Below are 54,084 nucleotides of genomic sequence, written 5' to 3' on the forward strand. Positions count from 1 at the left end.
AAATTCAGACAGGAACCCGTCCGGCGAACCGGCATCAGCCCCAGCGTCCTTAGGAAGCGCAGAAGAGGCGCCGCTCAGCGGCGGCGCCGTCTCGATGGGCGGTTTATAGGCCAGGCCCGGATTGGAAGTCAACACGCTCGATGAAGTTTTTTTGACGGAACGCATTTCTTTTTCCCAGCCCCCTCAAAACCCGCTCCGAGAGCCGCTTTTCGGGGGTTTTCGGCGTGCCGGGCGCTCTTCCCGATCGGGTCCCGGACACCGATCGCCGCGATCGACCCTGTCGCGGTGCAAAAATTTTCGTCGGCGAAGATCATCCCACGCCAGTCGCCCCGATTGTCCGCCCTCATCCGACGCTTTGGGGTGGCAAACGGCCAGATCGGCCCCGCGCCGTACATAGCACGTGCGAGCGCGCATGCGGGCAGGAGCGCGGCGCCCGCGCCCTTTCCCAAAACAGCCGCAATCTCCCAGCACAGGAGATCGTCCACGGCTGAACGGATTGATTCCGGCTTCCGGCACGGGCATGGTCCTGGCGCGCTTTCGTCAGGATGCGTTCAAGGCGCCTTCGCCACAGCGAGGGGCGCCATCGAGATTTCGAGACAGCCCGCAGAAGCAACCGCCGCGACATGAATGCCCATCCCGAGTTCGCACAGCCGGCCGAGCCGCTCGCCCCCGAGGCAGCGGCTCTTCTGGTCGATCTCGGGATCGAGCCGCCGATCCAGCCGGGCGATTCCCGCCAGCAGCCGCTGGACCGGCGCGGCGTCTCGCTGCGTTGGCTGTTCGCCTGCGCACTCGTCGGCTCCTGCGGCGCCGCTCTGCTCGGTGCCGCGATCCTCGTCGCGATGCGCGGCGATACCAGCTATCCCGAGCAGCCGGAGACGGTCGCGATCCGCTCCTCCTCGGCCGCGGGCGATGGCGGCGGAGCGCGCAAGGCCGACAAGCTCGTTGCCGACCAGCCGGTCATGTCGGCGCGCCACACCTTGCGGGCGCCGATGTCGCAGCGCACCGGCAACCGCGAGGTGATCCGCGTCCGGCCTTTCGTCCGCCTCGCCTCCAATCTGTCCCTGACGACGGGCGTCTACGCGTCCAATATTCCGCCCTTCAATCCGCTGCGCCTCTTCGCCGAAGGCGGGCAGCCCGAGGAGCGCTATGCCGAACCGGCCCAGGACATGCCGGATGCCGACGTCACCATCGTCAAGCGCGAGCTCGGCGATCTGACCCTGCCCTCCGGCAAGCCGCAGCTCAGCGATGCCGAGGTGATTTCGCAGGTCGAGGAAGAGCGCGCCAACATGGCCAATTCCGGCCGCCAGCGCGCCCTGCCGATCCCGCCGCAACTGATGCTGAGCCGGACGCTGACCGGCACGGCAGCGCCGGGCACCGACATTCTCGCCTATGCGCCGGCGACCGATACCCGTTTCTCCGGCATCGAGGTCCGCGTCGTCCCCGAAAACGTCACCAATGCGCCGAAGACGCCGATCCCGGCCTCGCGCGAGCCTCTCGTCGAGGACAAGCTGGTGATGGCCAAGCGCGGCGAGAATTTCGAGCAGGTCATGCGCGGCGCCGGCGTCGCGCCCGAGCAGATCCGCACGATGATCACGGCCTTCGGCGGCAAGATCCGAACCTCCGCCCTGCCCGACGGCCAGGTCCTGCAAGTGCTCTATGCGCCAGGTCCGCGCCCGGGCGATGCCCGCCAGATCATGCGCGTCTCGCTGCTCAGCAACGGCCAGCCCGACGGCACCATCGCGATGAACGACAAGGGCGCCTTCGTGCCGGTCGATCTGCCGCGGCAGGACACGGCCGGCCCGCAGCGGCCGCAGCGGCGCAACACCGAGGATGGCGACGACGAGGAGGGCTCGGGCGGCGCCCGGCTCTACGAGAGCCTCTACGAGACCGGCGCGCGGCACGACCTGCCGCGCCCCCTCGTCGACGAGCTCGTCCGCATCTTCTCCTACGACCTCGATTTCCAGCAGCGCGTCCATGGCGGCGACAATCTGGAGGTGATCTTCACCGAGGAGGACGAGGGCGAGCGGGCGGAGATTCTGTCCGCGAGCCTCACCGTCAACGGCGAGACCCGCCGCGTCTTCCGCTATCAGGCGCCCGATGACGGCCTGATCGAGTATTTCGACGACGAGGGCAAATCGCTGAAGAAGTTCCTGCTGCGCAAGCCGATCGCCGACGGCGAGCTGCGCTCGGGCTTCGGCATGCGCTACCACCCGATCATGCGCTATTCGAAGATGCATACCGGCATCGACTGGTCGAACCGGATCGGCACGCCGATCCTCGCCGCCGGCAACGGCACCGTCAGGGAAGCCGGCTGGTCGTCCGGCTACGGCAAGCACACGGTGATCGAGCACGCCAACGGCTACGTCACCACCTATTCGCACCAGTCGAATTTCGCCGCCGGCATCGTGAAGGGCGCCAAGGTGCGGCAGGGCCAGGTCATCGGCTATCTCGGCTCGACCGGCCTCTCCACTGGCCCGCACCTGCATTACGAGGTGCTGGTCAACGGCAATTTCGTCAACCCGATGAAGATCCGCGTGCCGCGCGGGCGCGAATTGCAGGGCCCCACCCTCGCCGAGTTCAAGCGCCAGCGCGACGAGATTCGCGGCCTGATCGAGAAGGCCGGCGGCACGCTCGCGCAATTGCGCTGAGCGCATGACGGCAAGGCGCCATACTCTCCGCCCCGCTCAGAGCGCTTGACAGCGCGGCCGCGAGCGGACACGGCGGAGGCAGGCCTTTCCTCTCTCGCGCGAGTCCCGAAGCCATGCTCGCTTCCCTCCTCGTCGTCCTGCCTGTCTTCGGGCTGATCGGCCTCGGCTATATCGCTCGCTGGACCAAGCTCCTGCGCGAGACCACGGGCGAGGGCCTCTCCGATTTCGTCTTCGTCCTCGCGGTACCCTGCCTGCTATTCCGCACGCTCGCGAAGGCGGATATCCCGGTGACCCAGCCCTGGGGCTACTGGATCGCCTATTTCGCTGGTCTCGCGGTGGTCTGGGCGTTGGCCATGGTCATCGCTGCCAAGTTCTTCGCCCGGAAGGGGCCGGAGCTGGTCGTCTCCGGCTTTGCCGCCGCCCAGTCCAACACGGTCTTCGTCGGCGTGCCGATGATCCTGAAGGCCTATGGCGATGCCGGCGCCGTGCCGCTCGGCCTGCTGCTCGCCATCCACCTGCCGGTCACGATGACGGTCGCCACCCTGCTGGCGGAAGGCCGCTCGGCCTCAATCCCGCAACTGATCAAGCGCCTGTTCACCCACCCGATCATCATCGGCATCCTGCTCGGATCCGCCGTGCGGCCCTTCATTGCGTATATCCCTGAGCCGGCCTGGACGCTGGTCGACCTGCTGGCGGGCGCCGCCGTGCCCTGCGCGCTGATCAGCCTGGGCATCGCCATGCGCCGCTACGGCCTCGAATCCGGGCTCGCCCTGCCGGCCGTGCTGAGCGGGTTGAAGCTCGGCCTGCATCCCCTCCTGGTCTATTGGCTGGCAACGAGGGTCTTCGAGATGCCGCCGCACTGGTCGGGCGTCGCCGTGCTGTTCGCCGCCTGCCCCTGCGGGATCAACGCCTATCTCTTCGCCGAGCGCTACCGGCAGGGCGTGGCCGACGCGTCGAGCGCGATCACGCTCTCGACGCTGCTCTCGCTCTTCACCACCGCAGCCTGGCTGACCTTCCTCGGCGTCGGCTGAACCCTCAAGCGAAGCCGAGCTGCCGGCGGATCTCTTCCGCACCGATCCCGCCCGCGCGCAAATCCGCGAGGCTCCGCGAATCCCGGCTCTTGGCCAGCTTCTGCCCGTCATCATCGAGCAGCAGATGGTGGAAATGATAGAGCGGCGTCGGCAGGCCGAGCAGGTGTTGCAAGAGGACATGGACGTCCGTCGCCGCTTCCAGATCCCGGCCGCGCACGACATGCGTCACACCCTGCAAGGCGTCGTCGACGGTGACGGCGAGATGATAGCTCGTCGGCACGTCCTTGCGGGCGAGCACGACATCGCCCCAGCGCTCGGGAGCGACCGGGACGGAATGCCGGACATCCCCCTCATCGAAAACCGCATAGCGCAACGGCTGCCTCAAGGCGGCGATCGCTGCCGCCATGTCCAGCCGCAGAACATGTGGCTCCCCCGCCGCGATGCGTCGCGCCGCGTCATCCGGGTCGAGCCTCTTGCAGAGGCCGGGATAGAGCGGCGCGCCATCCGGATCGACCGGCCAGGGCTGCCCGGTCGCGGCTTCCCGTGCCCCGACTGCGTTGCGGATTTCCTGCCGCGAGCAGAAGCAGGGATAGACCAGTCCACGCTGACGCAAGGCAGCTAGTGCCCCGGCATAATCGTCGAAATGCGCCGATTGCCTGCGGTGGCCCGGCTCGAACCGGATGCCGAGCCAGGCGAGGTCCTCTTCGATGCCCTCGACGAATTCCGGCCGGCAGCGGGTGATGTCGATATCCTCGATCCGCAGCAGCAGGCGCCCGCCGAACCGGCGCGCCAGCGCTTCATTGGTCAGGGCCGACAGCGCATGGCCGAGATGGAGGCGCCCGTTTGGGCTCGGCGCGAAACGGAAAACGGGTGGAGCAGGCGGCATCGCTCCTGTCTAAAGCATTTTCGAGCGAGACGGACACCGGTTCGCGTGAAGAAAATGCATCAAAACAACGGCCTAGAGCGCCGCAGCCAAGCGCCCCCCTGCTGACGGAAACCGTCGTCTCTGCCATCGATACCGGGACCATGATCGAGAGAATCACATCCAATGCCGATCTTGAGGAAGGCATGGCCGCCCTCGTCGCCCTGCACCCGGACTGGCAGCCGATCGTCGCGCGCACCGGCCTGCCGCCCCTGCGGCTGCGCGAGGGTGGCTTTCCCGGCCTCGCCGCGATCATCGTCTCCCAGCAATTGTCGGTCGCGAGCGCGCGCGCCGTCTGGAACCGCTTCGCCGGCGTCTTCGTGCCGCTGACGCCCGAGCGCGTGCTCGCCGCGACGGATGACGACATGCGCCTGTCCGGCCTGTCGCGGCCGAAGCAGCGCACGCTGCTTGCACTCGCAAGCGCCCTGGTCGAACGGCGTTTCGCCTTCGAGGCGCTCGAACACGCCTCCCCGGAGGAGGTTCACGCACAGATGACGGCGATCTCGGGCATCGGTCCCTGGACGGCGGATGTCTATCTGCTGTTCTGTCTCGGCCATCGCGACGGCTTCGCCGCCGGCGATCTCGCCATCCAGGAAGCCGCCCGCCACGCCTTCGGCCTCACCGCCCGCCCGAAACCGGCCGAGCTCCAGGCGATGGCGGAGGCCTGGCGGCCCTGGCGCGGCGTTGCGGCGCGGCTGCTCTGGGCGGATTACGCCCTGCTGAAACGCCGCGAGGGCATCAACGCCTGAGCGCCTGCGCTTTCAATGAAGAGCGCGTGTCATCCCGGACGCAGCGAAGCGGAGATCCGGGATCCATGCCTGAACATTGACCGGAAGCGTTCCGGAATGGATCCCGGGTCAAGCCCGGGATGACGGCGTGTTTCCTCGCGAGCGCGAGAGGTGAGGAGACGCGGTCTTGGATCAGCCCCGCGTGATCTGGAGCGCCGTCTGCGCCGCCGCGCGCAGCATGCCGGAATCGCTCATCACCGTGACCATGCGCGCGCCCATGTCGAGGCCCTGCTTCGCACGCTCCGCCGTCGCGCAATAGAAGGCGACCGGCTTGTTCACCGCCGAAGCGCGGGCGACGACATGCTTGAGCGCCTCATCGACCTCGCGCGCGGTGGCATCGACCCTGGCCCCGCCGGAGAGAGCGATCGACAGGTCGGACGGCCCGACGAACAGGGCGTCGATCCCGTCCAGCGCCAGGATGTCGTCGACGATCGCCATCGCCTCACGCGTCTCGATCATCGCGAAGGTCATCGAGAAGCCGTTCGCGGCCTTGAGATAGCTGTTCTGATCGAGGCCCGAAGCGCCGAGTCCGCCATAGCTGCCCCAGCTGCGCTCGCCCATCGGCGGATACTTGGCATAGGCCGCGAAGCGGCGGGCATCTTCCATCGTGTTGATCATAGGCGCGATGACGCCGGAGACGCCGCTGTCGAACAGCTTCGAGACGTTCTGGAACTCGCCGACGGGAATGCGCGCGATCGCGGGCTTGCCGGCTGCGTTGATCAGCGGGATCGCGCGGATGACCTCACCGAGCGTGATCGGCCCGTGTTGCATGTCGAGCGTGATCGCATCGAAATCCTCCTGCGCCAGGACCGCCGCGATCGACGGGTCGGGCAGGCCGCACCAGGCCGAGACGACGCTGTCACCCCGGGCGAAACGATCGGCGAGGGAAGCGAGGACGGTGGGCTTGGCCATGATGCGTTCATCCGTGTCTGGCCGCATTTCGGGCGTTGCGGCGGTCGATGCAGGTTGAACAGTGTCAGGCCGGAAAAGCAAACGGGCGCCCATGCGCCCGTTTCAAAGACGTCCTGCGTCAGCCGGGATGCGAGCCGGCTGTGGTGCTGTTAGCGCCCCGCCTGGATGTCGTCGGCCGCCTTGATCAGCAGCTCGGTCATCACGGTGCGGATTTCGGTGTCCGCGACGGTGACGCCGGCCAGCGCGAAGTCGTTCTTGACCTTGCGCACCACGTCCTCGTCGCCGGCCTCCTCGAAATCGGCCACGACGACCGACTTGGCATAGGCCTCGGCATCCGCGCCGCTCTTGCCGAGCTTCTCGGCAGCCCAGAGCCCGAGCAGCTTGTTGCGCCGGGCCGTCGCCTTGAAGCGCAGCTCCTCGTCATGGGCGAACTTGTTCTCGTAGGCGTCCTTGCGCTGGTCGAAGGTCGTCATGCGGCGTCCATGTCCTTGTCTGGGGAATATGTCGATCAACCATATAGGTTGCTCGTGAGGCGAGAGCCAGCCTCGATCCGGGTCTTCAGCGGTCTTTAAGCGTCTGGAAGCCTCCAAACGCCGATTTGTTGCGTTTACGACGTAGACGCTCCATATAGCAGGCGCGAGAGCACCGCCGGTGTTCCCGCACGCAACCGGCATCGTTGCCGCCGCTGGATTCGTACCCAACGTGTCCGACAGGCCGACGACGCCGGACAAGAACAGATCAGGGGCCAGATCCCGCCGCGAGACCATCGCGTCCAGAGAAGGGCCAACCTTTGGATTTCCTCAAGCCACGGTACATACCCATGAATCGCCGCCGTCGCATTTACGAAGGCAAGGCGAAGGTCCTCTATGAAGGACCCGAGCCCGGTACGCTGATCCAGCATTTCAAGGATGACGCCACCGCCTTCAATGCCAAGAAGCATGAAGTGATCGACGGCAAGGGCGTGCTCAACAACCGCATCTCCGAGCACATCTTCTCGAATCTCAACGATATCGGGGTGCCCACGCATTTCATCCGCCGGCTGAACATGCGCGAGCAGCTCATCCGCGAGGTCGAGATCATCCCGCTCGAGGTCGTCGTGCGCAACATCGCCGCCGGCTCGCTCGCCACCCGCCTCGGCCTCGAGGAAGGCACGCAGCTGCCGCGCTCGATCATCGAGTTCTACTACAAGAACGATGCGCTGAACGATCCGATGGTCTCGGAAGAGCACATCACCGCCTTCGGCTGGGCGACGCCGCAGGAGATCGACGACATCATGGCGCTCGCCATCCGCGTCAACGATTTCCTCTCCGGCCTCTTCCTCGGCGCCGGCATCCGCCTCGTCGACTTCAAGATGGAGACGGGCCGGCTCTGGGAAGGCGAGATGATGCGCATCGTCGTCGCCGACGAGATCAGCCCTGATTCCTGCCGGCTCTGGGACATCAAGTCCAAGGACAAGATGGACAAGGACCGCTTCCGCCGCGACATGGGCGGCCTGATCGAGGCTTATTCCGAGGTCGCCCGCCGCCTCGGCATTCTCGGCGAGAACGAGAACCCCGGCCCGTCCGGCCCGCGCCTCGTGCAGTGAGCGCCATCGCTCGGCCATCATCGCGATTGAAACGGGGGCGCATGCGCTCCCGTTTTCATGTCGCAGCCTTGGCTCTCGCCGGCGGCCTCCTGCTCGGCGCCTGCTCCTATCATTTCGGGCCGGGTATCGCCGACCTGCCGGCTTCGCAGGGCTGGCAGACCCTGCCGATCGCCTCCTGGGTGCTGAATGACGGGCTCGAAGCCCGCTCGATGGTGTTCTGCCCGCGCGACACCTGCACGCGCCAGGGCTTCGCCGCCGTGATCGCCCTCGAAGGCGAACAGGCCCGCGACATGGAAAAGGCCCTGTCGGAAAGCCCGGCGAGCCTCGGGCAGGCCTTCGCCCGGATGGCGGCAGCGAAAGCGGCCGAACGCCGCAAGGCGCAGCGCAGGCTGAAGCGGAAGCCCGAAGCGAAACCGGAAGCCCGCAGCGCGACCGACGTCGCCCGCATCGATTCGACTGATGCCAAAGGCGTTCTCGTCACGATCCGCTCGCTCGATACCGCCGGCCGTCAGGCCGTCACCGCGATCCTCTATGGCCGCGAGGCCGACCGGCTCGTGCTGGCACTCGCCGTCAGCGAGACCGCCGAGGCCGCCCGCCGCGATGCCGAAGCCGCCTGGCGCAGCCGCTGATTCACGTGAAACGGCGGGAAACGGTTGAGCCCGCTTCGATTCGCCGTTAAGGCACCCGTAACAATCCGCGTCCGGAGAACCCCATGAAAGCCCGCGTCACCGTCACCCTGAAGAACGGCGTGCTCGATCCGCAGGGCAAGGCGATCGAAGGCGCGCTGAAGTCGCTCGGCATCGACGGCGTCGATTCCGTCCGCCAGGGCAAGGTCTTCGACATCGAGCTCTCGGGCTCGGACAAGGCCGCCGCCGAGGCCGCCCTCAAGGCCGCCTGCGACAAGCTCCTCGCCAACACCGTGATCGAGAACTACCGCGTCGAGATCGGAGCCTGAGCGATGAAAGCCGCCGTCATCACCTTTCCCGGCTCCAACCGTGACGGCGACGTCGCCAAGGCGCTGAAGCAGGCCGGCGCCGAGGTCACCCATATCTGGCACGGCGACAGCGAGCTGCCGGCCGGAACCGATCTCGTCGTGCTGCCGGGCGGCTTCTCCTATGGCGACTATCTGCGCACCGGCGCCATTGCCGGCCGCGCCCATATCATGGACGCCACCCGCGCCCATGCCGCCCGCGGCGGCTATGTGCTGGGCATCTGCAACGGCTTCCAGATCGCCTGCGAGGCCGGGCTGCTGCCGGGTATCCTCGTGCGCAACGCCCATCTGAAATTCGTCTGCAAGCGCCAGCACCTCAAGGTCGAGCGCAACGACACGCCCTATACGAGCGCCTATGCCAAGGGCCAGACGATCGATGTCTGCATCGCCCATGGCGAGGGAAACTACATCGCCGATGCCGAAACGCTCGCCCGCCTCGAAGGCGAAGGCCTCGTCGCCTTCCGCTATGCGGATGCCGAAGGCAACGTCACCCCGGCGGCGAACCCGAACGGCTCGCTCAACAGCATCGCCGGCATCTATTCGCCCGGCTTCAACGTGCTCGGCCTGATGCCGCACCCGGAAAACCTGATCGATTCGCTCGTCGGCGGCACGGATGGGCGCGGCCTGTTCCAGAGCCTCGTCGGCTCCAGGCGCGCGGCCTGACATCCCCGAGATTGCTTCCCGATCCACGCGCAGCGCGCCGGTCGGGAGCTTCGCCGCTCCAGCTATTTCGCTTCGGACTTGCCCTTCATCAGGAAGAGCGAGAGGGCAGCGATCATCAGAGCAAGCGGAACTCCGAATTCGAGGAGATTCTGACTCCCGTCCCAGGAGACCGCTTCTCTCAGGAACAGCACTGCCAGCACCGCGATAACGATACTGATCAGGCTGCTTTTCAGATCCTCGAAATTATTGATCGTCAGCCATTTCGGCAGCGGAATATCATCGTCGATGAAGAGCTTATACAGCCCGATTCCGATGATATAGACCGCGATCGCGATCAGGAAGACATCGACGGCCTCGACCAGGCCGACTGCGAAAACCTTGACCGCTTTCGAGGATGCTTCCGCCTGCCGGACCGTGTTGGCGAAGGTCAGTCCCAGCACCATCATCTCGTAGAACATCAGCACCAGTGAGCCCAGCAATGCGCCCAGCACCGGGATCAGCATCATATAGCGGCTGGAAGACAGGATACGCTTCAGCATCGGAACGTCTCTGGCAGGCAGGTCGGCGGCATCCACTCGCATCGTCGCGCGGAACCGTTGCGGTTCGCGCGAAAAAGCGATCCCGCGAAAGCTAGGACATCGACTGAAAAAGGGAAACTCCATCGCACGGCAACCCGAGGGCGAATTGCGGCGCTGGTCGCGATGTCAGGCCGGATCGGCAGCGCTGATCAGCGGGCCTTCAGCGCCCGCTGCAGCAGCTTGCTCGCCGCCATCTGGTCGAGCGGGCCGACATGTTTCTCAAGGATGCGCCCGTCCGGCCCGATGACGAAGGTCTCGGGCACACCGTAGACGCCCCATTCGATCGCCCCGCGCCCGGCAGCATCCACGCCGACGGCCGAGAACGGATTGCCGAGCGCGCCGAGGAAGCGGCGGGCATTCTCGGCCTCGTCCTTGTAGTTCATCCCGACCAGCGCGACCTTGCCCTGCTTCACCGCATCGGTCTCGGCCAGGCCCATCAGCACGGGATGCTCGACCCGGCAGGGCGCGCACCAGCTTGCCCAGACATTGACCAGCGTCGCCTTCCCGCCGGCCAGATCGGCATTGCCGAAAGCCGGCACGGGCTTGCCGTCCCGCTGCAATCCCTCCAGTGGCGCAAGCGTGATCGCCGGCGCGATGCGCCCGATCAGGGCGGAGGGCACCTTGCTCTTGTCGCCGCTGAACAGGCCGACGCCGAAGACGATGGCGAGCAGGCCGAAAATGATCAGCGGTGCGAGAAAGACGAGCGGCGAACGCCGCCGCGGCACAGCTTCGGCCTGGCTCATGCCGCCTCCCGGCCCGAACGACGGCCGGCGCCGCGGCGCTCCAGCGCATCGAGCGCCCGCTTCTGGGCGGCGTGGTCGCGCAGGATCGCCAGCGTCAGCCCGACGAGAACGAGCCCCGCCGCGCCATAGGACGCCAGGATGAAGCCGGCATGTGGCCCGATGGCGTCGAGAAGCGCGCTCATGCCGGCGCGCCTTGCGCCGCCAGCCGGTCGAGCCGCTCGGCTTCGAGGATCGTCAGCGTCCGCACGCGCCGGCGCATGATCTCGGCACGCATCGCGACCATGTGGAGCGACAGCGCCATCAGCGTGAAGCCGACGGCCAGGATCAGCAGCGGCCAGAGCATCGAGGCATGGATCGTCGGCCCGTCCATGCGCAGCACCGAGGCCGGCTGGTGCAGCGTGTTCCACCAGTCGACCGAGAACTTGATGATCGGCACGTTGACGAAGCCGACCAGCGTCAGGATGGCGACGGCCCGCGCCGCGCGCGAGGGATCGTCGAGCACCCGCCAGAGCGCGATCAGGCCGAGATAGATCAGCAGCAGCACGAGCATGGAGGTCAGCCGCGCGTCCCAGACCCAGTAGGTGCCCCACATCGGCTTGCCCCAGAGCGCGCCGGTGACCAGGCAGATCAGCGCGAAACAGGCGCCGATCGGCGCGGCCGCCTTCTGCGCGACATCGGCAAGCGGATGGCGCCAGACCAGCGTACCCAACGCCGAGAGCGCCATCATCGAATAGAACATCATGGCGAGCCAGGCGGCCGGCACATGGATGAACATGATGCGGATGGTCTCGCCCTGCTGGTAGTCGGCGGGCGCCTTGAACCAGGCGAGATAGAGCCCGACGACGATCAACAGCGCCGCGATCGCGGCGAGCCACGGCAGCAACGCGGCCGAGAAACGCATGAAGCGCGTCGGATTGGCGAGGTCGATCAGGCTGGCCATGATGCCGGCGATGTCACGTGCGGGGGCTTGAGCGCCATGGCGCAGCTTTAGCAATCTCGACGGGTTCCAAGCAATGGATGCCGACAGGCTGCGACAATCACGCTTCGGCTAGTTCTCGTCCTCTGCCGAGGAGGCATCCGCCCCGCCCTTGTCGACGATGCCGAACTGCTTCGACTGAACGCCTTCTCCCGCGAGGTCGAACCCCTCCGCCGCCAGCCCCCGCCGTAGCAACTCACGTACGGCTGCGGCGCGGCTCGGCATGCGCTTGGCGAAACGCCAGTCCTCAAGCGCGCGCAGCTCTTCCTGGCTGAGCATGATCTGCAGGCGTTCGCCGCGTTCGTCGGACGACATCTTTGGTGCAACCGCATCAAAATGAGTAAGTGACGATAACAGGGCCTCCGGCTGCGATGCAAGCAGCGCCCCAGAAGCCGCCACCGGAGTCTGTTCCTGCAGTTTGTTATCTTACTAAACTATTGAAAATATTATTCTTTTTCATTCCCCCATCTTGCGTTGCCGGCATCCTTGCGCTAGCCTGACATCAGGAGGATCGACCATGTTGATCAAGCTGTCGGAAGACATGCAGCGTGCCGTCGAGATGAAGGTACGCAGCAAGATCGACGAGGCGCCCATTCTCGACGTCAACGCCGCCGCCGAGGAAATTCGCCTCGTCTTCGTCGAACGCAACATCGCTCTCGAGGATATCGCGGCCTCCGTCGCCAGGTTCGCGACGCAATGCGGCCATCCCGTCGAGTTCGCACCGCAGGCTCCCCAGCGCGACTGAGCCGCCTATTCGGCCGATCGCAGCGCTGCCGCCGCCGCCACCGTGCCGACCACAATGGCACCGAGCGAGATCGCGCAGAGGATCAGGAACGGCGTCAGGAAGGGCACGGTGCCACCGACGGCCGCATTGGCGGCGGACACCCCGAAGATCAGCACCGGCACCGTCAAGGGCGCCACCAGCACGGGCACGATCAAGCCGCCGCGCCTGAGGCTTGCGGCCAGCGCAGCGCCGCCCGCCCCGATGAAGCTGAGTGCCGGCGTGCCGACCAGAAGCGTCGCGACCAGCGGCAGGACGCCCTCGCCCGGCAAGGCTACCAGCAAACCGAGCAATGGCGAGACCAGCGCCAGCGGCAGCCCCGTCGTCAGCCAATGGGCCAGCCCCTTGGCCAGAACGGCGAGTTCCAGCGGCAGCGCCGACGCCCGGATCAGGTCGAGTGAACCGTCCTCCTCGTCGCTCTGGAACAGGCGGTCGAGTCCGATCAGGACGGAGAGCAGCGCGCCGAGCCAGAGGATCGCCGGCCCGATCCGCGAGAGCAGATTGAGATCGGGCCCGAGCGCAAAGGGCACGAGTACGACGAGCGTCAGGAAGAAGACGAGCGCCAGCTCGCCCCCGCCGCCGGCCCGGCTTGCGACGGCAAGGTCGCGCTTCAGGATCGCAACGAAAGCGCGTCTCACGGTCCGATCCTGACTTCGCGCGCGCCCTCGATCCCGAGCGGACCATGGGTCGCGGCGAGAATCGCACCGCCTTCGGCCAGATGATCCCGCATCAATCCGGCGACCATCGCCTGCGACGCCGTGTCGAGGGCCGAAAGCGGCTCGTCGAGCAGCCAGTAGGGACGGCGCGACACGAGCAGCCGCGCCAGTGCGACGCGTCGACGCTGCCCGGCCGAAAGATAGCCCGCCGGCAGCTCCGCGGCATGGCCAAGCCCGACGACGGCCAGCGCCTCGTCCGGCGTCGCGGCAGCATCGCCCAGCACATCCCTGGCGAAGGCGAGGTTTTCGCGGGCCGTCAGCGCCGTCTTCAGCCCGTCGCGATGCCCGACGAGGTGTGAAACCTCCGCGAGATCGGCCTCATCCTCCGCACCCTCCAGCCGGATGTTGCCGCCATCGGGCCGGAGTTTTCCGCAGAGCATGGCGATCAGGCTCGACTTCCCGGCGCCGTTGCGGCCGGTCAGCGCGATCGCTTCGCCCGGTTGCAACGTGAAGCTCAAGCCTTCGAAAATCAGCCTGCCGCTACGTCGGCAGGCGAGATTCTCGGCGAGAAGGCGCGTCGGCGGGAATGGAACTTGCTTCAAGGCAGCGCTGCCGCAGATGCGTTCGAGCTCATTTCGTTCATCTAGCGCGCTTCTTGGAATTGCTCTATAGAACACGCGGCTACGCCGCACGCCGATCCGGCGCGGGGCTCGGGCACTCCCGAGGCGGCGCGCGCGTCACGCGCATTAGGCCTTCGAACGGCGGTGTCCGCAAGGGCGCTCCGGTCGTGACCGCAACCCCTTGATCAGGATCAAGCCCGAATGGCCTCGCTCGACTCATTCAAAGCCCGCAGGACGCTCACCGCCGGCGGCAAGACCTACACCTATTACTCCCTCCCCGATGCCGAGAAGAACGGCCTGCCCGGCATCTCGAAGCTGCCCTTCTCGATGAAGGTGCTGCTCGAGAACCTGCTGCAGTTCGAGGATGGCCGCTCGGTCACCAAGGCCGATATCGAAGGCTTCGTCGCCTGGCTCGACGACAAGGGCACCGCCGGCAAGGAAATCGGCTTCCGCCCGGCGCGCGTGCTGATGCAGGACTTCACCGGCGTTCCGGCCGTGGTCGACCTCGCCGCGATGCGCGATGGCGTGAAGGCGCTCGGCGGCGACCCGCAGAAGATCAACCCGCTCGTGCCCGTCGATCTCGTCATCGATCACTCGGTCATCGTCGACGAGTTCGGCACGCCGAAGGCGCTCTCGCAGAACGTCGAGCTCGAATACGAGCGCAATGCCGAGCGCTACAAGTTCCTCAAGTGGGGCCAGGGCGCCTTCGACAATTTCCGCGTCGTCCCGCCCGGCACCGGCATCTGCCATCAGGTCAACCTTGAATACCTCGCCCAGACCGTCTGGACCCGCAAGGAGACCATCGACGGCGTCGAGGTCGAGGTCGCCTATCCCGACACGGTCGTCGGCACCGACTCGCACACCACCATGGTCAACGGCCTCGCCGTTCTCGGCTGGGGCGTCGGCGGCATCGAGGCCGAGGCCGCGATGCTCGGCCAGCCGCAGTCGATGCTGCTGCCCGAGGTGATCGGCTTCAAGCTGACCGGCTCGCTCAAGGAAGGCATCACCGCGACCGACCTCGTGCTGACGGTCACGCAGATGCTGCGCAAGAAGGGCGTCGTCGGCAAGTTCGTCGAGTTCTTCGGCCCCGGCCTCTACAACCTGACGCTGGCCGACCGCGCCACCATCGCCAACATGGGTCCGGAATACGGCGCGACCTGCGGCTTCTTCCCGGTCGATGCCGAGACGCTGGACTATCTCACCACCACCGGCCGCAAGGCGGACCGTATCGCGCTGGTCGAGGCCTACAGCAAGGCACAGGGCCTCTTCGCCACCCGCGAGACGCCCGATCCGGTCTTCACCGACACGCTCGAGCTCGATCTCTCCTCGGTCAAGCCCTCGATGGCCGGCCCGAAGCGTCCGGAAGGCCGCGTCGATCTCTCCGGCGTCAAGGCCGGCTTCGCCGCCGCCATGGACACCGACTACAAGAAGGGCGCCGAGATTTCGCGCCGCGTGCAGGTCGAGGGCGAGGATTTCGACCTCGGGCACGGTGACGTCGTCATCGCCGCCATCACCTCCTGCACCAACACCTCGAATCCATCGGTGCTGATGGCCGCGGGCCTGCTCGCCCGCAACGCGGTCGCCAAGGGCCTGAAGGTGAAGCCCTGGGTGAAGACCTCGCTGGCGCCCGGCTCGCAGGTCGTCGCCGAGTATCTCGCCAAGTCCGGCCTCCAGACCGATCTCGACAAGCTCGGCTTCAACCTGGTCGGCTTCGGCTGCACCACCTGCATCGGCAATTCCGGCCCGCTGCCGGCGCCGATTTCGAAGACGATCAACGAGAAGGGCCTGATCGCCGGCGCCGTCATCTCCGGCAACCGCAACTTCGAAGGCCGCGTCTCGCCGGACGTGCAGGCGAACTACCTGGCGTCGCCCCCGCTGGTCGTCGCCTATGCGCTCGCCGGCTCGGTCCAGATGGACCTGACCACGCAGCCGATCGGCACGGGCTCGGACGGCAAGGACGTCTATCTCAAGGATATCTGGCCCTCCAACAAGGAAATCCAGAGCTTCATCCGTGAGAACGTCACCCGCGCGATGTTCGAGGAGAAGTATGCCGACGTCTTCAAGGGCGACGCGCACTGGCAGGCGGTCGACGCCCCCAAGAGCGAGACCTATGCCTGGGACGACGCCTCGACCTATGTGCAGAACCCGCCCTATTTCCAGGGCATGGGCAAGAAGCCGGCCGCGATCGGCGACATCAAGGGTGCGCGCATCCTCGGCCTGTTCGGCGACAAGATCACCACCGACCACATCTCCCCGGCCGGTTCGATCAAGGCGGCCTCTCCGGCTGGCTCGTACCTGACCGAGCATGGCGTCGCGGTGGCCGACTTCAACCAGTACGGCACGCGCCGCGGCAACCATGAGGTGATGATGCGGGGCACCTTCGCCAATATCCGCATCCGCAACCACATGCTCGGCCCGAACGGCCGCGAGGGTGGCTACACCATCCACTACCCGACGAAGGAAGAGCTGCCGATCTACGACGCGGCGATGAAGTACCAGGCGGAGAAGGTGCCGCTGGTGATCTTCGCCGGTGTCGAATACGGCAACGGCTCCTCGCGCGACTGGGCGGCGAAGGGCACCAACCTTCTCGGCGTCAAGGCGGTGATCGCCCAGAGCTTCGAGCGCATCCACCGCTCGAACCTGGTCGGCATGGGCGTCGTTCCCTTCACCCTGCAGGAAGGCACGAGCTGGGCCTCGCTCGACCTGAAGGGCGACGAGATGGTCACCATCCACGGCCTCGCCAACGTCAAGCCGCGCCAGATGATGGAAGCCGAGATCACCTATGCCGACGGCTCGGTGAAGAAGGTGCCGATCCTCTGCCGCATCGATACGCTGGACGAGATCGACTACTTCAAGAACGCCGGCATCCTGCATTACGTGCTGCGCGGCCTCGCCGCCTGAGCCCGAAGCAGCGACAACACACTCATGGCCGGCGCTAGCCGGCCATGACGCATCGGGGACGCCTCCCGGTTGTCCTCGCGCCCGCCGCAGTGTAAGGGGGCGGTTCAGTCATCCTCGGTGGCGACTAGGGGCAGGCGCAGGGACGAGGTCCCGCGCTCGGATGTCGTCCGCCATCACCGACAACAGACGGGAGCACCCGCAGCATGTCCGCCACGTTCGAGACGGTCGCCGGCATCATTTCCGAAACCTGCGATATTCCGCGGGAGAAGATCACCCCGCAGAGCCACGCAATCGAAGATCTCGGCATCGACTCTCTAGCCTTCCTCGACATCGCCTTCGCGATCGACAAGGCCTTCGGCATCAAGCTGCCGCTCGAGCAGTGGACGCAGGAAGTCAACGAGGGCAAGGCCCCGGCCGAGCAGTATTTCGTGCTCGAGAACCTCTGCAAGCGCATCGACGATCTCGTCGCCGCCAAGAAGGCGTAACAGCCTTCCGCCGCCGCCGGACTTGAGCCGGCGCGCGGCTCCCGATAGAGCATAGGGGCCGTCGCGCGGATCAACCGATCCGTGTCGCGGCCTTGCGCCGTTCTGGTGCCCAGCAGACCTAAGGATCGCATGCGCCTCGAATATTTCGACATGATCGACAGGGTCGTGACCTTCGATCCGTCGCAGAAGCGCATCGTGACGCGCTCCACCGTTCCCGCCGAAAGCCCGGTCTTCGAGGGCCACTTCCCCGGCCATCCGCTGGTGCCGGGCGTGCTTCTGACCGAGACCATGGCGCAGGCTTCGGGCTATCTCCTGCTCGGTCTCAACGGGCTCTCGCAGATGCCGTTCCTGATGACGGTCGACAAGGCGCGCTTCCGCACCTTCGTCGAGCCCCGCACCGAACTCGAAGCCAGCGCCGAACTCGTCATCGAGGGCTCTGGCTACGCCGCGACCAAGGTGAAGCTGACCAGCGAAGGCAAGCCGATCTGCGATGCCGAACTGCGCTTCCGCCTGATGCCTTTCCCCGCCGATATGCGCGCGCTGATGCAGAGCCGCATCGAAGCCATCGGCCTGACGCCGGAGCCTGCCCCATGAACCGCCGCGACGTGGTCATCACCGGCATCGGCATCGCCTCCAGCCTCGGCGAAGGCGTCGAGGCCCATGCCGCCGCGCTCGCGGCCGGCAGCCCGCCGGTCGTCGATACCGAGAGCTTCAAGCCCTATCCGCTCCACCCGCTGGCGACGCTGGAGCTGGATCGGCAGATCCCGAAGAAATCCGACCAGCGCCAGATGGAGCCCTGGCAGCGGCTTGGCGTCTATGCCGCCGGCCTCGCTCTCGATTCCGCCGGGCTGAAGGACGATGCCGAGGCCAAGAGCGCCCTGCAGGTCATCGTCGCTGCCGGTGGCGGCGAGCGCGACCATGCCGTCGATGCCGCCATCCTCGAAGGCCTGCGCGGCGCCAACGAGCCCGGTGCCTTCCTGAACGAGCGCCTGATGGGCGATCTCCGGCCGACGCTCTTCCTGGCCCAGCTCTCCAACCTGCTTGCCGGCAATATCGCCATCGTCCATGGCGTCACCGGCCCGTCCCGCACCTTCATGGGCGAGGAGCAGGCCGGCGTCGACGCCATCCGCACGGCCCATGCCCGCATCGCGTCCGGCCAATCCGACCTGATGCTGGTCGGCGGCGCCTATAACGCCGAGCGGCGCGACATGCTGCTGCTCTTCGAGCTCGGCGGCTATCTGCACCGCGGCGATTTCAAGCCGGTCTTCGCGCGCGAGGACGCGCCCGGCCTGATCACCGGCAGTGCCGGCGCCTTCCTCGTACTGGAATCGGCCGAACGCGCCGCCGCGCGTGGCGCCAAGGCCTATGCGAAATTGAGCCACAGCGGCGCCGCACGCAGCCGCCGCGAGGCCGGCACGGTCCAGTCGGCGCTGACGACGCTGCTCGGCAGCTTCGGCGCGATCTCCGGCGACGCGCTCGCCATGTCCGCCGCGACCGGCTGCGCCGGCATCACCGGCGAGGAAGCGGCTGCCATCGCCGCGGCAGCGCCCTCCGCCAAACGCATCGCAACCGGCGATCTCGTCGGCCACGGCGTCGAAGCCGCTTTCCCGGTTTCGGTGGCGCTCGCGGCAATCGCCCTGTCAGCCGGACAGGCCAAGGAAGCGATCGTCACCGGCGCCGGCCACTGGCGTGGCGAGGGCGCCGCGCATCTCGTTCAAGCGTGAGGGTTGAAACCATGACCACGCATCGCGACGCCAAGGGTCGTCCGCTCGTCGCCGTCACCGGGCTCGGCGTCGTCACCTCGCTCGGCCAGGGCAAGGCGACCAACTGGCAGGCCCTGACCGCCGGGAAATCCGGCATCCACCGCATCGATCGCTTCCCGACGGAGGGGCTGAAGACCAGCATCGGCGGCACCGTCGATTTCCTGTTCGATGGCCCGTTCACCGCTCCCCAGCTCTCCGAAAAACTGGCGACGCTCGCGGCCGAGGAGGCCGTCGGGCAGAGCGGCATCGGCACGGCAGGCGATTTCCCGGGCGAACTCTTTATGGCGGTCCCGCCCGTCGAGATGGAATGGCCGCAGAAGCAGGAGCTCGCCCAGTCGATCGACGGCGAGGTCGACTATGACAGCCTGCTGCGCGCCGCTGCGACCCATAAATACAAGCCGATGCACGAGCTTTTCGTCTTCGGCGGCGTCGCCGACCATATCGCCGACCGGTTCGGCACCAAGGGCTCGCCGATCTCGCTCTCGACCGCCTGCTCCTCCGGCGCGACCGCGATCCAGATGGGCGTCGAAGCCATCCGCCGCGGCGACACGCAGGCCGCTCTCTGCATCGGCACCGACGGCTCGATCCATGCCGAGGCGCTGATCCGCTTCTCGCTGCTCTCGGCCCTCTCGACCCAGAACGACCCGCCGGAGGGCGCAGCCAAGCCGTTCTCGAAGAACCGCGACGGCTTCGTCATGGGCGAGGGCGCCGGCGCCCTGGTGCTGGAGGATTACGACCACGCGCTGGCGCGCGGCGCGACGATCCTCGGCGTCGTCGCCGGCTGCGGCGAGCGCGGCGACGGCTTCCATCGCACCCGCTCCAGCCCGGACGGCAAGCCCGCCATCCTCGCCATGCAGGATGCACTGGCCGATGCCGGCCTGACGCCCGACGATGTCGACTACATCAATGCCCACGGCACCTCGACGCCCGAGAACGACAAGATGGAGGCGATGAGCTGTGCCGCCGTCTTCGGCGAGCGCATGGCGAGTCTGCCGATCTCCTCGAACAAGTCGATGATCGGCCACACGCTGACGGCGGCCGGCGCGGTCGAGGCGGTGATCTCCTTCATGACCATCGCCAACGGCACGATTCCGCCGACGATCAACTACGTGAACCCGGACCCGGCCATCGCGCTCGATGTCGTCCCGAACACGGCCCGCAAGGCGAAGGTCAGGACGGTGATCTCCAATTCCTTCGGCTTCGGCGGCCAGAACACCTGCCTCGTGCTGACGGCGCCCCCGGAGGCTGCATGACCAAGATTCTCGTCACCGGCGGCGCCAAGGGCGTCGGCGCCGCGATCGTGCGCGCGCTCGCCGCGGCCGGCCACGATGTCGACTTCACCTTCCGCTCCTCCGCCGAACAGGCGAAGGCGCTGGCTGAGGAGATCGCCGCCAGCCATCCCGGCCGGGCGATCACGGCCCTGCCGCTCGATCTCTCCGACAAGGAGGCGCTCGACGCGTTCTGCGAGGCGCGCGAGAGCGAGAGCTATTTCGGCCTCGTCCACAATGCCGGCCAGCCCTACGATTCGCTTGCCGCAATGATGGCGCAGGACAAGGCCGAAGCGGCGATGCAGGTCAATTTCTGGGCCTTCACCCGCCTCGCCAAGAGCCTGATGCGCACCATGATCCGCGCCCGCGCCGGCCGCATCGTCGCGATCGGCTCCGTCGCGGCGCTGCGCGGCAACCCCGGCAACGCCGCCTATGCGGCGTCCAAGGGCGCCCTGATCTCCTATGCCAAGACGCTGGCCGTCGAGACCGGCAAGCGCGGCGTCACCGTCAACGTGATCGCGCCGGGTTTCGTCGATACCGACATGATGGCGCCTTACGCCGCCTATCGCGACATGATGCAGGGGCAGATCCCGGCCGGCCGCTTCGCCAAGCCGGAGGAGGTCGCCGGCCTCGCCGCGTTCCTGATGAGCGAGCCCGCCGCCTATATCAGCGGCACCGTGCTGCCGATCGATGGCGGCCTGACGGCGCAGCTCGGCGTGCATCGCTGAGTTCGACCAAAACCGCCGCTCATGGTATGGTTCACCTCGAACCGGAGTGAACCGACATGACGGCAGCCTTCACCATCCGCCTCGACGACGAGATGCTGGCCAAGCTCGACGCACTGGCCGCCGACACTGAGCGCTCTCGGAGTTGGCTCGCCACTAAGGCGATCGAGACCTATGTCGAGCTGAACGCCTGGCAAGTCGAGCAGATCAAGGCTGGCCTGGCGGAAGCCGACCGCGGCGAGTTCGTCACCGAAGCCGATCTTGATGCGATCGAGGCCGAGATTCAGGCCAAGATCGACCAGAAATGAGGATTGTCTGGACGCCAAGGGCGCAGCGCAATCTGCGCGATGCAGCGCACTATCTGACGCAGTTCAATCCTTATGCCTCCTTGTCGATGGTCCGCATGATCCGCGCCGCACCGACGCAACTGCTACATCATCCGGCAAGCGGCCGGCCCGGGCGCATCGAAGGCACTCGCGAACTCGTGGTTCCCGGGACATCGTATATCCTGCCCTATCGCGTGCACGATGACTCCGTTCAGATCATCGCCGTGATCCATACCTCCCGGCAATGGCCGGACAAGCTCTGAAAGCGTTTGAATCTCATGCGTTCCCTCCAGCTCCATGGCGACCGTGACCTCCGTCTCGAGGAGATCGAGCCGCCGCCGCCGCCCGCTCCGGGCGAGGTGCAGATCCGCATCAAGGCGGTCGGTCTGAACTATCTCGATCTCTGGGGCTTTCGCGGCATGGCCTTCGCCAAGCGCAAGATGCCGCAGGCGGCCGGCGTCGAGGCGGCCGGCGAGATCGTCTGCGTCGGCGAGGGCGTGACCGGCTTTGCGCCCGGCGACACCGTCACCGCCTATGGCGCCGACACTTGCGGCCAGTGCAAGGCCTGCCGCGAAGGCCGCGACAATCTCTGCGAGAACGTCGCCGGTATCATGGGCTTCCATATCGACGGCTTCGCCCGCGAAGTGCTGAACCGCCCGGCGCGCCTCACCATCAAGGCGCCGAAGGGCGTCTCCTTCGAGGATGCCGCCTGCGCGCCGATCGGCTTCGGCACGGTCCAGCATATGCTGTTCGACAATGCGAAGCTGGAGCCCGGCGAATCTGTGCTCGTCCATGCCGGCGGCTCGGGCATCGGCACGGCCGCTATCCTGATGGCCAAGGCGATCGGCTGCACGGTCTACACGACCGTCGGCGACGACGAGAAGGGCGCCAAGGCCAAGGCGCTCGGCGCCGATCACGTCATCAACTACCGCGAGGACCGCTTCGAGGGCGTCGTCCGCAAGCTCACCGGCCGCAAGGGCGTCGATGTCGTGTTCGAGCACGTTGGCGCCGACACCTGGAACGGCTCGCTGCTCTGCCTGAAGCGCGGCGGCCGGCTCGTCACCTGCGGCGCCACCTCCGGTCCGTCGGCGACGATCAACCTGATGCAGCTCTTCCAGCAGCAATACCGGATCACCGGTTCCTTCGGCTGCCGTATCGAGAATATCGCGCAGTCGCTGGAGAAGATGGCCGGCGGCATGAAGCCGGTGATCGATTCGGTCTTCCCGCTCGCCGAATTCGAGAAGGGCCTCGCCCGGATCGAGGGCCGGCAGGTCTTCGGCAAGGTCGTGATCGCGTTCTGATCGGGACCTGTTCCCCGCCAAGGACTTGACGCGGGCGGCTTCCTGCCCCAGATCGCCCGCTCAAGGCCCGGTCTTGCTCTCGGCACGGGCGTTCCAGAGCATTTTCAAGCGAAGTGGGCACCGGTTCGCGTGAAGAAAATGCGACCAACTAAATGGGCAGAGCAGGTGTGCGTTGCGCAGCAATGCGGACCTGCTCTGAGGCAGGACCGACCTTGAGACGATTGAAGGCAATCGCCGCGCGCATCGGCGCGGCGGCGATGATCGGCGTGATCCGCACCCTGTTCGCGTTCCTGCGCATGCTCGGCCCGGAGCGCGCCAGCGATCTCGGCGGTTGGCTCCTGCGCAGCGCGAGCCCGCTGATCCCGGTCAACCGCGTCGCGCTGGCCAATATCCGCGCCGCCTTCCCCGAGAAGGACGAAGCCGAGGTCAAGCGCATCGCGCGCGGCGCCTGGGAGAATCTCGGCCGCGTCGCCGGCGAATATGCCAATCTCAAGGCGCTCTTCGACTACGACTATCTCAACCCCGACAAACCTTCGCGCGTCGAGGTCAAGGGCATCGAGCATTTCATCGCGCTCAAGGATGACGGCAAGCCCGGCCTGATCTTCTCGACCCATCTCGCCAACTGGGAGCTGCCCGCGATCTGCGCGCAGACCTATGATCTGGAGACCACTGCGGTCTTCCGGGCGCCCAACGATCCCGCGATCGCCGCCGTCGTCCACGAGATCCGCTCCGGCGCGATGGGCGGGCTCGCCGCCGCCAGGCAGGGCGCGGCCTTCGCCATGCAGGGCGTGCTGGAGAATGGCGGCCATCTCGGCATGCTGATCGACCAGCATTTCACCCGTGGCGTCGTCGTGCCCTTCTTCGGCCGCCCGGCACTGACCAATCCGATCATGGGCAAGTTCGCCAAGCGCTTCGAATGCCCGGTCCATGGCGTACGCGTCATCCGCCTGCCCAATCACCGCTTTCGGCTGGAACTGACGCCGCCGCTCGACCTGCCGCGCGACGCCAATGGCGAGATCGACGTGCAGGGCGCGATGGCGATGATGACGGCCGTCGTGGAAGGCTGGGTTCGCGAATATCCCGAGCAATGGCTCTGGATGCATCGCCGCTGGCGGCCCAACATGATCTCGGCCGCCGCACGCGAGGCCTTCGATCACGCCAGCGCGACCGTGCCCGTTTTCAAGGCAACGTGATTTCCCTCGCAAGCCGATTGCGGGCTTTGGTAACCTCAGGAAAAGAAGTCGTCCGCAGAGTCCCGATCATGTTCCCTCGCCCGCGCCATCTCGCAGCGACCGTTGCCGCCTTTGCCCTCGGCATCGCGACCGCGCACGCGCAGACGCCGACGAAGGCACCCAAGGCCGTGATCGAGCTCTTCACCAGCCAGGGCTGCTCCTCCTGCCCGCCGGCCGATGCGCTGGTCGTCGAACTGGCCAAGGATTCCGAGCTGATCGCGCTGACCCTGCCGGTAACCTATTGGGACTATCTCGGCTGGAAGGACACGCTCGGCAAGGATTCCTTCGCCAAGCGCCAGAAATTCTACGCCAAGGCCCGTGGCGACGGGCAGGTCTATACGCCGCAGGTCGTCATCAATGGGGCCGCCCATGCGATCGGCTCGGAGCGAGCCGAGATCGAGAAGGCTGTCAGCCAGTTCGGCGCCACCGGCTTCTCCGCCCGCATCGCCCTGAAGGAAGAGAACGGCGCCCTCCAGATCAAGGTCGCGCCGACCGGCAGCGAGAGCGAGACCACGGCCGGCATCTGGGTCCTGCCGACCACGCATCAAGCGGCAGTGCCGATCACGCGCGGCGAGAACCAGGGCCGCACGCTCGCCTACGCCAATGTCGTGCGCGGCATGGTCCGCGTCGGCGACTGGACCGGCAAGGACGTGACCGTTACCGCGCCGCTCTCCGCCACACAGGCGCCGGAAGCCGACGGCTATGTCGTGATCGTCCAGGCCGAGCGGCCCAACAAATACGGCCACATGATGCCGGGCGCGATCCTCGGCGCCGCCAAGGGGCTGGCGAAGCGCTGAGTCGGGGCACCGGCCCCGGTTTAAAGCAGGATCACCTTGTTCGAGAGCTCATCGACATCGCCGGGCACCGGCGGCGCATGCTGGGCCAGCACGGCCCCGACCGAGCTTACGGCGGCGATCAGCCCTTCCGTCAGACGGTCCTCCCTCGCAGCAACGAGCAGCGGCTCGATGATGCCGCGCCAGGTATCCTTCTCGACCAGCCCGTCGATGCCGGTATCGGCGAGGATCTCGGCATAGCGCTCCTGCAGGGCGATATAGAGCAGCACGCCGGTGCGCCCCTTGGTCCGGGTGAGCCCGCGCGCCGTGAATTCCCGCAGCGCCACGTCATGCGCACGCCCGCGCTTGACGAAGCCGGGCACGAAACGCCCGCCCCGGCCATACCAGAGCAGGGTCGCCAGCAGGCCGGCCGCGCAGATCAACTGGATCAGGAAGATCCGCGGCGCGCTCATGACGGTGAGCCATAGCAGCGGCCACGGCACGAACAGCGCCAGCGTCAGCGCCATCATCACCGGGACGTTGCGATAGCTCGACGCCGCCCGGTCGATCACCACGACGATCTCGCCCGCAGTCAGGCTCTCGGCCCGACGCACGGCTTCCGCGATCGCATCCCTGTCGGCTGCATCCATCACCAGTCTCCCGAAGCCCCGCCGCCGCCGGAGGAGCCGCCGCCACCTGAAAATCCGCCACCGCCGGAGCTCCAGCCGCCTCCGCCGCCGCTCCAGCCGGAACTCGAGCCCGAACCGGTGCTCCAGCCCGTGCTCTGCGGCAGCGTCACCCATTGCCCGTTGCGCAGGCGATGCCGGCGCGCGCCGCCCTGCTGGCTCAGGCCGCGCAGGAAGGCGACGATGAACAGGAAGATGAAGATCATCGCGATGATGACGGCGATATCCTCGCCCAGCGTGCTCTCGTCGGAGCGCACCTCGGCTCGCCGCTGCCATTCCTCGGCATCGCCTGCGAGGATGGTCAGGATGGCGTCGACGCCGGCATCGATCCCCCCGGCGAAATCGCCTGTCTTGAACTTAGGCGCGATCGCCGTGGTGATGATGACCTTGGAGAGCGCGTCCGTCAGCGCGCCTTCGAGCCCATAGCCGACTTCGATACGGACCTTGCGCTCCTTCGGCGCGACGATCAGCAGCGCGCCGTTGTTCTTCGCCTTCTCGCCCAGCTTCCAGTGCCGGAAGAGCCCGTTGGCGAAATCCTCGATCGTGACGTCCTGCAGCGAGGGCACGGTCGCGACCACGACCTGATCCGAGGTCTTGTCCTCATGCGCCTTGAGCTTGTCCTCGAGCCGCTGCCGGACATCCGGCGCGAGCAGGTTGGCGCCATCGACGACAGGCCCGGTGAGGAGGGGATAGGTAGGCTCGGCTGCGAGGGCGGAGAAAGCGCAAAACAAAAGGAGGAAGAATGCGGAAACGCAACGCAGAACCCCTCTCCCACCCGGGAGAGGGGTTCCCCGCGCCTCTTCCGGCGAGGTCATCACAGCGTCAGAACTTCACCGCCGGTGGCCGCTCCGCGCCAGCGGTCGCCGTGAACGTCTCCATCGGCTTGGCACCCCAGAACAGCTTTGCCCAGATCACGCCCGGAAAGGTGCGGATCTCGGTGTTGAAGGCCTGTACCGCCTGGATGTAGTCACGCCGGGCCACCGCGACGCGGTTCTCGGTGCCTTCGAGCTGCGATTGCAGGGCGAGGAAGTTCTGGTTGGATTTCAGCTCGGGATAACGCTCGACGGTGACGAGCAGCCGGCCGAGCGCGCCCGTGAGCTGGTTCTGCGCGTCCTGGAATTCCTTGAATTTCGCGGGGTCGTTGATCGTGGAGGCATCGACCTTGACCTGGCTCGCCTTGGCGCGGGCCTCGACCACGGCGGTCAGAACCTCGCGCTCCTGCGCGGCATAGCCCTTCACGGTCTCGACCAGATTCGGGATGAGATCGGCGCGACGCTGATACTGGTTCTGCACCTCGGACCAGGCGGCCTTCGCCTTTTCCTCCAGCGTCGGCACATTGTTGTAGCCGCAGCCCGCGAGCACGACACCAAGCATGCCGAGGACAAGCCAGGTAAGCGGCCGGCGAAGATGAGTCACAATCGACATGCCGAAAACCCCTTTTGGCAACGTCAGAACAAGCGATTCGGACCTTACCCGCCAGCGCCCGCCCATCCAAGCTGTCAGGCCGCGACGAATGGCCTATCCTGCGCTCCTCACCGGAGCTTCGCCCATGCGCCTGCCTCTCTTCCTCACCTTGTCATCCGCCCTGCTGGCGACCCAAATCGCCGTCGCCCAGCCGCAAGCGCCCGCCCCGGAAGCGGCGACCGGGCGAGCGACCAAGACGCTCGGAACCGCCCAACGCTTCATGGCCGCCGCCGCCAATCCGCTGGCCGCGACGGCCGGGCGCGACATCCTGCGCGCCGGCGGCAGCGCGGCCGACGCCGCCATCGCCATCCAGCTCGTCCTCAATCTCGTCGAGCCGCAGAGCTCCGGCATCGGCGGCGGCGCCTTCTTCGTCCATTGGGACGAGGCCGGCCGCAAGGTGACGACGCTCGACGGCCGCGAGACGGCGCCAGCTGCCGCCAGGCCCGACCGCTTCATGAAGGACGGCAAGCCGATGCCGTTCCGCGAGGTCGTGGTCGGCGGCCGCTCGGTCGGCGTGCCCGGCACGCTGAAGCTGCTGGAAGAAGCACACCGCCGCTGGGGTAAGCTGCCCTGGGCGGATGTCGTCGCACCGGCGCTGAAACTAGCGGAGGAGGGCTTCGCGATTTCGCCCCGCCTGAACGGCCTGCTGGCCGGCGAAAAGGACCTGTCGAAGGATGCGCTGGCCGCCGCCTATTTCTATGAGCCGGACGGCAAGCCCAAGGCAGTCGGCACCGTCCTGAAGAACCCGGCCTTCGCCGCGACATTGCGCGCTGTCTCCTCCCAGGGTTCGGAAGCCTTTTACAAGGGCGCGATCGCCGAGGATATCGTCGCGACGGTCGCCGGCCATCCAACCAATCCCGGCGACATCACGCTTGCCGACCTCGCCACCTACAAGGTCGAGGAGCGCGAGGCGGTCTGCGGCGCCTATCGCATCTGGCGTCTTTGCGGCATGGGCCCGCCAAGCTCGGGCGCGGTTGCGCTCCAGCAGATGCTCGGCGTTCTCGAAGGACAGGATTTGCGCCGGATGGGGCCCGGCGCCGAGGCTGCGCACTGGTTCAGCGAGGCCGGCCGCCTCGCCTTCGCCGATCGCGCGCTCTATCTCGCCGACCCCGCCTTCATCAGCGTGCCCGTGCGCGGCCTGATCGACCGCGATTATATCCGTTCGCGCGCCGGGCTGATCAGCCCCGAGCGCTCGATGGGCCGGGCCAAGCCCGGTGACCCGCCGCATCGGCGCGCGCAGCTCCTCGCCCCCTCCGACGGCATCGAGAACGGCACCAGCCATATCTCCGTCGTCGATGCGGACGGCAACGCCGTCGCCATGACCACGACGATCGAGGATGGTTTCGGCTCGCGCCTGATGACCAAGGGCGGCTTCCTGCTCAACAACGAGCTGACCGATTTCAACTTCGCGCCCGAGGAGGACGGCAAGCCCGTCGCCAACCGCGTCGAGCCCGGCAAGCGCCCGCGCTCCTCGATGGCACCGACCCTTGTCTTCGATGCGTTCGGCCGGCTCTACGCGGTAGTCGGCTCGCCCGGCGGCAGCCAGATCATCGGCTATGTCGGGAAGACGCTGGTCGCCCTGCTCGACTGGAAGATGGACCCGCAACAGGCCGTCGATTTCGGCAATTTCGGCAGCCGCAACGGCCCGACCGAACTGGAGAAGGGCACGGAGGCAGAAGCCTGGAAGGCCGCGCTCGAAGCGAAGGGCCACGAGGTCCGCCTGCTGGAGATGACCTCGGGAACGCAGGCCATCGTCAAGACGCCGGAAGGCTTTCTGGGCGGCGCCGACGGCCGCCGCGAAGGCGTCGCGATCGGGGACTGAGGATATTACGGCTGTGCCGGGCGCTCGCCGCCAGCGCCGCGTCCGGCGATCAGCCAGTAGACGAAGCCCGTCGCCGCGCCGACCAGGAAGAGGCCGGAGATAATCTGGATTTCGGCCGTGCTCGGTGCCCGCGACAGCCGGAGCATGGCGAGCGGCAGCAGGGCCGCGAGCAGCCCGGTGAAGCCGCTCTGGAGCAGGCCGCTGCGCAGACGGAACAGTTCGGAGCCAACCGCGACCAGCACAACCGGCGCCACGATGATCGCCATGCCGAGCTTGCCGATCAGGGCAAAGGCCGCCTGCGCAGCCGGCGCCGGATCGACACCGCTCTCGGCGAGCCCGAACAGGATGTCGATCAAGCGCTCGATGCCGCCGCCGATCAGCATGGCCACGGCCGGCGAAGCGAAGCTCGCCATGCCCAGGAAGAACACGCCCGCCCCCATTGCGGCGAGGCAGGCGAACGGGATCAGCAGAATCCAGCGCAGCAAGGCTTACTCCGCCGCCACGGCCGGGGCGTCGGCCTGCGCCTCGTCCAGCATCAGGCGGGCACGGGCGGAGAGCTTCTCCGTCTCGCTCTTGAGCTGGCCGCAGGCGGCGAGGATGTCGCGTCCGCGCGGTGTGCGCACCGGCGAGGCATAGCCGGCACGGAAGACGATCTCGGAAAAGCGCTCGATCCGGTCCCAGTCCGAGCACTCGTATTTGGTGCCGGGCCAGGGATTGAACGGGATCAGGTTGATCTTGGCCGGGATACCCTTGAGCAGGCGCACCAGCTCGCGTGCCTCGGCATCGGAATCGTTCACGCCCTTCAGCATGACGTATTCAAACGTGATCCGTTTTGCATTCGAGAGGCCCGGATAATTCCGGCAGGCCTCGAGCAGGTCCTTGATCGGGTATTTCTTGTTGAGCGGCACCAGCTCGTTGCGCAGGTCGTCGCGCACCGCATGCAGCGAGATCGCCAGCATCGTGCCCATCTCATCGCCGAGCGGGCCGATCTGCGGCACCACGCCCGAGGTCGAGACGGTGATGCGGCGGCGCCCGAGCGACAAGCCCTGATCGTCGGTGATCACCGCGATCGCGTCGCGCACGCCGTCGAAATTATAGAGCGGCTCGCCCATGCCCATGAAGACGATGTTCGAGACGAAGCGCCCGCCATCGTTGGGCACGAAGGCGCCGTCCGGTGCCTTGCGGTTCGGGAAATCGCCGAGCCGGTCGCGCGCCACCATCAACTGGGCGACGATTTCCTCGGTCTTGAGGTTACGCACCAGGCGTTGCGTGCCGGTATGACAGAAGGTGCAGGTCAGCGTGCAGCCGACCTGGCTGGAAACGCAGAGCGTGCCGCGATCGACCTCGGGGATATAGACGCATTCGATCTCGGCGCCGCGATCATGCGGGCCGGTCGAGGGCATGCGCATCAGCCATTTGCGGGTGCCGTCGTTCGAGACCTGCTCGGCCGTGACGGTCGGCAGATCCAGCGAGAAACGCTCGGCGAGCTGCCCGCGCAGCCCTTTGCCGATCGTCGTCATCGCGTCGAACTCGCGCACGCCGTAATGGTAGATCCAGTTCCAGAGCTGGCCGACGCGCATGCGCCGTTCCTTCTCGGGCACGCCGATCTCGGCCAGCGCCTCGGTCAGGCCGGCGCGGGTGCGCCCGACCAGCGAAGGGCGTCGCAAAACGGGTTCGGCCGCCGGAGCGGCGGTAGCGGGAACGGATGCGGTCATCGGAGCTCTGTCGTCGCCCATCGGGGAAGGCGCGGGATTTCGCGGCTCCCTAGCACAATTCGGGCAAAAGCGGAAATCCGCCTCCGCGCGGATCATCCCAGCCACGGCGAAGCGGAGAACCGGGATGACGGCGTGGAGTCTTTCAGCCTTACTTGCAGGCGTCCTCGGCCCGCTTCACGATCTGGCTGATGCCGGCGAGCGAGTACTTGTCGCTGGTCGGGTTGCCGCGCTTGGAGGTGCCCTTGATCTCCAGTCCCGAGCCACGGCGCAGCGCGTCGAGCATGCGCGGCTCCTCGGCCGGGTTCTTCAGCCACATGTTCTGGCCCTTGGCGACCAGCGCGAAGCGCTCGTTGCCGATGATCGCCTGATGCTCGACCCCTTCCTTGAGGTCGAAGTTCATCACGAAGCTGATCTCGTTGCGCACGCCCTCGCCCGGCCGGCTGGAGACGAAGAGCAGACCTTCGACATCCTTGAGATTCGTGGGAATGCGGGTCTCGGCCTTGGACAAGGCGTAGCAGACCTTGGAGCGGCCCTGCTGCGAGGAGAAGGCCTGCCATTTGCCGGCGGTTTCCAGCAGCATCGCCTGGCCCTGGCCGGGGCTGGCTGCGGCAGCGGCGGCCGGAGCGGGCTTACCGCGCGGCTGGGCGGCAGCGCCTGTCGGCAGCAGCAGAACAGCGATGCCGCCCGCCGCGAGGGCGGCAGCAAGCGCAGAACGGAGGGCAGCGGCGCGGGAGGTGCGGAGGAACGAGCTGATCATGGACCGCCATCAGTCACTAAAAAACTTAATACCGCGTTTACCACCTGTTGATCAGGCGCGCTCACGCGGGGACGGCGGCATAGAGTGTCACGATCCTGGCGAAAATGCGAATGATCGCCCGCCGGTTCCGTACCACCTTCGGCCATGGCAGAATCGGAATCGACGAGGACAAAGGCGGATCGACGATGAAGGCCCTGCTCTGCGACCATTATGGCCCGGCCGAGGAACTGGCGATCCGCGACCTGCCCGATCCGGAGCCCGGCCCCGGCGAGGTCGTCGTCGCGGTGAAGGCGGCCGCCCTCAACTTCTTCGACACGCTGATCATCCAGGGCCGCTACCAGACCAAGCCGGCCTTCCCGTTCTCGCCCTCGGCCGAATGCGCCGGCACGATCAGCGCCCTCGGCGAGGGCGTGACCGGCTGGCAGGTCGGCGAGCGCGTCGCGGCCTGGCTGGGCTATGGCGCGGCGCGTGAAAAGGTCGCGGTCCCCACCGAGCAGCTCATCCGTATTCCCGAGCGGCTCGACGATGCGCAGGCGGCCGGCCTCTTCGTGACCTATGGCACCGCGATGCATGGGCTGATCCAGCGTGCCGGACTGAAAGCCGGCGAGACGCTCGCCGTCCTCGGCGCCTCCGGTGGGGCGGGGCTCGCTGCAGTCGAGATCGGCGCCCTGCTCGGCGCCCATGTCATCGCCTGCGCCTCCTCGCCCGACAAGCTGGCGCTCGCCCGCGAGCACGGCGCGCAAGAGGAGATCGACTATGCCCGTGACGACATCCGGGCCCGCTTGAAGACCGTCACCGAAGGCCGCGGCGTCGACGTGCTCTACGACACGGTCGGCGGCGAATTGGCCGAGCCGGCCCTGCGCGCGATGGCCTGGGAAGGGCGCTATCTCGTCGTCGGATTCGCCGGCGGCGAGATCCCGAAGATCCCGCTCAATATCCTGTTGCTCAAGGGCTGCGACCTGCGCGGCGTGTTCTGGGGCGATTTCGTGCGGCGTGACCCAGCCGGCCATCGCCGCAACATGGAACGCCTGCTGGACTGGGCGGCAGGCGGCCATATCCGCGCCCATGTCCATGCCACGATCCCGCTCGAACGCTGGACCGACGCTTATGCGCTGATCGCCGACCGCAAGGCGAAGGGCAAGATCGTCCTGACGCTGTGACGGAGCCTTACAGCTCCGCCATCGCCTTCTTCGCCCGCTCGCGATGCTCGATCGTGATCGAGCCGGCGACGGCTGCGATCGCGGCGGCGATCACCGCCGCATCGTCGGTGAAGCCGAGCAGCGGCATGATGTCGGGAATGGCGTCGATCGGCAGCACGAAATAGCCGAGCGCGGCGAGCAACGTCATCCGCACGCGCCGCGGCGTCGCCGGATCGCGCGCACAGAACCACGCGGCCAGCAGGTCCTCCGCAAACGGAATACGCTTCGCGACGCGCTTGAGCCGGGCCATGAAATCGGCACCGAACTTCGCCTCGTCGCGCAGGCTCTTGCGGATCGCCTCCATCTCCTCGCGGCTGAAGCTTGCGCTGAACCCCTCGCTCATCCCTGTCTCACTCCTTGGCGTTCGATGACGCCGATGATCGCGCGCCTGTCATTGGCGCGCCCTATCGAAAGATGGCCCCGGCGCAATCCTGCACAAGAGGCGGTTCCGAAAACCCGCTTGGAACCGCGCGAAACGCCCTCTAAACCGGCTGTCAGAACAAGATTGACGGGAAACGCGCCATGAAACTCGATTCCTCCCTCGCCGCCATCGTCACCGGTGGCGCCTCCGGCCTCGGCGAGGCGACCGCGCGCATGCTGGCGGGCCAGGGCGTCAAGGTCGCGCTGCTCGACCTCAATGCCGAGCGCGGCGAGGCCGTCGCCAAGGAGATCGACGGCATCTTCGCTCTCTGCGACGTCACCAGCGAGGCGTCGGTCGACGAAGCCCTGGCCAAGGCCCGCGCGGCTCATGGCGTCGCCCGCATCATCGTCAACTGCGCCGGCATCGCGCCCGGCCGCCGCGTCGTCTCGAAGAAGCGCGACACCGGCGAGCTCGTCGCGCATGACCTCGCCACCTTCGAGAAGGCGGTCGCGATCAACCTGAACGGCACCTTCCGCGTCATCGCCAAATCGGCGGTCGCCCTCGCCGGGCTCGACCCCGTCACCGAGGATGGCGGCCGCGGCATCATCATCTGCACGGCTTCGGTCGCGGCCGAGGACGGCCAGATCGGCCAGGCCGCCTATGCCGCCTCCAAGGCCGGCGTCGTCGGCATGACCCTGCCGATCGCGCGCGATCTCGCCGGCGTCGGCATCCGCATCGTCACGATCATGCCCGGCCTGTTCGAGACTCCGATGTTCGCCGGCCTGCCCGACGACGCCAAGGCCTCGCTCGCCGTCTCCGTGCCGCATCCTTCGCGCCTCGGCCGCCCGGCGGAATATGCCGCGCTCGCCCGCAGCATCATCGAGAACGACATGCTGAACGGCACCGCGATCCGCCTGGACGGCGCCATCCGCCTCGCGCCGAAATAGGCCTCAGACGATGCGATAGACCTCGCCGGCGCTGCGATCCCGGTAGAGGTCCACGCGCTCGCCATTCCAGTGATAGTCGAGATGCCGGCCCTGAACCGGGCGGCTCGCGCCATCGGGATAGAACAGCCCGGCGCATTCGCCGCCGGGGCAGCGCACGCTGGGATAGGCGATCCCGGCCGAACCCAGCGCCCGCAGGCCGATGCCGAGCGCCTGGCTCGCGGTGTAGTCCGTCGGATCGAGCGCCGCGGCTGCTTCGGCTCCAAGCGGCCGAATATCGTGAAGCGCCGCGTCGATCTCCAGCACGATCTCGCGGAATTGCGAGGTCCAGCCCGGCGGCTGCGCTGTCGCCAGCATGAAGCGGGCGTGGTGATGGATCGTCTCCAGCAGCGCCACCTCGAAGCGATCGCCGACATAGAGCACGCCGAAGCTGCCATCGCTGAAGCGGCTCGGCCGGTCCGGGCTGACATGGGTGAAGGGCGCCATCAGCCAGCTCGCGCCCGGCCCCGAGACGCGCCGCGCCGCCGGCACCAGATCGAGATTGCCGATCGTCTCCATCAGACGCGGATTGGTCTTCTGCTCGGCCGCGATCAGGAGCGGCCAGTCGGCGGGATCGGCGATATCCTCGAACAGGTCGATCGGCGGGAAGATGCTGCGGATGATCCGGACCGCCCCGCGCCATTCGATCTCCGCGACCGGCAGGCTCGCCAGATCGATCACCAGGCGCCCCGCTCGGCATCGAGCAGGCGCCGCACCCGCATCAGATCGGTCAGTTCGCCGCCCAGCATGACATCCAGCGCCGGCTTGCCGCCAAAATCGCTGTTTGGGCGCTTGATCCAGTCGTAGCCGCGCTGCGGCTCGGTGAAGATCAGCCTGAGCGCCTTGTGAATGCCCATCAGGTTGGATAGCCGGGCCTTGCCGTCGCGCGAGATGCGCCCGATCTCGCCGGCTTTCCAGCGCCGGTAGCTCCGGACCGGCAGGTCGATCAGAACGGCCGCGTCCTCGTCGGTGATCCGCCAGAGCCGGAACAGGTTGACCGCGGCGCGGAACATCGCGGCAGCCTCGTCATCCGTGATCGGATCGGGGACGAAATCGCGCTGGGCCGTCTCGATGCGCAGCAGGCCGGTCATGGCATTGCTCTCCATTTGGCATAGAATGGAGATAATCTTGCCAAATGGCAAGAGACGGCAATTCTTGGCCTATTCCTCGGTCTTCGCCGGCTTGATCTCGTGCTTCAGGATCAGGGGCGTCTGGGCCAGCGCGAAGGCCATGGTCAGCGGCATCACGCCCCAGACCTTGAAGGCGACCCAGAAATCCTGGGTCTGCGTGCGCCAGACCACCTCATTGATGGCCGCCAGCACGAAGAAGAACAGGCCCCAGCGGAAGGTCAGCTTGCGCCAGCCTTCCTCGTCGAGCTGCAGCACGGTCTCCAGCACCAGCGAGAGCAGCGAGCGCCCGAAGAACAATCCGCCGAGCAGGACCGAGCCGAACAGCGCGTTCACGATGGTCGGCTTGACCTTGATGAAGAAGGCATCGTCCAGCGCCAGCGTCAGCCCGCCGAAGACGGTGACGACGATCGCGTTCACGATCGCCATGCGCGGCAGATAGCCCATCAGTGCTCGCGACAAGGCCAGCGCGATCAGCGATGCCGCGATGAAGATGCCGGTCGCAACGAAGATGCGCCGGTCCTCGGCCACGCCGAGCAGCCGGTCACCATAGGAATTGGCGAAGAAGAAGATCGCCAGCGGCCCGAATTCCAGCGCGAGCTTGAGCAGCGGATTGACCGCCTTGCCCTTCTCCGCCGCGCCTGCCGGTTGCTGCATCGTCTCGCTCACGCCGCCTCTCCCGAAGCTGATTCCATGCCCGCCACGGCCCGCGCGAAATCGCGCGCCGAGAACGGCTCCAGATCCTCGACGCTCTCGCCGACCCCGATGAAATGCACGGGCAGCCCGAACTGCGCCGCCAGCGCTACCAGAATGCCGCCCCGCGCCGTGCCGTCGAGCTTGGTCATGACGAGCCCGGTCACGCCCGCCGTCTCGCGAAAGGCCTCGACCTGTGAAATCGCGTTCTGGCCGACGGTCGCGTCGAGCACGAGCAACGCCGCATGCGGTGCACTCGGGTCCTGCTTGCGGATGACGCGCACGACCTTGGCGAGTTCGTCCATCAGACCCTGCTTGTTCTGCAGGCGGCCGGCCGTATCGATCAGCAGCACGTCCGTGCCGTCAGCCTTGGCCTTCTGCAGCGCCTCGAAAGCGAGACCAGCCGCATCCGCGCCCTGCTGGCCATGGACGACCTCGGCCCCGGTGCGCTCGCCCCAGACCCGCAACTGTTCGATCGCCGCGGCGCGGAAGGTATCGCCGGCCGCAAGCATCACGGATTTGCCCTCGGCGCGGAATTTCGCTGCGAGCTTGCCGATCGTCGTGGTCTTGCCGGAGCCATTGACCCCGACCATCAGCAGCACGAACGGCTTTTTCGTGGCGTCGATCGCGAGCGGCTGGGCGACCGGCACAAGGATCGTCTCGACCTCGCGCGCCAGGATCGCTTTCACCTCGGCCGGATCGATCTGCTTGTCGTAGCGGCCGTCGCCGACCGCTTTCGCGATCTTGGCGGATGTGGCGAGGCCGAGATCGGCCTGGATCAGGATGTCTTCGAGGTCCTCGAGCGTACCGGCATCGAGCTTGCGCTTGGTGAAGAGGTCGGTGATGCCCGTCGTCAGCGCCGAGGAGGTCCGCGACAGCCCCTCGGTCAGCCGCCGCCACCAGCTCCGCTTCGGCTGCGGCGCGGGTGCGGGAGCCGGTTCAGGAGCCACAACAGGCTCAGGCTGCGGAGCGATTACGGCCTCGGGTTCCGGCTCCGGCTCGACCGGAGGCGCGATCTCTTCGACCGGAACAGGCGGCGCGACAGGCTCCGGGACCGACACCTCGATGACGGGCGCTTCCGCCTCCGCGACGGGCTGAAGAGCAACCTCTTCGACCTCCGGCTTCGGCTCCTCGACAAGCTCGACGGCCTGCTCGGTCACCGCCTCCGGCGCGGGCGCCGGCTTGGCCGGCTCCTCGTCGCGTCCGAACAGCCTCGAAAAGAAGCCGCGTTTCTTCGGTTCGGTCTCGCTCATCGTCGTCCTGTCTTCGGTTCGGCGGGCGTATCGGGTTGCACCGCCGGGCCGGCTTCGTCGGAGCCCGTTCCGCAAAAGTGGGTACCACTTTTGCGATAAGAACGTGCTCCAGCATCTTTTTTGACTCTGCGCGAATTCTGATCGTTCGACCGTTTCGGTCGAACGGAAAGCGCGCTATCGCAATGCCATGGCAACGCCGGACCGACCAGAAAATTCGCAACCTTCGGGGCAGGGCGACGCCGAGCTGCCGGTACCGCTGCTCTATCGCGACGCCATGATGCTCGTCATCGACAAGCCCGCCGGCCTGCCCTCGCATCGCGGCCCGCAGGCCAAGCGCCGCATCATCCCGGTCCTGACCGATTATCTCGATGCGCTGCGCTTCGGCCTGCCGCGCAAGCCGGAAGCGGCTCACCGGCTCGACAAGGACACCTCCGGCTGCCTCGTGCTCGGCCGGCATCCCCGCGCCATGGCCGAGCTCAACCAGATGTTTCGCGACGGGCGCATCGACAAGACCTATTGGGCGATCGTGCAGGGCGGCCCTGCGGAAGACGAAGGATTGATCGACTTGGCTCTGGCCAAGCGCTCGCCCGAGCGCGGCTGGTGGATGAAGGTCGATCCGGCCGGCCTGCCCTCCCAGACCCGCTACCGCGTGCTGGGCCGGGGCGAGAGCGAGGATGGCCCACTCGCCTGGCTCGCCATGGAGCCGCTGACCGGGCGCACGCATCAGCTGCGCGTCCATTGCCAGGCTTCGGGCTGGCCGATGCTCGGCGACGAGATCTATGGCGAGGCCCCCCGCGAGGGCGGGCCGGGCCTCCAGCTCCATGCCCGCGCGATCACGGTCCCGCTCTACAAGAAGCGCGATCCGATCACGGTCGAGGCCCCGCCGCCGCCGCATATGCTGGCGGCACTCAGGGCTTGCGGGTGGAATCAGGATTGATGACCCCCGCGCGGGTCATCCCGGGCGACCGCAGGGAGACCCGGGATCCATGCCTGAACCTTGATCGGAAACGCTCCGGAATGGATCCCGGATCGGCGCAGCTTCGCTGCTTGTCCGGGATGATTCGCGGAGAGGTGAGGGGATCAATTCCCCAGCGCGTCGATAGCCTTGGCCAGCTTGACGTCGAGCTCCGTCAGCCCGCCGGCGTCATGGGTCGCGAGCACGACATCGACGGTGCGATAGACGTTCGACCATTCCGGATGGTGATTCATCGCCTCGGCCAGCAGGGCGACGCGCGTCATCCAACCGAAGGCCTCGCTGAAATCGCGGAAGACGAAACGCTTGGCGATGGCCTCGCGCCCCTGCACCAGCTTCCAGCCGGTCAGCACCGCCAGGGCTTCGGCTTGTGCCTCCGGAGAGAGCCGCTTCGGCCGCGTCATCGCCGCATCTCCCGCGACAAGCGATTCGGATAGGAGGGGCCGAGCGGATAGGCCGCCTCCAGCACATAGGGTCCGCCCCCGATCGAATCGCGCGAGGACATCAACGCCACGCGCCGCGCGGTGAAGGTGAACGGGCGGACGATCGGATGCAGGCTGAGAAAATGCGCGAGCTCAACAGGCGTCGTGTCGCGCAGGCGTGCCAGCGTGACATGCGGCACGAATTTGCGCGCTTCCGCCGGCAGGCCGAGCCGGCGCATCTGCCGTTCGAGATCGGCCTGGAGATCGGTCAGGGCCTTGCCCGGCTGGGCGCGCGCGAAGACGGCACGCGGCTTGTCGCCACCGAAGCTGCCGAGCGCATCGAGCGTGATCTCGAACGGATAGGCCGTAAGGTCGGACAGCATGTAGTCGACATCGTTCGCCATCCGGCGGTCGACATCGCCCAGGAAGCGCAGGGTGATGTGATAGTCGGCCGGCTCGATCCAGCGCGCACCCGACAACCCGCCGCGATGCAATGTCAGCCCGGTCGCGACCTCGGCGGGAATTTCCAGAGCGATGAACAGCCTCGGCATGAGCGAATCCCTGCCAAGCGATTGTGACTCTGGCGAGACGGTAGAGCAGGAAGCCGGCTCGAGGGAATTGTTTTTGCACTGCCGCTGCTGCCCACACCCTCGCCGTCATCCCGGACAAGCCGCAAAGCGGCGCCGATCCGGGATCCATGCCGGTGCGCTCCCGATCGAGGTTCAGGCATGGATCCCGGGTCGACCTATGGTCGCCCGGGATGACCCGCGATGGGATCGGGAATGTGGAATCAGGGGCAGGGATTGCCGACGAGCTGATGGATCGCGTCGATCTTCGCCTCGACCTCGGGCGAGAGCTTGACGTCGATCGAGGCGATATCGGTCCTGAGCTGTTCCATCGTGGTCGCGCCGATGATGTTGGCGGTGACGAAGGAGCGGCTGTTCACGAAGGCGAGCGCCATCTGCGCGGGATCGAGCCCGGCTTCGCGGGCGAGCGCGATATAGCGCTTGATCGCCTCCTCGGCGCCGGCCGCCTGGTAGCGCTGGCCGCGGTCGAACAGGGTCGTGCGCGCCCCCGCGGGGCGGGCGCCGTCGAGATATTTGCCGGTGAGATAGCCCTGCGCCAGCGGCGAATAGGCCAGCAGACCGACATCCTCGCGCAGCGCGACCTCGGCCAGGGCGGTTTCGAAAGTGCGGTTCAGCAGGTTGTAGGCGTTCTGGATCGACTGCACGCGCGGCGTGCCGCGCGCTTCCGAGTCGGTGACGAAGCGCATCGTGCCCCAGGCGCTCTCGTTGGAGAGGCCGAGATGGCGGATCTTGCCGGCCTTCACCAGCTCCCCGAACGCGTCGAGCTGCTCCGCGATATCAGTTTCGTCGGCCACCGGCGCATAGGCGTCCCTGGAGAAGCGCGTCGGGTTCGAGCCCCACTGGATCGGCCGCTCCGGGAAATGCAGCTGGTAGAGATCGATATAGTCCGTCTGCAGCCGCTGCAGGCTCTTGTCGACCGCCTCGAAGACCTGGCCGCGCGTCACCCGCGTCGGGCTCTTGTCGTCGCGGAACCAGGTATTGCCGCCGCGCCCGCAGACCTTCGACGCCAGGATGACCTTGTCGCGGTTCTTCCGCGCCTTGAACCAGCTGCCGATGATCCGCTCGGTCGAGCCTTGCGTCTCCGGCTTCGGCGGGATCGCGTAGAGCTCGGCGGTGTCGAAGAAATTGACGCCCTGCTCGATGGCGTAGTCCATCTGGGCATGGCCCTCGGCTTCGGTGTTCTGCTCTCCCCAGGTCATGGTTCCCAGGCAGATCACCGAGACCTTGAGATCGGTGCGTCCGAGGCGGCGGTATTCCATGGCGAAGCAACTCCGGAAGCGGGGGCCGGCAGGCGGCAATGCAAGAATCGGGGATACGCGCGCGGAGAACCCGCAGGCGGATCAGGACCTGGGCTGCAAGGTGGCGATGAAGCGCTCGACCGTCGGCAGGATGGTCCGGACGATGACGGTAACGCCATCGGCCGTGGGATGAAGCCCATCCGCCTGGTTCAGGGCGCGGTCGCCCGCGATGCCGTCCAGGAAGAACGGGTAAAGCACCAGCCCGTGCTTCTTCGCAAGCTCGGGATAGATCGCGTCGAAGCGTTTCACGAAATCCTCGCCGAGATTGCGCGGCGCATACATGCCGGCCAGCAGCACCGGAATCTTCCGCTCGGTCAGGCGCGCGATGATCGCTTCGAGATTTTGCCGGGTCACAGCCGGGTCGACCCCGCGCAGGGCATCGTTGGCGCCGAGTTCGAGGATGACGCCGTCCGCCCCCTCCGGCACCGACCAGTCGAGCCGCTCGAGCCCGCCCTGCGTCGTGTCGCCGGAGACGCCGGCGTTCACGATTTCGACAGCGAGGCCTTTCTGGCGCAAAGCCTGCTCCAGAACCGGCGGGAAGGCGGCGCTGCCCGGCAGATTGTAGCCCGCCGTCAGCGAATCGCCGAAGGCGACGAGCTTCAGCGAGCGCCCGGCACTGGAATCGGATGGAGAAGTCTGGGCGCCGGCCATGTCAGGGGAACCGATGAAAAGCAGCAGGAAGGCGACGAAAAACATCGCAGCCGATTGGACAAGCGCGATTCTGCGCCCATATGGCCGCAGACCGCGCCGCGCCGTGGTTCCGCCTCGCTCGGGGCGCGATACGGTGCGAGCGGGGATGGCGATGGAAGCATAAGTCGGGATCATGGCGTGATGAGCGAGAAGGCCGCTTCGGCAATCGAGTTGCAGGATGTCCACCTGAGTTTGGGGCGTGGCGCCGCCCGCGTCCATATCCTCAAGGGCGTCTCGGTGTCGCTGGCCGATGGCGAGGCGACCGGCCTCGTCGGTCCCTCCGGCTCCGGCAAGTCGACCCTGCTGATGACCATGGCCGGTCTTGAGCGCCCCGACTCAGGCCTGGTCAAGGTCGCCGGGCAGGATCTCGGCGCGCTCGACGAGGACGGGCTCGCGATCTTTCGCGGCCGGCATATCGGCATCGTCTTCCAGTCCTTCCATCTCGTCCCGACCATGACGGCGCGCGAGAACGTGGCGCTGCCGCTGGAGCTCGCCGGCCATCCCGACGCCTTTACCCGTGCCGAAGCGGAACTGCGCAATGTCGGCCTGGGCCATCGCATGGACCATTACCCGGCGCAGCTGTCCGGCGGCGAGCAGCAGCGCGTCGCGATCGCGCGCGCCGTCGCGCCGGACCCGGCCATCCTCGTCGCCGACGAGCCCACCGGCAATCTCGACGAATCGACCGGCAGATCGATCGTCGACCTGATCTTCGCCCTCAAGCGTGAGCGCGGCGCCACGCTGGTCCTCGTCACCCACGATCTCTCGCTTGCGGCGCTCTGCGAGCGCACCGTCCGCCTGCGTTCCGGTGTGATCGAGGCCGAGCCCGAGACGGCGGTCGCCTGACGATGCACGCACCCGTCAAGCCGTCCCAAAGCCCGGCCTACCGCCCCCCCGGCATCGGTCTCGTCCTGCGCCTCGCGATCCGCGATTTGCGGGCGGGCCTGCGCGGCTTCGGCATCTTCATCGCCTGTCTCGCGCTCGGCGTGATGACCATCGCCGCCGTCGCCTCCGCCTCGCGCGGCCTGACCGAAGGCCTTGCCCGTGAAGGCCGGCGCATCCTCGGCGGCGACGCCGCCTTCAGCCTGATCCATCGCGAAGCCGCGCCGGCGGAGCTCGCCTTCCTGACCGCACGCGGCACCGTCTCCAGCATCGCCACCATGCGCGGCATGGCCAATGCCGGCGAGAAGGGCGCGGCCCTGGTCGAGATCAAGGCGGTCGATGCGGCCTATCCGAGCATCGGCAAGGTCGAAACCGACCCGCAGGCGCCGTTGCCCGGCCTGCTCGACCAGCGCGACGGAGCCTATGGCGCCGTCGCCGACCCCGTCCTGTTCGGCCGGCTCGACCTCAAGCCCGGCGACATCGTCACGGTCGGCGGCGCCAAGGTTCAGCTGCGCGCGAATCTCATCTCCGAGCCTGACAAGATCGCGGCTGGCGTCGGCTTCGGCCCGCGCCTCCTGATGTCGCAGGAGGCGTTGAAGGCGACCGGCCTGATCCAGCCCGGCAGCCTGATTCGCTGGACCTACCGCATCCAGCTGCCGCAGACCGCGACCAGCGATGCCGATCTCGACAAGCTGATCGCCGATGCCGGCACGCAGCAGCGCGATGCCGGCTGGGAAATCCGCTCCCGCGCCAATGCCGCGCCGAGCTTCCAGCGCAATCTCGAACGCTTCACCCAGTTCCTGACGCTGGTCGGCCTCACAGCCCTGCTGGTCGGCGGAGTCGGCGTCGCCAATGCGGTGCGCCGCTTCGTCGAGGCCAAGAAGCTCGATTTCGCCACCATGAAGGCGGTCGGCGCCACCGGCGGGCGCGTCGTCGCGATCCACCTGACCGAGGTCATGCTCGTCGCCGCGATCGGCACGGCGATCGGCCTCGTGCTCGGCGCCGCCGCCCCCTTCGGCCTCGGCGCCGTCGTCCAGAGCATCCTGCCGGTGCCGTTCGAGCCGACCCTGGCGCCGGGCGAACTCGCCATCGCCGCGCTCTATGGCCTGCTCACCGCGCTCGTCTTCGCGATCATCCCGCTCGGGCGCGCCCATGACATTCCGGTCTCCGCCCTGTTCCGCGACAAGGTCGAGCCCGATCCGCGCCGCCCGCGCGCGATCTATCTCATCCTCTGCGCGCTCGCTTTGGCGGGTCTTGCCGGCGTCGCCATCGGCTTCGCCTATGATCGCCGGATCGCGCTGATCTATATCGGCGTGATGTTCGGCGTCTTCCTGCTGCTGCGCGCCGTCTCGCTCGGCCTGATGGCGCTGGCCCGCCGCATTCCGCGCCCGCGCCGCCCGGCCCTGCGCATGGCGCTGGCCAACAGCCACCGGCCGGGCGCGCTGACGCCGGCTCTCGTGCTCTCGCTCGGCCTTGGCGTCGCCCTGCTTTCGGCGCTCTCCTTCATCGATGTCAGCCTGACCCGGCAGCTCACCGGCGCCCTGCCCGACAAGGCGCCGAGCTTCTTCTTCCTCGACGTGCCCAGCCGCGATTCCGAGCGTTTCGACGCCTTCCTCGCAGCCGAGCGGCCGGGCGCCAAGACCGAACGCGTGCCGATGATGCGCGGCCGCATCGTCTCGGTGAACCAGACCCGCGCCGAGGACATCAAGGCGAGCGAGCAATCCGCCTGGGTGCTCGACGGCGACCGCGGCATCACCTACGCCGCCACGCTGCCGGAAGGCTCGCGCGTCGCGGCCGGCGAATGGTGGCCGGCCGATTATCGCGGCGAGCCGCTCGTCTCCTTCGACGCGCAGAACGCCGCCGGCATCGGCCTGAAGATCGGCGACAGGCTCACCGTCAACGTGCTCGGCCGCAACATCACGGCCCGCGTCGCCAATTTCCGTACCGTCGACTGGCGCTCCTTCGGCATCAATTTCGTCATGGTGTTCTCGCCGAACACCTTTGCCGGCGCGCCGCACACCAATCTCGCCACCATCGCTGCGAGCCCGGACGGCAAGGGCGCGACCGACGCCGTCCTGATGCGACGCCTCGCGCTCGACTTCCCGGCCGTGACGGCGGTCCGGGTCAAGGATGCGCTCGAAGCGGTCAACACCATCGTCGCCCAGCTCGCCATGGCGATCCGCGGCGCGTCGGGCCTCGCCATCGCGGCGAGCCTCCTCGTGCTCGGCGGCGCGCTCGCCGCCGGCCAGCGGGCGCGGCTCTATGACGCGATGATCCTGAAGACGCTCGGCGCAACCCGCCGCTTCATACTTTCGTCGTACGCCCTTGAATACGCCGCCATCGGCTTCGTCGCCGCCGTCTTCGGCGTTCTCGCGGGTACAGCGGCGGGCTGGGGCATCGTCACGCAAGTGATGCGCATCGAGTTCGTCAGTGATCCCAGAGGAGCTATACTGGCTGCGACTGCCGCCGTCGGGGTTACCGTCCTGTTCGGGCTCGTCGGTACGATAAAAATACTGACGAAAGCGCCGGCTTCTCATCTCAGGAATTTATGATGACTATCTGAGAACGACTCTCGATAGACATTAAGATCCTGTAATTCTGCCTGTGTGCGGCGCCGAACTTCTATATCGGGTCCGGCCTTAACCATGGCGGGCTCTTGTAAGAACCGGCAAAGCCGCCCATATTCCCGTCATCGCGACTTTCGTGCGCGAGGACGGCTGGCGCCTGCGCGCTCTCCGTCGTCCGAAACTACGTCAGGGGAAACTCTCTTAATGAGCAACTTCGACCGCAATGCTCCAGTCTGGGGTGCCGGCCGCGCACAGCAGACCAGCGCCGTCGAGATGGATCAGGGCCTGCGCTCGTTCATGCTCGGCGTCTACAACAACATGACGATCGGTCTGGCCATTACCGGCCTCGCCGCGCTCGCCATCTCGATGCTGGCGATCGCCGGCTTCACGGCCGACGGCAAGATCGCCGGCCTGACCGCGTTCGGCCAGGCGCTCTATCTCAGCCCGCTGAAATGGGTCGTGATGCTGGCCCCGCTGGCCTTCATCATGCTCTTCTCGTTCAAGGCCGAGAACATGAGCGCCGCCGCGGCGCGCACCATGTTCTTCGTCTTCGCGGCGGTGATGGGCGTCTCGATGTCGTCGATCCTGGTCGTCTTCACCGGCGCCTCGGTCGTGCGCGTCTTCTTCATCACGGCCGCCGCCTTCGGCGCGCTGAGCCTCGTCGGCTACACCACGAAGAAGTCGCTCTCGGGCATGGGTTCCTTCCTGATCATGGGCCTGATCGGCCTGATCATCGCCTCGGTGGTCAACCTGTTCCTGGCGTCGAGCGCGCTCTCCTTCGGCATCTCGGTGCTGGGCGTGCTGATCTTCGCCGGCTTGACCGCCTGGGATACCCAGCGTCTGAAGGAGATGTATCTCTATTCGAACCTGGACCCGGAATCGGCTGCGAAGCTCTCGGTGAACGGCGCTCTGTCGCTCTACCTGAACTTCATCAACATGTTCCAGATGCTGATCAGCCTGCTCGGCGACCGCCGCTGAGCCGACCGATAGCGGGCGTCATGCCCGGAACGAGCCCCGGCCCCACGGCCGGGGCTTTTTCTTTGAGCCGAACCTTCCCTTTTGGCACGCAGATTGCTCATGCTTTGGGCATGACGACGCCTTCGATCCGCCCGGGCCTTCCCGCCGACATCCCCGCCATCGCCGCGATCTATGCCCATGCGGTGCTACACGGCACCGCCTCCTGGGAGCTGGAACCGCCGGATGACGGTGAGATGCAGCGACGCTTCGAGGCGCTCCTGGCCGGCGGCTATCCCTATCTCGTCGCCGAACGGGACGGCGCCATCCTCGGCTATGCCTATGCCGGCGCCTACCGACCGCGCCCGGCCTATCGCGCCACCGTCGAGAACTCGATCTATGTCGCGCCGGCGGCGCAGGGGCTCGGCATCGGCAGCCTGTTGCTCGGCGCCCTGATGCAGGCCTGCACCGAACGCGGCTTCCGCCAGATGATCGCGGTGATCGGGGACGGCACCGGCGGCTCGATCGGCTCGCGCCGCCTGCACGAGCGCGCCGGCTTCCGCCTAATCGGCGTCGCCGAGAAGGTCGGCTTCAAGCATGGCCGCTGGCTCGACCAGATGCTGATGCAGAAGGAACTGGGCGAAGGCGACCACACGCCGCCGGGGTTCTAGTCCTTGGCAGCCCTCATCCTGAGGAGCCGCGCAGCGGCGTTTCGAAGGATGATCCAGATGGTTCCGGAGCCTCCTGGAGCATCCTTCGAGACGCGCTCTCCGAGCGCTCCTCAGGATGAGGGCTCAAACGACGATCAGCTCACGACGCTGAGCTTGTTGTCGAGCACCTTGAGTACGCGCGAGAGCTCCGAGCCGCGCTTCAGGATCAGCCCGGTCGCGGCGACGACCGAATAGGCGCCCTGCCGCCGCGCCAGCGCGGGGTCCTTGACGATTCGGTAGAGCGGCATCTCCGACGAGCGCCGGAACACCGAGAACTGCGCCTTGTCCTTGAGGAAATCGATGGCATAGTCGCGCCATTCGCCAGCCGCGACCATCCGGCCATAGAGATTGAGCAACTCGCTGAGTTCGCGCCGGTCGAAGGTCACGGTGGTCGGTCGCGCCGGCGCCGGGAAGTTCACAACCGCGCTCGCGGCCTGCGGTTGTGGCGTTTCGCTCTCGCTCATGGCGCCTCCCTGGTCGGGGCCTCACCAAATCAGTCCCGGATGATGCGCCCGCGCTCCTGTGCTGGCAAGGGAGTAAGCCGGCGAGGGATCACCCACTGGGTCGGCATTCTCAACGAATGCCCCATTTTCGCCGCGAACGCGCCAAGCGAGCGCCAAGTTGCGACGTTCAACTCCCCTCGTTGCCTCGACGGCCCGGTTTCGCTGATCGCCGGTTTGTCAGCCCCCCAGCCCCCCGGAGTTCGGGCGGAGCCGGGCCACCGAGTCGAGGCCAACTAGCGGCTGGCATTGCGCCGGCCGTTTTTCTTTTGGGGCGTAGGCATTGAGATCGCGGCGGCCTTGCACCACCGCTGTCATTCCGGGGCTTCGCGGAGCGAAGAACCCGGAACCCACGACCGGGTGAGCGGCTTACAACGCGGCATAAAATCTCTCGCCCAGTCGTGGGTTCCGGGTTCGCACCTACGGCGCGCCCCGGAATGACAAACGTGGGTACGCCCTACCGCGCCTGCCCGTGATATTCGGCGTTGGGCCGCATATCGACGGCCGAGGCCATCCGGTTCGACATGTTGTAGAAGGAGGCGACGGCGCCGATATCCCAGATGTCGCGCTCGCCGAAGCCGGCCTTGCGCAACGCCTCGCGATCCTCCTCGCCAATCAGATGCGGCGTCTCCGTCAGCTTGACCGAGAAATCGAGCATGGCGCGGTGCCGCACCGACAGGTCCGCCGCCCGATAGTTCATCACCATCAGCTCGCCCAGCACGGGATCGCCGGAGAGCTGGCGCACGGCCGCGCCATGGGCGGTGAGGCAATAATAGCAGCGGTTCACGCTGGAAACGGCCACCGCGATCATCTCGCGCTCCAGCTTCGACAGGCCGGACGGCGCCAGCATCAGGTCGTTGTAGAAGGCGGCGAAGGCCGTGAGCTTGGCGTCGTCATGGGCATAGGAGCTCAGCACATTCGGCACAAATCCGAGCTTCTCCTGGCATTTCGCGAAATAGGCCTGGTTTTCGGCGGAAAGCGCGCCCGGCTTCAGGTCCAGCGCCATGACGGCCGGCGGCGAATCCTGCCTTGCCGGCTCTTCTCCCACCTTGGGTTTGTCATGCTTTGTTGCCATGGTGTGTCCTGTCGAGTCGGGGGAGCGTCAGTTTGCCGCTTTTTCAGGCACGGCAAGTTGAAAGGCTCCGCAGCCTATGTCATCGCTGCGGCAAAACAACTGGGGTTGGGACATGGGCAAACGGGTGACGAACGCGACCGCAGGCGCGATCGCAGCGATCGAGGCCGCAGCCACCGGACTGAAGAGTTCGATGCCCGCCGAGTTTCCCCGCCTGCTCTTCGGCCGCTCCGTCGCCGAGGATCTCGAAGCCCTTCCGGCCGAGATGCTGGCCCGCACCGCCGCCGACGCCTTCGAGCACCTCGCCCAGCCGCGCAAGCCCGACAGCATCAATCTGCGCTTCCGCGACGAGGAATACGGCGAGGGCGAACGCAAGAACCAGCTCACCGTCCTTGAGGTCGTCAACGACAACAAGCCGTTCCTGCTCGATTCGACGCTCGCCGAATTGCAGGAGCAGGGCCACGAGCCGCGCCTCGTCGCCCACCCGATCCTGGCCGTCGCCCGCGATGCCAAGGGCAAGTTCACCTCGCTCGCCGGCGAGGCCGCCGGCCGCGCCCCCGAGGGTACGCGCCGCGAGAGCCTGCTTCACATCCATGTCCCGCGCATCGACACGCCGGAAGCCCGCGAGAAGCTGCGCGCCGGGCTCGACCACGTCTATGCCGATGTCGCGCTCGCCGTCGACGACTGGGCCGCGATGCGCGGCCGCATCACCGAGGTGATCCAGGCCTATCGCGCCAATCCGCCGCCGCTGCCGGAAGACGAGATCAACGAGGCGCTGCAGTTCCTCGAATGGATCGCCGGCGACAACTTCACCCTGCTCGGCATCCGCGCCTATCGCTTCCCGGGCGGCGACGTCGCGGCCGATCCGATCGAGGGCTCGGGCCTCGGCATCCTGCGCGATCCCACGGTCAAGGTGCTGCGCAGGGGCCGCGAGCTGGTCACGGTCACGCCCGAGCTGCGCTCCTTCCTGGCCAAGCCGCAGGCGCTCATCATCACCAAGGCCAACGTCAAGAGCCGCGTCCACCGGCGCGTCCATCTCGACTATGTCGGCGTCAAACTGTTCACGCCGGACGGCCGGCTCGACGGCGAATTGCGCATCGTCGGCCTGCTGACCTCGAACGCCTATACCGGTTCGGCCCGCGCCATTCCGTATCTCCGGCTGAAGGTCGCGCGCGTCGCCAAGAATATCGGCTTCGATCCGGCAAGCTATTCCGGCCGGGCGCTGATGAACGTGCTCGATGCCTATCCGCGCGACGAGCTCTTCCAGATCGATGTCGCGACGCTGGAGCAGTTCGCGCTCGACATTCTCCAGCTCACCGAGCGGCCGCGCATCCGCGCGCTCGCCCGCGTCGACGAGTTCGACCGCTTCGTCTCGATCCTCGTCTTCATCCCGAAGGACCGCTACGACACCACGGTGCGCCTGCGCGTCGGCGATTTCCTGGCGCGGATCTATGGCGGGCGCCTCTCGGCCGCCTACCCCGCCTATCCCGAAGGGCCGCTCTCGCGGACCCACTACATCATCGGCCGCGACGAGGGCAAAACCCCGCGCGTCGAGCGCTCGACGCTGGAAGCCGGCATCAGCGCCATCGTCCGCACCTGGGGCGACGGGCTCAAGGACGTGCTCGACCAGGAGAAGGCTGGCCCGGCCGCCCGCGCGCTGGCCGAACGCTATGCCGAGGCCTTCGGCGCCGCCTATCGCGAGCGCTTCTCGGCCGCCGACGCGCTGGTCGATATCGAGATGCTCCAGCAGCTCACGCCGGAGCGCGGCCGCGCCGTTAATCTCTACCGGCGCGAGGGCGACGACGCCAAGCGCGCCAATCTCAAGGTCTTCTCGCGCGGTGCGCCGATCTCGCTCTCGGCCCGCGTGCCCGTGCTGGAGAACATGGGCTTCCGCGTCGTCAACGAGCGGACCTACAACGTCATGCCGCAGGGCAATGGCGACGCGGTCCGCATCTGGCTGCACGACATGACGCTGGAGCGCGCCGACGACGGCGAGATCGATATCGAGCATCTCGATCCGACCATCGAGGCGGCGCTGATGGCGCAGTTCCGCGGCCTTGCCGAATCCGATCGCTTCGACCAGCTCGTGCTGGTCGCCGGCCTCGGCTGGCGTGAGGCTGCCTTGCTGCGCGCCTTCGGTCGCTATCTGCGCCAGGCCGGCGCGCCCTATGCCCAGGGCTATATCGCCGACGCGCTGACCCGCCACTCCGATATCGCGTCGAGCCTCGTCGCCTATTTCGCCGCGAAGTTCGACCCGCGCGTGCCGGCCGGCGAGCGCGAGCAGCGCATGGCCCAGAAGCATGCCGAGATCGAGCAGGCGCTCGACGCCGTCACCAGCCTCGACGACGACCGCATCCTGCGCCGCCTCGTCAATCTGGTCGATGCAGCGCTACGCACCAACTTCTTCCAGATCGGCCCGGACGGTCAGCCGCGCCAGACCATCACCTTCAAATTCGACTGCGCCAGGGTCGACGGGCTGCCGCTGCCGCGCCCGCTCTACGAGATCTTCGTCTATTCGCCGCGCGTCGAGGGCGTGCATATGCGCTTCGGCAAGGTCGCCCGCGGCGGCCTGCGCTGGTCGGACCGGCCGCAGGATTTCCGCACCGAGGTGCTCGGCCTCGTCAAGGCGCAGCAGGTCAAGAACGCGGTGATCGTGCCGGTCGGCGCCAAGGGCGGCTTCTTCCCGAAGCAGCTCCCGCCGGCCTCCGACCGCGCCGCCTGGCTCGCCGAAGGCACCGAGAGCTACCGCATCTTCATCCGCAACCTGCTCGAGCTCACCGATAATCTCGACGGCGAGACCATCGTGCCGCCGCCGGACACGGTCCGCCATGACGGCGACGATCCCTATCTCGTCGTCGCCGCCGACAAGGGCACCGCGACCTTCTCCGACACCGCCAACGCGATCTCGCTGGAGAAGCATCACTGGCTCGGCGACGCCTTCGCCTCCGGCGGCTCGCAGGGCTACGACCACAAGGGCATGGGCATCACGGCGCGCGGCGCCTGGGAAGCGGTGAAGCGCCATTTCCGCGAGGTCGATATCGACATCCAGACCACGCCCTTCACGGTTGCCGGCGTCGGCGACATGTCGGGCGACGTCTTCGGCAACGGCATGCTGCTCTCGCCGGCGATCAGGTTGGTCGCGGCCTTCGACCACCGCGACATCTTCCTCGATCCCGATCCGGACACGGCGAAGTCGCTGGCCGAGCGCCAGCGCCTCTTCGCCCTGCCGCGCTCGTCCTGGGCCGACTATGACAAGAGCCTGATCTCGAAGGGCGGCGGCATCTTCTCGCGCCAGGCCAAGAGCATCCCGCTCTCTCCGGAAGTCCGCGCGCTGCTCGACCTCGACAAGAAGGAGGTCTCGCCGCCCGAACTGATGACGGCGATCTTGAAGGCGCGCGTCGACCTGCTCTGGTTCGGCGGCATCGGCACCTATATCCGCGCCACCGACGAGACCGACGCGCAGGTCGGCGACCGCGCCAATGACGCGATCCGCATCACCGGCAACGATCTCAGGACCCGTGTCGTCGGCGAGGGCGCCAATCTCGGCGTCACCCAGCGCGGCCGCATCGAGGCCGCCCGCAAGGGCGTCAAGCTGAACACCGACGCGATCGACAACTCGGCCGGCGTCAACACCTCCGACGTCGAGGTCAATATCAAGATCGCGCTCGCCGGCCCGGTGAAGGACGGCCGCCTGAAGGAAGACAAGCGCAACGAACTGCTCGCCGCGATGACCGACGAGGTCGGCGATCTCGTGCTGCGCAACAACTACCTGCAGACGCTGGCGCTCTCGCTGACCGAGGCGCAGGGATCGGCCGCGACGCCGGGCCTGCGCTTCCTGATGCAGACGCTGGAGCAGGACGGAAAGCTCGACCGCTCGGTCGAGTACCTGCCGAGCGACGCGCAGCTCGCCGAGCGCGAGAAGCGCAGCGAAGGCCTGACCCGGCCGGAACTCGCCGTGCTGCTGGCCTATGCCAAGCTCTCGCTGCACGACGCGCTGCTCGAATCCTCGGTGCCGGACGATCCCTATCTCGCCAGCGAGCTCGTCCGCTATTTCCCGAAGGCGCTGCGCGAGGCCTATCCGGACGCGATCGCCAGCCACAAGCTGCGCCGCGAGATCGTGGCGACGCAGCTCGCCAACGCGATCGTCAACCGCGGCGGCCCGGCTCTGGTGCCGGTGCTCGCGGCGCTGACCCGCTCCGATGCCCCGGCCATCGCCGCGGCCTATGCCATCGCGCGCGATTCCTTCGATCTCATTGCCCTCAACGGCGAGATCGATGCGCTCGATGCGAAGATCCCCGGCAAGACCCAGCTCGGCCTCTATGGCGCCGCGCAGGAGCTCGTCACCAACCGCATGGGCTGGTTCCTGCGGCGCGGCGTCGCCAAGCCCGGCACGATCGAGCAGACCATCGCGCGCTATGCCAGGGGCGTGAAGGAACTGGCCGGCGAGCTCGGCACGCTCCTCCCCGAGGCCGCCTCGCAGGCACGTCTCGCGCGCATCGCCGTGCTCACCTCCGAGGGCGTGCCGGAGGCGCTCGCCACGCGCGTCGCCAGCCTGCCGGCCCTCGCCGAGGCGACCGACATCGTCGACATCGCCGAGCGCGGCAAGCGCAAGATCGGCGAGGTCGCCCGCATCCATTTCGGCATCGACGCGCTGTTCGGCCTGTCGAGCCTGAAGGCGGCGGCCGCGGCCGTGCCAGCGACGGACGACTACGAGCGCCTCGCCCGCGAGCGAGCCATCGAGACCCTTGACGATGCCCAGTCCAACCTGACGCAGGAGGTTTCGGCCTCCGCCAAGGGACAGGGCACGCTGGAAAGCTGGCTGGCGGAGCGCGGCGAGGATGCGGAGCGCACCCGCAGCACCGTCAACGCGATCGCAAGCTCCGGCCTGACCTTGCCGAAGCTGATGGTGGCGGCCGGCATGCTGGCCGACCTGCCGCGCAAGCGCTAGAAGGCGTGGTGGTTTGACGACGAACACGCCGTCATCCCGGGCTTGACCCGGGATCCATCGTAGAGCGCCACGCCCTATGATGGATTCCGGATTAGCGCCGCTATCGCGGCTTGTCCGGAATGACGGTGGTATTTCCATACGCAAACCAGCACCCGCTTGTGCTCCCTTGAACGGAAAGACCGATGACCGGCGAAGCCGACACGACCACCCGCATCGACCCCAAGCTGCTCGAAATCCTGGTCTGCCCGCTGACCAAGGCGACGCTGGAATATGACGCGGCGAAGCAGGAGCTGATCAGCCGCGCCGCCAAGCTCGCCTATCCGATCCGCGACGGCATCCCGATCATGCTGCCGGAAGAGGCGCGCCCGCTGGAGGATTGAGGCTGTTTGGCCCAGTTCTGGTGTTGTGTTAAGATGTACACATCTCAACACAGGAGCTGAGGCGATGGCCGCAACGGAAACGATGACGATCCGGGTCTCGGCCGAAACCAAGCGCAAGCTCGAACGAATCGCCGCCGGCACCCGGCGCAGCAAGTCCTTCCTCGCCGGCGAAGCGGTGTCGGCCTATGTCGACCGTGAGCTTGAGATCATCGAAGGCATCAAGCGCGGCCTGGCCGATGTTGAGGCCGGGCGGGTCGTGTCGCATGACGAGGCCATAGCCGAAGCCCGCCGGATCATCGCGGAGGTGCGCCGCGAGCGACTCGACCGGCGATGAAGCCGGTCATCTGGTCGGATAATGCCCGGCGCGACTATTTCGCCATCCTCAGACATATCGCCCAAGACAACCCGGACGCCGCCGACCGGATCGTCGATGCCGTTGAGCAGGCCGGCAATGCGCTGGGCGAGTTCGCGACAGGGCGCCCCGGCCGCGTGAACGGTACCTACGAGAAGCTGGTCCCGCGCCTGCCCTATATCCTCGCCTATGCCATCGCAGCCCAAGGCGGGCGCGAGGTCATTGCGATCCTGCGTGTCATCCACATGGCACGCGACTGGCGTGAGGAAGATTGGCCCGCATAAGCGGGGTCTTCAGAGCGCCTCGCCCCTCAACAACCGCGGTGGCGCGCCGGCCACGCCCGCGGCCTCGCGGATGAAGAAGCGCTTTAGCCCCGGCATCCGGTCGACGAGACCAAGGCCGAGATCGCGCGCCAGCCTCAGCGGCGTCGCATCATTCGAGAACAGGCGGTTCAACCCGTCGGTCACCGCGCCCATCGCCACCGTGTCGAAGCGCCGCGCCTTCTCGTAATCTTCGAGAACATCGATCGAACCGGGATCGAGCCCGAGCCTTGCCGCATCGACGATCGCCTCGGCCAAAGCCGCGACATCCTTCAGGCCGAGATTGAGCCCCTGCCCGGCGATCGGGTGGATCAGATGCGCGGCGTCGCCGAGCAAGGCCAGCCGCTCGCCGACGAAGCGGCGGGCGACGCCGAAGCCGAGCGGATGCGCGCTGACAGCGCTTTCGAGCGCGATCTCCCCGAGTTCGAGCCCGAAGCGCCGCTCGATCTCCGCCAGCATGTCCTCGGCATCGAGCGAGAGCAGCGGCTCGACATTCTCCGTGCGCTCCGTCCAGACGATCGAGGAGCGATGCCCGAGTGTCCCGCCATCGGCCAGCGGCAGGATGGCGAAGGGGCCCGATGGCAGGAAATGCTCGACCGCACGGCCATCATGCGGCCGCTCATGGCCGATCGTCGCGACGATGCCGGATTGGCCATAGCCCCAGCCGACCCAGCCGATACCGGCCTGCTCGCGCAGTTTCGAGC

At 67.1% G+C, this 54,084-nt stretch carries 59 protein-coding genes (1 of these 59 only partly in view); 31 read left to right on the plus strand and 28 right to left on the minus strand.

Annotated features, from left to right (window positions below; genetic code table 11):
• The first annotated feature begins 623 nt into the window (after positions 1-623).
• Together WFK61_RS24070 and WFK61_RS24075 are read left to right on the plus strand one after the other, a co-directional pair.
• Positions 624-2,648: a M23 family metallopeptidase gene (locus WFK61_RS24070; protein ID WP_336814589.1), complete on the plus strand. Its 2,025-nt coding sequence runs from the start codon at positions 624-626 to the stop codon at positions 2,646-2,648.
• A 113-nt stretch (positions 2,649-2,761) separates the two neighbouring features.
• Positions 2,762-3,679 carry an AEC family transporter gene (locus tag WFK61_RS24075; RefSeq protein WP_336814590.1) on the plus strand — a complete coding sequence of 306 codons (918 nt, stop codon included), beginning with the start codon at positions 2,762-2,764 and terminating at the stop codon, positions 3,677-3,679.
• 4 nt (positions 3,680-3,683) lie between these two features.
• Here the strand turns inward: WFK61_RS24075 and gluQRS are convergent, their stop codons facing one another.
• Entirely contained in the window at positions 3,684-4,565 is an 882-nt protein-coding gene (gene gluQRS, locus WFK61_RS24080) for a tRNA glutamyl-Q(34) synthetase GluQRS (protein ID WP_336814591.1), read from the minus strand.
• A 140-nt stretch (positions 4,566-4,705) separates the two neighbouring features.
• On the opposite strand from gluQRS, the gene WFK61_RS24085 reads away from it, so the two are divergent.
• Positions 4,706-5,350 (plus strand): DNA-3-methyladenine glycosylase family protein, encoded by a 645-nt coding sequence (locus WFK61_RS24085; protein ID WP_336814592.1) that lies wholly within the window; start codon positions 4,706-4,708, stop codon positions 5,348-5,350.
• A gap of 171 nt (positions 5,351-5,521) precedes the next feature.
• On the opposite strand, the gene WFK61_RS24090 is transcribed toward WFK61_RS24085, so the two are convergent.
• Both WFK61_RS24090 and WFK61_RS24095 read right to left on the minus strand, forming a co-directional pair.
• Complete coding sequence (locus WFK61_RS24090; RefSeq protein ID WP_336814593.1) at positions 5,522-6,301, minus strand: HpcH/HpaI aldolase family protein; 780 nt, start codon at positions 6,299-6,301, stop codon at positions 5,522-5,524.
• Between the two features lie 149 nt (positions 6,302-6,450).
• Positions 6,451-6,774: a DUF1476 domain-containing protein gene (locus tag WFK61_RS24095; protein WP_257735083.1), complete on the minus strand. Its 324-nt coding sequence runs from the start codon at positions 6,772-6,774 to the stop codon at positions 6,451-6,453.
• A 317-nt stretch (positions 6,775-7,091) separates the two neighbouring features.
• Between WFK61_RS24095 and purC the strand changes: the two genes are divergently transcribed.
• The 4 genes from purC to purQ all read left to right on the plus strand — a co-directional run bounded on the left by purC (position 7,092) and on the right by purQ (position 9,540).
• Complete coding sequence (purC, locus tag WFK61_RS24100) at positions 7,092-7,886, plus strand: phosphoribosylaminoimidazolesuccinocarboxamide synthase (RefSeq protein ID WP_257735084.1); 795 nt, start codon at positions 7,092-7,094, stop codon at positions 7,884-7,886.
• A gap of 41 nt (positions 7,887-7,927) precedes the next feature.
• Positions 7,928-8,515, plus strand: coding sequence for a hypothetical protein (locus WFK61_RS24105; protein ID WP_336814594.1), 588 nt, complete (start codon positions 7,928-7,930; stop codon positions 8,513-8,515).
• An 83-nt stretch (positions 8,516-8,598) separates the two neighbouring features.
• Entirely contained in the window at positions 8,599-8,841 is a 243-nt protein-coding gene (gene purS, locus WFK61_RS24110) for a phosphoribosylformylglycinamidine synthase subunit PurS (protein ID WP_257735086.1), read from the plus strand.
• A gap of 3 nt (positions 8,842-8,844) precedes the next feature.
• Positions 8,845-9,540, plus strand: coding sequence for a phosphoribosylformylglycinamidine synthase subunit PurQ (gene purQ / locus WFK61_RS24115; RefSeq protein ID WP_336814595.1), 696 nt, complete (start codon positions 8,845-8,847; stop codon positions 9,538-9,540).
• 62 nt (positions 9,541-9,602) lie between these two features.
• Here purQ and WFK61_RS24120 read toward each other — a convergent pair whose 3' ends face one another.
• The 5 genes from WFK61_RS24120 to WFK61_RS24140 all read right to left on the minus strand — a co-directional run bounded on the left by WFK61_RS24120 (position 9,603) and on the right by WFK61_RS24140 (position 12,152).
• A complete protein-coding gene (locus tag WFK61_RS24120) occupies positions 9,603-10,202 on the minus strand; it encodes a YqhA family protein (protein ID WP_336814596.1) in 600 nt (199 codons plus the stop codon).
• Positions 10,203-10,267: 65 nt separating this feature from the next.
• Positions 10,268-10,861 carry a DsbE family thiol:disulfide interchange protein gene (locus WFK61_RS24125; protein WP_336814597.1) on the minus strand — a complete coding sequence of 198 codons (594 nt, stop codon included), beginning with the start codon at positions 10,859-10,861 and terminating at the stop codon, positions 10,268-10,270.
• Positions 10,858-11,043, minus strand: coding sequence for a heme exporter protein CcmD (ccmD, locus tag WFK61_RS24130; RefSeq protein WP_336814598.1), 186 nt, complete (start codon positions 11,041-11,043; stop codon positions 10,858-10,860). Before ccmD ends, WFK61_RS24125 begins: the two co-directional genes overlap by 4 nt.
• The gene (locus tag WFK61_RS24135) at positions 11,040-11,801 is read right to left on the minus strand and encodes a heme ABC transporter permease (protein ID WP_336814599.1); all 762 of its coding nucleotides are present in this window, start codon (positions 11,799-11,801) and stop codon (positions 11,040-11,042) included. The genes ccmD and WFK61_RS24135 overlap by 4 nt, the downstream gene beginning before the upstream one ends.
• A 108-nt stretch (positions 11,802-11,909) precedes the next feature.
• Positions 11,910-12,152, minus strand: coding sequence for a hypothetical protein (locus WFK61_RS24140; RefSeq protein ID WP_336814600.1), 243 nt, complete (start codon positions 12,150-12,152; stop codon positions 11,910-11,912).
• A 202-nt stretch (positions 12,153-12,354) separates the two neighbouring features.
• Here WFK61_RS24140 and WFK61_RS24145 point away from each other — a divergent pair, with 202 nt between their 5' ends.
• Positions 12,355-12,582 (plus strand): hypothetical protein, encoded by a 228-nt coding sequence (locus tag WFK61_RS24145; RefSeq protein ID WP_336814601.1) that lies wholly within the window; start codon positions 12,355-12,357, stop codon positions 12,580-12,582.
• Between the two features lie 5 nt (positions 12,583-12,587).
• Here WFK61_RS24145 and ccmB read toward each other — a convergent pair whose 3' ends face one another.
• Both ccmB and ccmA read right to left on the minus strand, forming a co-directional pair.
• A complete protein-coding gene (gene ccmB / locus WFK61_RS24150; RefSeq protein ID WP_336814602.1) occupies positions 12,588-13,256 on the minus strand; it encodes a heme exporter protein CcmB in 669 nt (222 codons plus the stop codon).
• Positions 13,253-13,876, minus strand: coding sequence for a heme ABC exporter ATP-binding protein CcmA (gene ccmA, locus WFK61_RS24155; protein WP_336814603.1), 624 nt, complete (start codon positions 13,874-13,876; stop codon positions 13,253-13,255). The genes ccmB and ccmA overlap by 4 nt, the downstream gene beginning before the upstream one ends.
• A 219-nt stretch (positions 13,877-14,095) precedes the next feature.
• Here ccmA and acnA point away from each other — a divergent pair, with 219 nt between their 5' ends.
• The 11 genes from acnA to WFK61_RS24210 all read left to right on the plus strand — a co-directional run bounded on the left by acnA (position 14,096) and on the right by WFK61_RS24210 (position 24,692).
• Complete coding sequence (gene acnA / locus WFK61_RS24160; protein ID WP_336814604.1) at positions 14,096-16,795, plus strand: aconitate hydratase AcnA; 2,700 nt, start codon at positions 14,096-14,098, stop codon at positions 16,793-16,795.
• Positions 16,796-16,998: 203 nt separating this feature from the next.
• Positions 16,999-17,280 carry an acyl carrier protein gene (locus tag WFK61_RS24165; protein WP_047580420.1) on the plus strand — a complete coding sequence of 94 codons (282 nt, stop codon included), beginning with the start codon at positions 16,999-17,001 and terminating at the stop codon, positions 17,278-17,280.
• A gap of 129 nt (positions 17,281-17,409) precedes the next feature.
• The gene (locus WFK61_RS24170; RefSeq protein ID WP_336814605.1) at positions 17,410-17,874 is read left to right on the plus strand and encodes a 3-hydroxyacyl-ACP dehydratase FabZ family protein; all 465 of its coding nucleotides are present in this window, start codon (positions 17,410-17,412) and stop codon (positions 17,872-17,874) included.
• The gene (locus tag WFK61_RS24175; RefSeq protein WP_336814606.1) at positions 17,871-19,004 is read left to right on the plus strand and encodes a beta-ketoacyl-ACP synthase; all 1,134 of its coding nucleotides are present in this window, start codon (positions 17,871-17,873) and stop codon (positions 19,002-19,004) included. The genes WFK61_RS24170 and WFK61_RS24175 overlap by 4 nt, the downstream gene beginning before the upstream one ends.
• 11 nt (positions 19,005-19,015) lie before the next feature.
• Complete coding sequence (locus WFK61_RS24180) at positions 19,016-20,296, plus strand: beta-ketoacyl-ACP synthase (RefSeq protein WP_336814607.1); 1,281 nt, start codon at positions 19,016-19,018, stop codon at positions 20,294-20,296.
• On the plus strand, positions 20,293-21,039 hold the full coding sequence (locus WFK61_RS24185) for an SDR family oxidoreductase (protein WP_336814608.1): 747 nt from the start codon (positions 20,293-20,295) through the stop codon (positions 21,037-21,039). Before WFK61_RS24180 ends, WFK61_RS24185 begins: the two co-directional genes overlap by 4 nt.
• A 56-nt stretch (positions 21,040-21,095) precedes the next feature.
• Positions 21,096-21,344, plus strand: coding sequence for a CopG family ribbon-helix-helix protein (locus WFK61_RS24190; protein WP_265056986.1), 249 nt, complete (start codon positions 21,096-21,098; stop codon positions 21,342-21,344).
• Positions 21,341-21,625: a type II toxin-antitoxin system RelE/ParE family toxin gene (locus WFK61_RS24195; RefSeq protein ID WP_336814609.1), complete on the plus strand. Its 285-nt coding sequence runs from the start codon at positions 21,341-21,343 to the stop codon at positions 21,623-21,625. Before WFK61_RS24190 ends, WFK61_RS24195 begins: the two co-directional genes overlap by 4 nt.
• Before the next feature lie 15 nt (positions 21,626-21,640).
• Complete coding sequence (locus WFK61_RS24200) at positions 21,641-22,663, plus strand: zinc-binding dehydrogenase (protein WP_336814610.1); 1,023 nt, start codon at positions 21,641-21,643, stop codon at positions 22,661-22,663.
• A 182-nt stretch (positions 22,664-22,845) separates the two neighbouring features.
• A complete protein-coding gene (locus tag WFK61_RS24205; protein ID WP_442896366.1) occupies positions 22,846-23,856 on the plus strand; it encodes a lipid A biosynthesis lauroyl acyltransferase in 1,011 nt (336 codons plus the stop codon).
• A 68-nt stretch (positions 23,857-23,924) separates the two neighbouring features.
• Positions 23,925-24,692 (plus strand): DUF1223 domain-containing protein, encoded by a 768-nt coding sequence (locus WFK61_RS24210; RefSeq protein WP_336814612.1) that lies wholly within the window; start codon positions 23,925-23,927, stop codon positions 24,690-24,692.
• Positions 24,693-24,712: 20 nt separating this feature from the next.
• Here the strand turns inward: WFK61_RS24210 and WFK61_RS24215 are convergent, their stop codons facing one another.
• Genes WFK61_RS24215 through WFK61_RS24225 form a run of 3 tightly spaced genes read right to left on the minus strand, consistent with a single transcriptional unit; the run spans position 24,713 to position 26,779 of the window.
• Entirely contained in the window at positions 24,713-25,318 is a 606-nt protein-coding gene (locus tag WFK61_RS24215; RefSeq protein WP_336814613.1) for a TPM domain-containing protein, read from the minus strand.
• Entirely contained in the window at positions 25,318-26,169 is an 852-nt protein-coding gene (locus tag WFK61_RS24220; RefSeq protein ID WP_442896367.1) for a TPM domain-containing protein, read from the minus strand. The genes WFK61_RS24215 and WFK61_RS24220 overlap by 1 nt, the downstream gene beginning before the upstream one ends.
• A gap of 7 nt (positions 26,170-26,176) precedes the next feature.
• Complete coding sequence (locus WFK61_RS24225; RefSeq protein ID WP_442896369.1) at positions 26,177-26,779, minus strand: LemA family protein; 603 nt, start codon at positions 26,777-26,779, stop codon at positions 26,177-26,179.
• 124 nt (positions 26,780-26,903) lie between these two features.
• Here WFK61_RS24225 and ggt point away from each other — a divergent pair, with 124 nt between their 5' ends.
• Positions 26,904-28,640: a gamma-glutamyltransferase gene (gene ggt, locus WFK61_RS24230; protein ID WP_336814615.1), complete on the plus strand. Its 1,737-nt coding sequence runs from the start codon at positions 26,904-26,906 to the stop codon at positions 28,638-28,640.
• Positions 28,641-28,645: 5 nt separating this feature from the next.
• Here ggt and WFK61_RS24235 read toward each other — a convergent pair whose 3' ends face one another.
• The 3 genes from WFK61_RS24235 to WFK61_RS24245 all read right to left on the minus strand — a co-directional run bounded on the left by WFK61_RS24235 (position 28,646) and on the right by WFK61_RS24245 (position 31,112).
• Positions 28,646-29,125, minus strand: coding sequence for a hypothetical protein (locus tag WFK61_RS24235; RefSeq protein WP_336814616.1), 480 nt, complete (start codon positions 29,123-29,125; stop codon positions 28,646-28,648).
• Between the two features lie 3 nt (positions 29,126-29,128).
• Positions 29,129-30,355 carry a dual-specificity RNA methyltransferase RlmN gene (gene rlmN, locus WFK61_RS24240; protein ID WP_336814617.1) on the minus strand — a complete coding sequence of 409 codons (1,227 nt, stop codon included), beginning with the start codon at positions 30,353-30,355 and terminating at the stop codon, positions 29,129-29,131.
• A gap of 148 nt (positions 30,356-30,503) precedes the next feature.
• Positions 30,504-31,112 (minus strand): invasion associated locus B family protein, encoded by a 609-nt coding sequence (locus tag WFK61_RS24245; protein WP_336814618.1) that lies wholly within the window; start codon positions 31,110-31,112, stop codon positions 30,504-30,506.
• Between the two features lie 185 nt (positions 31,113-31,297).
• Between WFK61_RS24245 and WFK61_RS24250 the strand changes: the two genes are divergently transcribed.
• A complete protein-coding gene (locus tag WFK61_RS24250) occupies positions 31,298-32,272 on the plus strand; it encodes an NADPH:quinone oxidoreductase family protein (RefSeq protein WP_336814640.1) in 975 nt (324 codons plus the stop codon).
• Between the two features lie 7 nt (positions 32,273-32,279).
• Here WFK61_RS24250 and WFK61_RS24255 read toward each other — a convergent pair whose 3' ends face one another.
• Positions 32,280-32,615 carry a YkvA family protein gene (locus WFK61_RS24255; RefSeq protein ID WP_336814641.1) on the minus strand — a complete coding sequence of 112 codons (336 nt, stop codon included), beginning with the start codon at positions 32,613-32,615 and terminating at the stop codon, positions 32,280-32,282.
• A 218-nt stretch (positions 32,616-32,833) separates the two neighbouring features.
• Here WFK61_RS24255 and WFK61_RS24260 point away from each other — a divergent pair, with 218 nt between their 5' ends.
• Positions 32,834-33,619 carry an SDR family NAD(P)-dependent oxidoreductase gene (locus WFK61_RS24260; RefSeq protein ID WP_336814619.1) on the plus strand — a complete coding sequence of 262 codons (786 nt, stop codon included), beginning with the start codon at positions 32,834-32,836 and terminating at the stop codon, positions 33,617-33,619.
• Between the two features lie 3 nt (positions 33,620-33,622).
• On the opposite strand, the gene WFK61_RS24265 is transcribed toward WFK61_RS24260, so the two are convergent.
• From WFK61_RS24265 to ftsY, 4 genes are all read right to left on the minus strand, one after another.
• Positions 33,623-34,339, minus strand: a complete 717-nt coding sequence (locus WFK61_RS24265; protein WP_336814642.1) for an RES family NAD+ phosphorylase — start codon at positions 34,337-34,339, stop codon at positions 33,623-33,625.
• Positions 34,333-34,746 (minus strand): MbcA/ParS/Xre antitoxin family protein, encoded by a 414-nt coding sequence (locus WFK61_RS24270; RefSeq protein ID WP_336814620.1) that lies wholly within the window; start codon positions 34,744-34,746, stop codon positions 34,333-34,335. The genes WFK61_RS24265 and WFK61_RS24270 overlap by 7 nt, the downstream gene beginning before the upstream one ends.
• 69 nt (positions 34,747-34,815) lie before the next feature.
• A complete protein-coding gene (locus WFK61_RS24275) occupies positions 34,816-35,439 on the minus strand; it encodes a septation protein A (protein ID WP_336814643.1) in 624 nt (207 codons plus the stop codon).
• A gap of 8 nt (positions 35,440-35,447) precedes the next feature.
• Positions 35,448-36,728 (minus strand): signal recognition particle-docking protein FtsY, encoded by a 1,281-nt coding sequence (gene ftsY / locus WFK61_RS24280; protein ID WP_336814621.1) that lies wholly within the window; start codon positions 36,726-36,728, stop codon positions 35,448-35,450.
• Between the two features lie 187 nt (positions 36,729-36,915).
• On the opposite strand from ftsY, the gene WFK61_RS24285 reads away from it, so the two are divergent.
• Positions 36,916-37,665: an RluA family pseudouridine synthase gene (locus WFK61_RS24285; RefSeq protein WP_336814622.1), complete on the plus strand. Its 750-nt coding sequence runs from the start codon at positions 36,916-36,918 to the stop codon at positions 37,663-37,665.
• A gap of 143 nt (positions 37,666-37,808) precedes the next feature.
• Here WFK61_RS24285 and WFK61_RS24290 read toward each other — a convergent pair whose 3' ends face one another.
• The 4 genes from WFK61_RS24290 to WFK61_RS24305 form a co-directional block, all read right to left on the minus strand.
• Positions 37,809-38,105 carry a 4a-hydroxytetrahydrobiopterin dehydratase gene (locus WFK61_RS24290; protein ID WP_336814623.1) on the minus strand — a complete coding sequence of 99 codons (297 nt, stop codon included), beginning with the start codon at positions 38,103-38,105 and terminating at the stop codon, positions 37,809-37,811.
• Positions 38,102-38,674: an RNA 2',3'-cyclic phosphodiesterase gene (thpR, locus tag WFK61_RS24295; protein ID WP_336814624.1), complete on the minus strand. Its 573-nt coding sequence runs from the start codon at positions 38,672-38,674 to the stop codon at positions 38,102-38,104. Before thpR ends, WFK61_RS24290 begins: the two co-directional genes overlap by 4 nt.
• Positions 38,675-38,913: 239 nt before the next feature.
• Complete coding sequence (locus tag WFK61_RS24300; RefSeq protein ID WP_336814625.1) at positions 38,914-39,969, minus strand: aldo/keto reductase; 1,056 nt, start codon at positions 39,967-39,969, stop codon at positions 38,914-38,916.
• An 81-nt stretch (positions 39,970-40,050) separates the two neighbouring features.
• Positions 40,051-40,659: an arylesterase gene (locus tag WFK61_RS24305; RefSeq protein ID WP_336814644.1), complete on the minus strand. Its 609-nt coding sequence runs from the start codon at positions 40,657-40,659 to the stop codon at positions 40,051-40,053.
• A gap of 180 nt (positions 40,660-40,839) precedes the next feature.
• Between WFK61_RS24305 and WFK61_RS24310 the strand changes: the two genes are divergently transcribed.
• From WFK61_RS24310 to WFK61_RS24325, 4 genes are all read left to right on the plus strand, one after another.
• Positions 40,840-41,541, plus strand: a complete 702-nt coding sequence (locus WFK61_RS24310) for an ABC transporter ATP-binding protein (RefSeq protein WP_336814626.1) — start codon at positions 40,840-40,842, stop codon at positions 41,539-41,541.
• A gap of 2 nt (positions 41,542-41,543) precedes the next feature.
• Entirely contained in the window at positions 41,544-44,129 is a 2,586-nt protein-coding gene (locus WFK61_RS24315; RefSeq protein ID WP_336814627.1) for an ABC transporter permease, read from the plus strand.
• A 219-nt stretch (positions 44,130-44,348) separates the two neighbouring features.
• Positions 44,349-45,122: a Bax inhibitor-1/YccA family protein gene (locus WFK61_RS24320; RefSeq protein ID WP_336814628.1), complete on the plus strand. Its 774-nt coding sequence runs from the start codon at positions 44,349-44,351 to the stop codon at positions 45,120-45,122.
• A gap of 110 nt (positions 45,123-45,232) precedes the next feature.
• Complete coding sequence (locus WFK61_RS24325) at positions 45,233-45,769, plus strand: GNAT family N-acetyltransferase (protein ID WP_336814629.1); 537 nt, start codon at positions 45,233-45,235, stop codon at positions 45,767-45,769.
• Positions 45,770-45,903: 134 nt separating this feature from the next.
• On the opposite strand, the gene WFK61_RS24330 is transcribed toward WFK61_RS24325, so the two are convergent.
• Both WFK61_RS24330 and WFK61_RS24335 read right to left on the minus strand, forming a co-directional pair.
• Entirely contained in the window at positions 45,904-46,272 is a 369-nt protein-coding gene (locus tag WFK61_RS24330; protein ID WP_336814630.1) for a DUF2794 domain-containing protein, read from the minus strand.
• 493 nt (positions 46,273-46,765) lie between these two features.
• Entirely contained in the window at positions 46,766-47,314 is a 549-nt protein-coding gene (locus tag WFK61_RS24335) for a peroxidase-related enzyme (RefSeq protein ID WP_336814645.1), read from the minus strand.
• Positions 47,315-47,495: 181 nt separating this feature from the next.
• Between WFK61_RS24335 and WFK61_RS24340 the strand changes: the two genes are divergently transcribed.
• The 4 genes from WFK61_RS24340 to WFK61_RS24355 all read left to right on the plus strand — a co-directional run bounded on the left by WFK61_RS24340 (position 47,496) and on the right by WFK61_RS24355 (position 53,344).
• A complete protein-coding gene (locus WFK61_RS24340; protein ID WP_442896370.1) occupies positions 47,496-52,328 on the plus strand; it encodes an NAD-glutamate dehydrogenase in 4,833 nt (1,610 codons plus the stop codon).
• Between the two features lie 182 nt (positions 52,329-52,510).
• Positions 52,511-52,708, plus strand: a complete 198-nt coding sequence (locus tag WFK61_RS24345) for a Trm112 family protein (RefSeq protein WP_336814632.1) — start codon at positions 52,511-52,513, stop codon at positions 52,706-52,708.
• A gap of 64 nt (positions 52,709-52,772) precedes the next feature.
• The gene (locus tag WFK61_RS24350) at positions 52,773-53,042 is read left to right on the plus strand and encodes a CopG family ribbon-helix-helix protein (protein WP_336814633.1); all 270 of its coding nucleotides are present in this window, start codon (positions 52,773-52,775) and stop codon (positions 53,040-53,042) included.
• The gene (locus WFK61_RS24355) at positions 53,039-53,344 is read left to right on the plus strand and encodes a type II toxin-antitoxin system RelE/ParE family toxin (protein WP_336814634.1); all 306 of its coding nucleotides are present in this window, start codon (positions 53,039-53,041) and stop codon (positions 53,342-53,344) included. Before WFK61_RS24350 ends, WFK61_RS24355 begins: the two co-directional genes overlap by 4 nt.
• A gap of 9 nt (positions 53,345-53,353) precedes the next feature.
• Here the strand turns inward: WFK61_RS24355 and WFK61_RS24360 are convergent, their stop codons facing one another.
• A protein-coding gene (locus tag WFK61_RS24360) for a ubiquinone biosynthesis hydroxylase (RefSeq protein ID WP_336814635.1) crosses the window boundary here: on the minus strand, positions 53,354-54,084 show its 3' portion. The gene runs 520 nt beyond the window's last position; 731 of the gene's 1,251 nt are visible here — the last part of the coding sequence; its start codon lies beyond the right edge, outside the window — the gene reads right to left on this strand; its stop codon occupies positions 53,354-53,356.

It is taken from the genome of Allobosea sp. MMO-172 (assembly GCF_037147855.1).
Taxonomy (GTDB): Bacteria; Pseudomonadota; Alphaproteobacteria; order Rhizobiales; family Beijerinckiaceae; genus Allobosea.

Bases quoted from the DNA above. Each gene is read 5' to 3' on its own strand.
- WFK61_RS24290 (WP_336814623.1), bottom strand. From the start codon at position 38,105: ATGACGCGGCCGAAGCGGCTCTCTCCGGAGGCACAAGCCGAAGCCCTG.
- WFK61_RS24095 (WP_257735083.1), bottom strand. From the start codon at position 6,774: ATGACGACCTTCGACCAGCGCAAGGACGCCTACGAGAACAAGTTCGCC.
- WFK61_RS24325 (WP_336814629.1), top strand. From the start codon at position 45,233: ATGACGACGCCTTCGATCCGCCCGGGCCTTCCCGCCGACATCCCCGCC.
- WFK61_RS24300 (WP_336814625.1), bottom strand. From the start codon at position 39,969: ATGGAATACCGCCGCCTCGGACGCACCGATCTCAAGGTCTCGGTGATC.
- WFK61_RS24190 (WP_265056986.1), top strand. From the start codon at position 21,096: ATGACGGCAGCCTTCACCATCCGCCTCGACGACGAGATGCTGGCCAAG.
- WFK61_RS24260 (WP_336814619.1), top strand. From the start codon at position 32,834: ATGAAACTCGATTCCTCCCTCGCCGCCATCGTCACCGGTGGCGCCTCC.
- WFK61_RS24175 (WP_336814606.1), top strand. From the start codon at position 17,871: ATGAACCGCCGCGACGTGGTCATCACCGGCATCGGCATCGCCTCCAGC.
- WFK61_RS24140 (WP_336814600.1), bottom strand. From the start codon at position 12,152: ATGTCGTCCGACGAACGCGGCGAACGCCTGCAGATCATGCTCAGCCAG.
- purS (WP_257735086.1), top strand. From the start codon at position 8,599: ATGAAAGCCCGCGTCACCGTCACCCTGAAGAACGGCGTGCTCGATCCG.
- WFK61_RS24215 (WP_336814613.1), bottom strand. From the start codon at position 25,318: ATGGATGCAGCCGACAGGGATGCGATCGCGGAAGCCGTGCGTCGGGCC.
- ccmD (WP_336814598.1), bottom strand. From the start codon at position 11,043: ATGAGCGCGCTTCTCGACGCCATCGGGCCACATGCCGGCTTCATCCTG.
- WFK61_RS24340 (WP_442896370.1), top strand. From the start codon at position 47,496: ATGGGCAAACGGGTGACGAACGCGACCGCAGGCGCGATCGCAGCGATC.
- rlmN (WP_336814617.1), bottom strand. From the start codon at position 30,355: ATGACCGCATCCGTTCCCGCTACCGCCGCTCCGGCGGCCGAACCCGTT.
- WFK61_RS24200 (WP_336814610.1), top strand. From the start codon at position 21,641: ATGCGTTCCCTCCAGCTCCATGGCGACCGTGACCTCCGTCTCGAGGAG.
- WFK61_RS24125 (WP_336814597.1), bottom strand. From the start codon at position 10,861: ATGAGCCAGGCCGAAGCTGTGCCGCGGCGGCGTTCGCCGCTCGTCTTT.
- WFK61_RS24225 (WP_442896369.1), bottom strand. From the start codon at position 26,779: ATGTCGATTGTGACTCATCTTCGCCGGCCGCTTACCTGGCTTGTCCTC.
- WFK61_RS24195 (WP_336814609.1), top strand. From the start codon at position 21,341: ATGAGGATTGTCTGGACGCCAAGGGCGCAGCGCAATCTGCGCGATGCA.
- WFK61_RS24310 (WP_336814626.1), top strand. From the start codon at position 40,840: ATGAGCGAGAAGGCCGCTTCGGCAATCGAGTTGCAGGATGTCCACCTG.
- WFK61_RS24145 (WP_336814601.1), top strand. From the start codon at position 12,355: ATGTTGATCAAGCTGTCGGAAGACATGCAGCGTGCCGTCGAGATGAAG.
- WFK61_RS24285 (WP_336814622.1), top strand. From the start codon at position 36,916: ATGGCAACGCCGGACCGACCAGAAAATTCGCAACCTTCGGGGCAGGGC.
- WFK61_RS24275 (WP_336814643.1), bottom strand. From the start codon at position 35,439: ATGCAGCAACCGGCAGGCGCGGCGGAGAAGGGCAAGGCGGTCAATCCG.
- thpR (WP_336814624.1), bottom strand. From the start codon at position 38,674: ATGCCGAGGCTGTTCATCGCTCTGGAAATTCCCGCCGAGGTCGCGACC.
- WFK61_RS24350 (WP_336814633.1), top strand. From the start codon at position 52,773: ATGGCCGCAACGGAAACGATGACGATCCGGGTCTCGGCCGAAACCAAG.
- WFK61_RS24320 (WP_336814628.1), top strand. From the start codon at position 44,349: ATGAGCAACTTCGACCGCAATGCTCCAGTCTGGGGTGCCGGCCGCGCA.
- gluQRS (WP_336814591.1), bottom strand. From the start codon at position 4,565: ATGCCGCCTGCTCCACCCGTTTTCCGTTTCGCGCCGAGCCCAAACGGG.
- WFK61_RS24255 (WP_336814641.1), bottom strand. From the start codon at position 32,615: ATGGAGGCGATCCGCAAGAGCCTGCGCGACGAGGCGAAGTTCGGTGCC.
- WFK61_RS24220 (WP_442896367.1), bottom strand. From the start codon at position 26,169: ATGACCTCGCCGGAAGAGGCGCGGGGAACCCCTCTCCCGGGTGGGAGA.
- WFK61_RS24185 (WP_336814608.1), top strand. From the start codon at position 20,293: ATGACCAAGATTCTCGTCACCGGCGGCGCCAAGGGCGTCGGCGCCGCG.
- WFK61_RS24180 (WP_336814607.1), top strand. From the start codon at position 19,016: ATGACCACGCATCGCGACGCCAAGGGTCGTCCGCTCGTCGCCGTCACC.
- WFK61_RS24120 (WP_336814596.1), bottom strand. From the start codon at position 10,202: ATGGAGTTTCCCTTTTTCAGTCGATGTCCTAGCTTTCGCGGGATCGCT.
- WFK61_RS24245 (WP_336814618.1), bottom strand. From the start codon at position 31,112: ATGATCAGCTCGTTCCTCCGCACCTCCCGCGCCGCTGCCCTCCGTTCT.
- WFK61_RS24205 (WP_442896366.1), top strand. From the start codon at position 22,846: ATGCGGACCTGCTCTGAGGCAGGACCGACCTTGAGACGATTGAAGGCA.
- WFK61_RS24330 (WP_336814630.1), bottom strand. From the start codon at position 46,272: ATGAGCGAGAGCGAAACGCCACAACCGCAGGCCGCGAGCGCGGTTGTG.
- WFK61_RS24210 (WP_336814612.1), top strand. From the start codon at position 23,925: ATGTTCCCTCGCCCGCGCCATCTCGCAGCGACCGTTGCCGCCTTTGCC.
- WFK61_RS24315 (WP_336814627.1), top strand. From the start codon at position 41,544: ATGCACGCACCCGTCAAGCCGTCCCAAAGCCCGGCCTACCGCCCCCCC.
- acnA (WP_336814604.1), top strand. From the start codon at position 14,096: ATGGCCTCGCTCGACTCATTCAAAGCCCGCAGGACGCTCACCGCCGGC.
- WFK61_RS24250 (WP_336814640.1), top strand. From the start codon at position 31,298: ATGAAGGCCCTGCTCTGCGACCATTATGGCCCGGCCGAGGAACTGGCG.
- WFK61_RS24090 (WP_336814593.1), bottom strand. From the start codon at position 6,301: ATGGCCAAGCCCACCGTCCTCGCTTCCCTCGCCGATCGTTTCGCCCGG.
- ftsY (WP_336814621.1), bottom strand. From the start codon at position 36,728: ATGAGCGAGACCGAACCGAAGAAACGCGGCTTCTTTTCGAGGCTGTTC.
- WFK61_RS24270 (WP_336814620.1), bottom strand. From the start codon at position 34,746: ATGACCGGCCTGCTGCGCATCGAGACGGCCCAGCGCGATTTCGTCCCC.
- WFK61_RS24305 (WP_336814644.1), bottom strand. From the start codon at position 40,659: ATGGCCGGCGCCCAGACTTCTCCATCCGATTCCAGTGCCGGGCGCTCG.
- WFK61_RS24085 (WP_336814592.1), top strand. From the start codon at position 4,706: ATGATCGAGAGAATCACATCCAATGCCGATCTTGAGGAAGGCATGGCC.
- WFK61_RS24075 (WP_336814590.1), top strand. From the start codon at position 2,762: ATGCTCGCTTCCCTCCTCGTCGTCCTGCCTGTCTTCGGGCTGATCGGC.
- WFK61_RS24345 (WP_336814632.1), top strand. From the start codon at position 52,511: ATGACCGGCGAAGCCGACACGACCACCCGCATCGACCCCAAGCTGCTC.
- WFK61_RS24165 (WP_047580420.1), top strand. From the start codon at position 16,999: ATGTCCGCCACGTTCGAGACGGTCGCCGGCATCATTTCCGAAACCTGC.
- WFK61_RS24105 (WP_336814594.1), top strand. From the start codon at position 7,928: ATGCGCTCCCGTTTTCATGTCGCAGCCTTGGCTCTCGCCGGCGGCCTC.
- ggt (WP_336814615.1), top strand. From the start codon at position 26,904: ATGCGCCTGCCTCTCTTCCTCACCTTGTCATCCGCCCTGCTGGCGACC.
- purQ (WP_336814595.1), top strand. From the start codon at position 8,845: ATGAAAGCCGCCGTCATCACCTTTCCCGGCTCCAACCGTGACGGCGAC.
- WFK61_RS24070 (WP_336814589.1), top strand. From the start codon at position 624: ATGAATGCCCATCCCGAGTTCGCACAGCCGGCCGAGCCGCTCGCCCCC.
- WFK61_RS24170 (WP_336814605.1), top strand. From the start codon at position 17,410: ATGCGCCTCGAATATTTCGACATGATCGACAGGGTCGTGACCTTCGAT.
- WFK61_RS24355 (WP_336814634.1), top strand. From the start codon at position 53,039: ATGAAGCCGGTCATCTGGTCGGATAATGCCCGGCGCGACTATTTCGCC.
- WFK61_RS24335 (WP_336814645.1), bottom strand. From the start codon at position 47,314: ATGGCGCTGGACCTGAAGCCGGGCGCGCTTTCCGCCGAAAACCAGGCC.
- WFK61_RS24135 (WP_336814599.1), bottom strand. From the start codon at position 11,801: ATGGCCAGCCTGATCGACCTCGCCAATCCGACGCGCTTCATGCGTTTC.